Source organism: Streptomyces sp. F001, from assembly GCF_004187715.1.
Taxonomy (GTDB): domain Bacteria; phylum Actinomycetota; class Actinomycetes; order Streptomycetales; family Streptomycetaceae; genus Streptomyces; species Streptomyces flavusporus.
Genome location: NZ_QZWF01000006.1, coordinates 1 through 57,671, shown reverse-complemented (window position 1 = coordinate 57,671; position 57,671 = coordinate 1). Strand labels below are relative to the sequence as shown.

Below are 57,671 nucleotides of genomic sequence, written 5' to 3'. Positions count from 1 at the left end.
GTAATCGGCAAGAAGTCACCGCAGCGCACGGGCGTGGAACGCGTTGTGAATGCCCCCTTGCCCACCGTGTACGGCGAATTCAGTGCGGTCGGCTATCTGGACCACGACCGTGGTGACGAGCAAGTGGCCCTGGTCTACGGCGACATCGGCACCGACGACGTTCTCACCCGACTGCACTCGGAGTGCCTGACCGGGGACGCCTTCGGCTCGCAGCACTGCGAGTGCGGTGACCAGCTGGCCTCCGCGCTGCGTGCCGTCGTCGCCGAGGGACGCGGCATCGTCGTCTACCTCAGAGGGCACGAGGGCCGCGGTATCGGGCTGCTCGCCAAGCTGCGCGCGATGGCCCTGCAGGCCGAGGGCCTGGACACCGTCGAGGCCAACCTCGCCCTCGGCCTGCCGGTGGACGCCCGCGACTACGGTGTCGCCGCCGAGATCCTGCGCGACCTGGGGGTGCGTTCGGTGCGCCTGATGTCCAACAACCCGCGCAAGCGGGAGGCGTTGCTGCGGCACGGCATCCAGGTCGCCGAGGAGGTTCCGCTGCTGATCCCGCCGTGCGAGAACAACATCACGTATCTGCGGACGAAGCGGGAGCGACTGGACCATCATCTGCCGCACCTGGACGCGGTGGCGCACTGGTCCTGAGCCGGCGCGGCACGCGTCCTGACGGGAGACCGCCCCGGCGTCCGGGCCGGGGCGACCCGCCGGGGCCGCTCACGCGCTGAAACGGTCAGTCCGTCACCGCGTCGTGGATCAGCTGCTTGAGGTCCCGGAACATCGTGTGCGAGGTGCGCGGGCGCACCTGCGTCAGAAACTGCACGGTCAGGTCGCGGGTCGGGTCGACCCAGAACGTCGTGGTCGCCACGCCGCTCCAGCCGTACGTGCCGAGCCCGGCGGGCGCGATCGTCCGGTCGGGGTCGATCACCACGGACACGCCGAAGCCGAAGCCGACCCCGTCGTTGCCGGGCTCGTCATGGGCGGGGCGGCTGCCGAAGGCGCGCAGGTCGGCACCGCCGGGGAGGTGGTTGGCGGTCATCAGGTCCACGGTCTCGGGGGTGAGGAGACGGGTGCCGTCGAGCTCACCGCGGCGGCGCAGCAGCTCCGTGAAACGGTGCACGTCGTAGGCGCCGGCCACCATGCCGCCGCTGCCCGACAGGAACCGCGGCCGCCCGTGCAGCGGCAGTCCGGGGATCGGCTCGATTCCGGTGCCGTCCTCCTTCTCCCCGTACAACTCGGCCAGTCGGCCCGCCTGTTCGCCGGTGACCTCGAATCCGGCGTCCGGCATCCCCAGCGGGCCGAAGATCCGCTCGGCGAAGAACACGTCCAGCGGCTGCCCGGAGACCACCTCGATGACCCGGCCGAGGACGTTGCTGGCCACCGAGTAGTTCCACTGCGTGCCCGGTTCGAACTGCAGCGGCAGGCTCGCGTACACCTCGATCGTCTCGGCGAGGTTCGCGCCCGGCGGCACCGATGACTCCAGACCGGCCTCGCGGTAGAGGGCGTCGACGGGGTGGGTGTGGTAGAAGCCGAAGGTCAGGCCCGCGGTGTGGGTCATCAGATGCCGGACGAGTATCGGCCCGGCGGCGGGGCGGGTTCTGGTGTCTGTGCCGGAGCCGCTCTCGTACACCCGCGCGTCGGCGAAGGCGGGGAGGTGACGGGCGACCGGGTCGTCGAGCGAGAGCCGCCCCTCCTCCATCAGCAGCAGCGCGGCGACCGCGGTGACCGGCTTGGTCATGGAGTAGATCCGCCAGAGCGTGTCGGGCTCGACGGGGAGTCCGGCGGCGATGTCGCGGCGGCCGTGCGTCGTGAGGTGGGCGACCCGGCCGCCGCGGGCCACGCAGACGAGGAAGCCGGGCAGCCGGCCCTCGTCGACGTAGTGGGCGAAGTGCTGGTCGAGGCGGTCCAGCGCCTTCGCGTCCAGCCCGGCCTCGCTCGGGTCGACCTCTTGCCGCAACTGTGCCATCGCTCGCCTCCGGGTCCGTCGAGTGCGATCGGGATACCCCGCCCACGCGCCCTCAGACCTCATCGTCGCGCAGCAATCCGCAAACGGTCCGCCGGACGGCCGCGATGCGTCTGACGTGCGGACTCCTCGTCGTCCCTGCCCGGCAGCACCAGGGCCGCCACGGCCCCGGCCGCGGCCACGACGGCGAGGACGGCCAGGGCCACGCCGGTCCCGCCGGTGCCCAGGAGCGTGGCCGCCACTGCCACGCCCAGCACCGGCCCGATGTTCATCGCCGTCTGCTGCAGACCGCCCGCCACGCCTGCCGACTCGACCGGGGCACGGCGTACGACGACATGGGTCGCCGCCACCATCACCGTGCCGAACCCTGCGCCGAGCAGGGCGAAACCGCAGCACAGCGTGAGCGTGGCCGAGGCCGCGGAGAGCACCAGGATGCCGACGGTCAGGACGGCCATCGCCGCCACCGTCGTGCGCCGGGGGCCGGCCCGGCGCAGCAGCACCGCGCACACCGGTGCCGCCACCACCATCAGCACCGCCAGCGGCAGACTGACCAGGGCGCTGCGCAAGGGGTCGAGGCCAAGCACGCCCTGCAGGACATATGTGCCCACGAACAGCGTGCCGAGCAGTGCCGCCGACGCCGCCACCAGCACCCCGAGCGCCGCAGCGACCCCCGTCGAGCCGACGACCTCCGGTGGCACCAGCGGGGCGGCGGTACGGCGCTCATGCCGGACGAACGCCGCACCGGCGACCGCCGCTCCGATCCAGCCGACGGCCGCCCGGCCGGTCTCCGGCAGTGCGATCAGGGCGTGCACCAGGCAGGCCAGGCTCACCGCGAGCATCAGCGCACCCGGCGGGTCCAGCCGCACGGTGGCCGTCCGGCGTTCCGGCCTCCCCGCCGTCAGGGCGAGCACACCGAAGACCAGGGCGGGGACGACGTTGACGAAGAACACCGAGCGCCAGCCCAGCAAGTCCACCAGCGCCCCGCCCACGACCGGCCCCGCGGCGGCCGCCAGCCCGATGGCGCCGGTGCGCACCGCGAGGGGCGTTCGCAGCCGGTCGGGCGGGTAGGTGGCGCGCAGCATGCCGAGCGTGGCCGGCTGGAGCAGGGCGCCGAAGACTCCCTGCGCGATCCGCAGCCCGATCACCCAGCCGACGCCGGGCGCCAGGCCGATCGCGGCCGAGGTGACGCCGAAGCCGACCATGCCCGTAGCGAACAGGCGCCGGTGCCCGTACCGGTCGCCGAGCCGCCCGGCGAACACCAGCAGGGCGGCCACCGCGATCAGATAGCCGGTGCTGGTCCACTGGACCTGCGCGAACGACGCGCCGAGGTCCCGCTGCAGGGTGGGCTGCGCGATGGTGAGCACCGTGCCGTCGAGAGCGACGAGCGCGGCCCCGGCCACGCTGCTCGCCAGCGTCAGCCGGCGGTTCACCGCTCGCCGCCGGGGCCGAGGTGGGCGTCGAGGGCGGTGTGCAGCAGGGGCAGGAAGTCGTCGGCGCCCGTGGCGAGTTGGAGGCTGCCCCAGCCCCACAGCTGGGCGATGCCGTGCAGCTGCGCCCACAGCGCGCCCGCGACGGCCCGCGCGTCCACGTCGGGGCGGGCCCGGCCGACCAGGTCCACCAGGACACCGAACAGCGGCAGGCTGGTGTCCCGGAGGCCCAGGTGGCCGCTCTCCAGCAGATCGTGACGGAACATCAGCTCATACATGCCGGGGTTGTCGAAGGCGAACTCCAGGTAGATCCGGGTCAGTTGTTCGAGCTGCGTACGCGGGTCCCCGTCGGCCACAGTCGTCGTCCGGTCGGCCAGCTCGGCGAAGCCGCGGCGCGCGATGGCGGACAGCAGTTCCAGGTGGGTGGGGAAGTGGCGGCGAGGGGCGCCGTGCGAGACGCCGGCGCGGCGGGCGATCTCGCGCAGGGTGAGCGCATGCACACCTTCATCGGCGACCAGTTCCACGCCTATGTCGACCAGACGGGTCCGCAGGTCCTTCTCGGGTGCACTCATAGACAGTGTCTACCAGCCCGCCGTAGACGCTGTCTACTCATGGGGAATGTGAGGCCATGTACGGGCGGTTTACCGAGTCATGAGTGAGGACGCACTGCTGAAGCTGCTCTCCGAAGGTCACAGCGGGGTGCTGGTCACCCTCCGGCGCGACGGCCGCCCCCAGCTGTCGAACGTCATGCACGCCTACTACCCGGAGGAGCGGACCATTCGGATCTCGGTCACCGACGACCGCGCCAAGACCCGCAACCTGCGCCGCGACCCCCGGGCGTCGTACCACGTGACCACCGCCGACCGGTGGGCCTACACGGTCGTCGACGGCACCGCCGACCTCTCGCCGGTGGCCGCAGACCCGTGCGACGAAACGGTCGAGGAGCTCGTCCGCCTCTACCGTGACATCGAGGGCGAACACCCCGACTGGGACGACTACCGCGCCGCCATGATCCGCGACCGTCGACTGGTGGTGAGGCTAAGGGTGGAGAGGGCGTACGGCGCCCCGCGGGGCTAGTTCATTTCGCCAGGTGGCAGATTCAAGCGGGTGCTCCGGTACGCGCCTTGATGCGCCGTCACATGCCGCTAGGGTTGATCACAACCGAGACCTGGACGGGGGAATGCGCGGCATGGTGGATCCGATCTCGGTGGGGGCCATCGGCGCGGTGCTCGGAGCCGTCGGGGCCGGCATGGCGAACGAAGCCGGCAGGTGGGCCTGGGAGTCGGCCGGCGGTCTGGTCCGCCGTATCGCCGGACGCGAGGTGCCCGCGCCCACCACGCCCGGTCAACTGGACGACGTGGCCCGCCTGGTGCACGAGCGACTGCACGACGATCCTCAACTGGCCGCCGCCTGGTCCACGTTCGCGGGCAGCGTCCGCCTCCCGAACGCGTCGGGGCGCCCGAGCCTTCCCGACGCACCACGCTTCTTCACGGACCGTCAACAGGCCCTGAAACTCCTCGACAAGGAGGCGAAGCGCTCCTTCGACGGACGCCCCCGCCGCGTTCTCCTCTACGGCCCCGAAGGCATCGGCACCAGCACACTGGCCGTCCACTGGGGCTGGCGGCAGACCGCCCGCTTCCCCGACGGTCAGTTGTACGCCGATCTGCGCGCCCGCACCCCCGAGGCGCTCCTGCGCACTCTGCTGCGCGGCCTGGGCCTGCCGGACGAGGAGATACCCCCGGCCGCCGAGGACCGCGCCGACCTCCTCCGGCGCTGTGTGGCCGACCGGCGGCTGCTCCTCGTGCTCGACCACGCCCGGACCGCCGCGCAGGTGCAGCCGCTGCTGACCTCGGCGCCCGGTGTGTTCACGATCGTCGTCGCCCGGCACCGGCTCATCGGCCTGGACGCCCTGCCGATCGCGGTCGGTCCGCTGGCCCGGCGGGACGCCGTGCGGCTGCTCACCGAGCTGGCCGGGAAACCCGCGGTCACCGCCGCCCGAGCCACCCTGCCCGCCGTACTCGACCGCTGCGCGGGCTCCCCCTACGCCCTGCGCGCCGCCGCACCCGCCTCGCCGACCCGCCCCGCAGCCGGAGGCCCCGCCGTGCCCGAGAGCGACCCGGTCCGTGCCGCCGCCGAGGACTCGTACCGCCGGCTGACCCCGCAGGCGGCCCGCCTGTACCGCCTCGCCGGCCTCCGTGGCTGGCCCGCCCTCGACGCCGCGGCCGCGGCACGCGCCGCCGACCTCGACCTCGCCGAAGTCCCCGCGCTCCTGGAGGCACTCGTCGACGCGCTCCTCCTCGAACGCACCGACACCGGCCGTTACCGCTACCGCCCCGCGGTGCGCGCCCATGCCGAGCGCACGGCCGCCGCCGTCGACGGCATCGCGGTCTGTTCCGCCGCCGTGGCCCGAGTCGTCGAGGGCTACCGGGACCTGGCCGTGGGCGCGGCGCGGGCGGCCCTCCCGGAGAGCTGGCGGGTCCCCGACGCGGACTCGCCTGTCTCCTACCCGGACAGGGGTGCAGCCGTTGCCGCCCTGGCCGCAGAGACGCCCAACCTCGTGGAGGCCGTACGCGCGGCTGACGAGTTCGGGGACAGGGACACGCTCGTCCTGCTCTGCCAGGCCTTGTGGCCGCTCCAGCTCAAGGCCGGACACCACGAGGTTCTGCTGCCCGCCCTGCGGACCGGTGCCCGCACCGCCGACGAGCTTTTCCCCGGCACCCGGACCGCCGGTGCCCTGCACGCCCAACTCGCCCATGCCCTCACCGAGTTGCGCCACTGGGACGAGGCCGAGCCGGAGGCGCTCGCGGCCGCCCGGGACGAGCAGGCCGCGGGACACGTCCGCGGCCATGCCTCCGCCGTGGAGTTCCTGGGCCTGTTACGGCTGCGCCAGTGGCGATTCGCGGAGGCGTACGCCTGCTTCGAGGAGGCGGACGGCATCCTCGACGGCATCGGTCCCGTCGACGAGGGCGCCGCCGACCTGCCGCGCGCCCGCGCCCTGCTGCAGCGGCACCGAGGGCGAGCACTGCGCGGTCTGGGCCGCCGTGACGAGGCCGTACGGCGACTGGAAGGCGCCCTGCGCTTCTTCCGGGACAGCGGCGAGGCCTACAACACCGCCCGCACTCTCACCGACCTCGCCGAAACCCGCCTGGACAGCGGTGAGTTCGTGGCAGCCCTGCCGTTGATCGAGGAGGCGATCGCAGCCCTTTCCGCGGAAAAGGCCGAGTATCACGTGGCCCGTCTGCGGATGCTGCGGGAACGGTGCGTCACACCGGAGTGACCGCGACCCGGTGCCCGGTCTCACCCGTTCGGACCATCAGCCCCTGTGCGGTCAGCTCGTCCAGGGACTTGCCGGCCGCGAGCCATGCATGGAAGGCGGAGGCGTACGCGGCCGGGTCGGCGTCCGTGCCGGAGTCGGAGTCCAGACGCAGCAGTGCTCCCGCGCGCGTGCGCAGCACACAGGACCTCGGGCCGGTGACGTAGGCCGCGAGTGCGCAGTGCGGATGCCGGTCCAGGACCTCCGCCGTCCACAGGGCGGGGGAGCCGAAACGCGGATCGTCGGCGTCGCTGTACCGGAACACCACGTCGGCGAGGTCCAGTTGGTCCGTCTCCCAGGTGTCCTCGTGGACGGCGATGTGGGCCTCGCCCGTGTCGTCGTCCGGCGCAATCGGGCCCGCGTACCGCGTGACGGCGACCTCGCCGGAGCCCAGCAGCCGGGTGAGCACAAGGAGGGGCGCGGTGTGAACCGACGGTTCGTACGGCGGCAGCGGGAGCGGTTCGAGGTGGGCGGGGCCGTCGGGTTCGGGGATGCCGATGACGTCGTAGAAGTGGCGGCGCAGCCGGGTCGCCGACTGGCCGGGCACCGAGCTGGTGAACTCGGCCGGTTCCGGCGGAGGCCGGTGGTGGTCGAGCAGCGTCTCCAGCTGGGGACGGAGGGGGAGCGCGGGGTCCAGACGGGGTGCGGTGCGCACGAACTCGTGGACCGGGGCGTCCGGGGCGAGACCGGAGAGGGGGGCGGCGCCCAGGAGCACCGGTGTACCGAGGGCGGCGGCGTAGTAGGTGACCGAGCCGTGGTCGCCGATCACCGCGTCGGCGGCGATCAGGGCCTGCCGCCAGCCCTCCAGGGGGTCGATCAGAGCCAGGCCGGCGCGCCGGGCGCGATGGAGCCAGGCGCGGATCTGGCCGGGGCCGTGACCGTGCCAGATGTTGGGGTGCAGGACGGCAGCGAGGCGGTACTCGTCCGTCGGCAACTCCGAGGTCAGACGTGGCAGGAGGGACGGCAGTACGTCATCTCCGTCGTCACCGAAGAGCGACTCGGGGTTCCAGGTGGAGGTGAGGACGATCAGACGTCGGCCCCGGCCCACTTCGAGGGCCCGGCGGAAGCGGTCGCGATACGTGCGGGCCGCCAGCATGCGATCCCAGCAGGGGTCCCCGGCGAGTACGGCTGAGGACGCGGTCTCGGGGCAGACGGTGCGCAGGCGCTCGTACTGCTCGGGATGGGAAAGCACGAGCGTGTCGGCGACGGGCGTTCCGTCCTCGGTGAGCAGCCACTCCCTTGACATCCCGAAGACGGGCGCTGCCCCGGCTTCCCCCGCTCGCCCGCTGCCGGGTGTTGGGTGTTGGGTGTTGGGTGTTGGGTGTTGGGTGTTGGGTGTTGGGTGTCGCCAGCCTCTTAGTGTATCCGACACCATGTGACATCACGGTCAAGTTGCCGGAAAGCGCTCGGAGTTGACCGCCGAAGCTCGCCGAGATCGCGAGGTCGACCGGAGTGGCAACCGCCTGTTCCCAGGGCAGCACGGGAACCTCCGTGTCCGCCAGCAGCTCGGCGAGGCCCGCTCGGAACGCCGACGACTCCGGGCTCGTCGCCAGCAGCTGCACCCGGAAGTCGTCGTGGAAGAGGGGCAGGATGTCGAGGAGCCGGGTCGCCGAGGTCACGTTGTGCACGACGAGCAGCACCTTGTGGCTGTGCCCCCGCGTCGCCCACCGCGCCGCGTCGTCCCCGACCGGCACCCGTATCCACCCGGCCCCCGCCACGTCCTCGTCCGCCTCTCTTCGCCCGCTCATGTGATCGGGCAACGATAGTCAAAGGACGTCAAGAGCGCTGCTGGTGCTTGCCGCCCGCCGGGATCGCCCATAACTCCGAGCCCCGGAGCCCTGACGGCATCCGGGGCTCGGACGTGTGGGTCAGGCCGTCACCGTCTCCGGCTGCGCGGCCTCGCGGGGAGTTCGCACGCCGAGGTGTTCCGTGGGCACCTTGTGGGTCTCGCGGGCGGAGAGTGCGGCGATCACCGGCGGGATGCACAGGGCCGCGGTGAACAGGGCCACGGAGGACCAGTCGTCGCCGTCGGGGCCGGCGATCTGCGCGGCGAAGGTGACCGCGAAACCGGCGACCGCGAAGCCGATCTGCGTGCCGATCGCCATGCCGGACAGGCGTACCCGGGTGGAGAACATCTCGCCGTAGAAGGAGGGCCACACCCCGTTCGCGGCGCTGTAGACGACACCGAAGGCGACGATGCCCAGCAGCAGGGTCAGCGGGTACGAGCCGGTGGAGATCGCCCAGAGGTAGAGGAACATCGTGATGGCGCTGCCGACGGCGCCGACCAGGTACACCGGGCGGCGGCCGATACGGTCCGACAGCGTGGCCCACAGCGGGATCGCGGCGAGCGCGACGACGTTGGCGAGGGCGCCCACCCACAGCATGGAGGAGCGGCTCATGCCGACCGAGTCGCTGGTGGCGTACGACAGCGCCCAGACCGTGAAGATCGTGCTGACGGAGGCGATCAGTGCGCCCGCGATCACCCGGAGGACGTCCGCCCGGTGTTCGCGCAGCAGTACCGCCAGCGGCAGTTTCGCGACGCCCTCGGTGGCGGTCTGCTGCTCGAACGCCGGGGTCTCGTCCAGCTTGCGGCGGATGACGTAGCCGACGACCGCGACGGCGACGCTCAGCCAGAACGGCACGCGCCAGCCCCAGGACATCAGATGCTCCTCGGGGAGCGCGGCGACGGGGATGAAGACAAGGGTGGCCAGCAGCTGGCCGCCCTGGGTGCCGCTGAGGGTGAAGCTGGTGAAGAAGCCGCGCCGGTTCGGTGGCGCGTGTTCCAGCGTCATGGAGTTGGCGCTGGCCTGCTCGCCGGCCGCCGATATGCCCTGCAGCACGCGGCACAGGACCAGCAGGACGGGCGCGAGGGTCCCCACCTGGGCGCGCGTGGGCAGACAGCCGATGAGGAACGTGGAGATGCCCATCAGCATCAGCGTGAAGACCATGATCTTCTTACGGCCCACCCGGTCGCCGAAGTGTCCGAGGAAGAGGGCGCCGATGGGGCGGGCGGCGTAGGCGACGCCGAAGGTGGCCAGCGACAGCAGGGTGGCCGTGGCCGGGTCGGACTCGTCGAAGAAGACCTCGGGGAAGATCAGGGCGGCCGCGCTGCCGTAGATGAAGAAGTCGTAGTACTCCAGGGCGCTGCCGATCCAGGCCGCTGCCGCGGCCTTCTTCGGCTGCCCGGGCGGGGCGGAGGGGGCGGGGACGGACACGGCGGCTCCTTTGAGGGAACTCCAACGCAGAGAACGTAGAGGGAACGAGCGGCGGGGGAGAAGGGCCGGATCTTCGGCTAATTAACCCACTGGATAGTTAGTCCCGGTGGGTAGGGATGTTGCGTCCGCGTTTCCCTGCTGTCAAGGGGTTGTGCCGTGCGGCGTTCAGTCGGTCGCGCGCTCCGCCGTCAGATAGGCGATCACCATGTCGCCGAGCATGGTCCGGTAGTGCTCGCGCTGTGCGGGGTCGACCAGGTCGCGGCCGAACAGGGCGCCGAAGGTGGCCCGGTTGGACACCCGGAAGAAGCAGAACGAGCTGATCATCGCGTGCAGGTCGACGGCGTCGACGTCGGCCGTGAACAGGCCGGATTCCTGTCCCGACGCCAGGATGCGGCGGATCACGTCCAGCGCCGGAGAGCCGATCCTGCCGAGCTTCTCGGAGGCGGCGATGTGTTCGGCGCCGTGGATGTTCTCGATGCTGACCAGGCGGATGAAGTCGGGGTGTGCCTCGTGGTGGTCGAAGGTCACCTCCACCAGGCGCCGGATGGCTGCGACCGGGTCGAGGTGCTCGACGTCCAGCTCCTGCTCGACTTCGCGGATCACGCCGTACGCCCGCTCCAGGACGGCCGTGAAGAGCTGCTCCTTGCCGCCGAAGTAGTAGTAGATCATCCGCTTGGTGGTGCGGGTGCGGGCGGCGATCTCGTCGACCCGGGCGCCGTCGTAGCCGGCCCGGGCGAACTCCTGGGTGGCGACGTCGAGGATCTCGGCCTTGGTGCGGGCGGCGTCACGGATGCGCCCGCCTGGTCGTGCCGTTTCGTCGACGCTGGTCATCGGGTTCCTTCGGGCGATGGGCAGGTGCCGAGATTGTAGAGCTCGCCGTCGGAAGGCGGTCCGGAAGTCTTCCCCTGTCCGAGGACTGCCTGCTATGACTAACGTACTAGTTCGTACATTACTGTTTTCCAGGTGTTCAGGAGGTCCTCGGTGGCCAAGGACTCGTATCTCGTCGGACTGATCGGTTCCGGTATCGGACCCTCGCTCAGTCCGGCCCTGCACGAGCAGGAGGCCGACCGGCAGGGCCTGCGCTACCTGTACCGGCTGATCGACATCGACATCCTCGGCGTGCCGCCCGGGGCGGTCGGCGAACTGCTGCGGGCCGCCCGCGACCTCGGCTTCGACGGGCTGAACATCACCCACCCGTGCAAGCAGCTCGTCATCGACCACCTGGACGCGCTCGCCCCGCAGGCCGAGGCGCTGGGCGCGGTCAACACCGTCGTCTTCGAGGACGGCCGCGCCGTCGGCCACAACACCGACGTCACCGGCTTCGCGGCCTCCTTCGCCCGGGGACTGCCCGACGCCCCGATGGAGCGGGTCGTACAGCTCGGCGCGGGCGGCGCGGGTGCGGCCGTCGCGCACGCCACGCTCACCCTCGGCGCCGGACAGGTCACCGTCGTCGACGCACTGCCCGAGCGGGCCGCCGCCCTCGCCGGCTCCCTGAACCGGCACTTCGGCAGCGGCCGGGCGGTCACGGCGGCCCCCGAGGAGCTGGCCGGCCTGCTCGAGCGCGCCGACGGCATCGTCCACGCCACCCCCACCGGCATGGCCGCCACCCCGGCCTGCCTTCCGCCGGCCTGCTGCACCCCGGCCTGTGGATCGCCGAGGTGGTCTACCGCCCGCTGGAGACCGAACTGCTGCGCACCGCCCGCGCGATCGGCTGCGCCGCTTTGGACGGGGGCGGGATGGCCGTCTTCCAGGCCGCGGACGCGTTCCGGCTGTTCACGGGCCGGGAGCCCGACAGCGTGCGCATGCTGGCGGACATCGCGGAGATGGCCGGCGTTGCGGAGAGCCCGGCGGGCAAGGCGGTATGACACCGGCGGGCCGCTCGTGGCTGGTCGCGCAGTTCCCCGCGCCCTCAGGGGCGCCGCAGTACGGAATCTTGAAGGAGCAGGTCCATGCGTACGTCCATTGCCACCGTCTCCCTCAGCGGATCCCTCACCGAGAAGCTCACGGCCGCCTCCCGGGCCGGTTTCGACGGTGTCGAGATCTTCGAGAACGACCTGCTCGCCAGCCCCCTCACCCCCGAGGAGATCCGCGCCCGCTGCGCGGACCTCGGTCTGCGCATCGACCTGTACCAGCCGATGCGCGACATCGAGGCCGTCCCCGCCGACGAGTTCGCCCGCAACCTGCGCCGGGCCCGGCACAAGTTCGAGCTGATGCGCAGGCTCGGCGCCGACACCGTTCTCGTCTGCTCCAGTGTCTCCCCGCTCGCCGTGGACGACGACCCGCTCGCCGCCGAGCAGCTGCACCGACTCGCCGATCTCGCCCAGGACTTCGGTATCCGCGTCGCCTACGAGGCGCTCGCCTGGGGCCGCCATGTCAACACCTACGACCACGCCTGGCGCATCGTCGACGCGGCCGGCCATCCCGCGCTCGGCACCTGCCTCGACAGCTTCCACATCCTCTCCCGCGGCTCCGACGTCAAGGGCATCGAGGACATTCCCGGCGAGAAGATCTTCTTCCTCCAGCTCGCCGACGCCCCGCTGCTCGCCATGGACGTCCTGCAGTGGAGCCGCCACTACCGCTGCTTCCCCGGCCAGGGCGGCTTCGACGTCGCCGGTCTCGTCCAGCACGTCCTGCGCACCGGTTACACCGGACCGCTCTCCCTCGAGGTCTTCAACGACGTCTTCCGGCAGGCCGAGGCCGGCCCGACCGCCGTGGACGCCCACCGCTCGCTGCTGGTGCTCCAGGAAGCCGTCGGTGCCGCGGCCCTGCCCCGACCCGTCGTCCCCACCGGGGTCGCCTTCGCCGAACTGGTCACCCCCGACACCGCACCCGTCTCCGCCCTGCTCACTGCCCTCGGCTTCGCCCGCACCGCACGGCACCGCACCAAGCCGGTCGACCTGTGGCAGCAGGGCGAGGCCCGCATCCTGGTCAACACGGGACCGGCCGTACCCCGTGGCGGTACCCAACTCGCCGCCATCGGCCTTCAGTCACCGGACCCGGCAGCCGCGGCCGACCGCGCCGAGGCGCTCCTCGCCCCCGTGCTGCCCCGCCGCCGCGCCCTGAGGACGCCCCGCTGGATGCCGTCGCCGCCCCCGACGGCACGGAACTCTTCTTCTGCGGCGCCGACCGCTGGCGCGCAGACTTCGAGCACCTCGCCCACACCCCGCCGCCACCGACGTCCACCGCATCGACCACCTCGCCCTCACCCAGCCCTGGCACCACTTCGACGAGGCGACCCTCTTCCACCGCAGCGTCCTCGGACTGCACGCCCAGGAGAGCGTCGACGTCGCCGACCCCTACGGCCTGCTGCGCAGCCGCGCCGTCACCAACGCCGACGGCAGTGTCCGCATCGCCCTGACCGTCGGCGCCGCGCCCACCGACGACACCGTCCGCGCCCAGCACATCGCCCTGGCCACGGATGACGTGGTCGCGGCTGCCTGCCGTTTCCGTGAGGCAGGCGGCCGCCTGCTGCCCGTCCCCGCGAATTACCACGACGACCTCGCGGCCCGCTACGACCTCACCGGTGAGGAGCTGAAGACGTACCGCGAGCTCGGGATCCTCTACGACCGGGACGCGGAGGGCGAGTTCCGCCACTGCTATACGCAGACCGTCGGGCGCATCTTCTTCGAACTGGTCCAGAGGGACGGCGGCTACCGCGGTTACGGCGCCCAGAACGCGCCGGTGCGGTTGGCCGCGCAGCACGCGGTGACGTGACTCACTGGCGGCTGACGGTCCTGGTCACGCCAGTGACGACGGTCGTGGCGAGGATCCAGCCGGTGATGATGAGGACGTAGGACAGCCACTGGTACCCGCCCTTCGGGGCGAAGGCACTCTCCTGCCCGAAGGAGATCACCGGCAGGAGCAGGTCGAGCGTGTAGAACACCGGGTTGAAGGGCGGGGCCTCGGACGCCTTCAGCGGGGGCGGGTGATGCAGGGCGTACGCGATCGAGCCGACGGCGAGCAGGGACAGCAGCCAGCCGAAGGCACGCAAGGGGCGGAAGCCGTAGCCGACCGTGGCGTCCTGGACGTGTCCCCACAGGCGGCCGTACCAGGCGAGCGTGGAGCGGTGGCGGCGCTGCTTGGCGAGCTGGACGAGCCGGGCGGCGTGGTCGTCGCCGCCGCGGTGGTAGGCGGCGGTCAACTGCTCGTAAGCGTAGGGGACATAGCCCTCGCGGTCCCGCTCCAGCATCGGCAGGCGCCGCTCGGCCGGTTCGTGGGGCGTGAGGGTGGTGTAGGTGAGGCTGCTGAGGTGGACCTCGCGCGGTACCACGTCCGGTTCCAGGAACAGGACGTCTATCTGGGAGCGGCGCAGATTGAGCCTGTCCTCCATGGGAGGGCTCTTGCGCAGCCAGAGCTCCCCGATGGTGCAGCCGCTCGCCCGTAGCGCCGCGTCGCCGGGGTTCGACAGGCGTGCTTCCGACAGGTCGAGGCGGCCCGCGATCCGGGCGCCGCTCAGGCCGATCCAGCCGACCGCGTCCACGCGCCGCATGTGGACGTTGCCCTCCACGACGAGGGTCTGTGCGTCGAGGGCGGCTCGGCCGGGGTGACTGAGCTGGGCGTCGTTCAGGATGACCGATCCGCTGACGTGGGCGCCGTTGAGGCGCACCTCGCCGTGTGCCCGCACCCCGGCCGCCATCAGCTCGTCCCCGATCTCGGCGTAGTGGAGCCGCAGCACCGCCTCCGAGGCGTCCGGCGCGCTGAACTCCGCCCGGTCAACGAAGATCGCCCTGGAGATCTGCGCCCCGCCCAGCCCCACCGGTCCCCGGAACCGGCAGCCCGTCATCCGCAGCACCCCGTCCACCCGTACGGTGGCGGCGGCCAGCCCGGGCAGCGCCGAGCCGCTCAGATTGAGCTGGCGGAACTGGCAGCCGTACAGCTGAGGGACCTCGTCGAAGTAGCACTGGGCCAGCCGCACGTACCTGTCGACCGTCCCGTACCGCACGTCGAGTTCGCCGGTGATCCGTGCCCCCGCCACCTTGAGGGCAGCTATCTTCCCCTGTTCCTCCGGGCCGTTGAGCAGAAGAGACTGCAACACGGCCGCCCGGATGGTCCGTTCGGGCCTCCAGTCCCCACCGCGAGCTGCGTCTTCGTCCTCTGCGCCGCGGAAGTCCACGGTCTCACCCGTCGCGAACGCCCGCCACACGCGCAGTTCGGCCGGCGTCAGATCGTCGATCTCCATCGCCGGCGACTCTGACCCGACCGAACCACGCGTGTCAACGGCGTCTTTACGGCCGTACGTTCCACTCCGCGACGACCGGCCGCCCGTGCTCCGTCGACAGCCGGCTCACCGTCCCCGTCGCCAGCTGGAACAGCCGCCCGTCCCCGGGCGGCAGCCCGAGCCGGCGGGCCGCCAGGACGCGCAGGAAGTGGGCGTGGGCCACGAGGACCACGTCGCCCTCGGCGAGCGCGTCGCCGACCCGGGACAGGACACGGTCCGCACGGGCGCCCGCCTCGGCCGGGGACTCGCCGGGATGCCCCTGGGGGCCGGGCGGCACGCCGTCCGTCCACAGGTACCAGTCGGGACGGGTGCGGTGGATCTCGCGGGTGGTGACCCCCTCGTAGCCGCCGTAGTCCCACTCGTGCAGGTCCGGGTCGGGTACGGCCCCGGTCAGGCCCGCCAGTTCGGCGGTGCGTATCGCGCGGGTCAGCGGGCTGGTGAGCGCGAGCGCGAAGGTCCGGCCGGAGAGGAGTGGAGCGAGGGACTTGGCCTGTTCCTCGCCGTGCCCGGTGAGGGGCAGGTCGGTCCAGCTGGTGTGCTGTCCCGACACGCTCCACTCCGTCTCCCCGTGGCGGACCAGCAGGAGATCCCCCACGGCCGGCTACTCCTTCGACTCGACGGCGTGCCCGCCGAACTGGTTGCGCAGCGCGGCGATCATCTTCATCTGCGGGGAGTCGTCCTGCCGGGAGGCGAACCGCGCGAACAGCGACGCCGTGATCGCGGGCAGCGGCACGGCGTTGTCGATCGCCGCCTCCACCGTCCACCGGCCCTCGCCGGAGTCCTCGGCGTACCCGCGCAGCTTGTGCAGGTGCTCGTCCTCGTCGAGGGCGTTGACGGCGAGGTCGAGGAGCCAGGAGCGGATGACGGTGCCCTGCTGCCAGGAGCGGAAGACCTCCCGGACGTCGGTCACGGAGTCGACCTTCTCCAGGAGCTCCCAGCCCTCCGCATACGCCTGCATCATGGCGTACTCGATGCCGTTGTGGACCATCTTCGCGAAGTGGCCCGCGCCCACCTTGCCCGCGTGGACGTACCCGTACGGGCCCTCCGGCTTGAGCGCGTCGAAGATCGGCTTCAGGCGGTCGACGTGCTCCTTTTCTCCGCCGACCATGAGCGCGTAGCCGTTCTCCAGGCCCCACACACCGCCCGAGACCCCCGCGTCGACGAAGCCGATGCCGCGCTTGCCGAGTTCCTCGGCGTGCTTCTCGTCGTCCGTCCAGCGGGAGTTGCCGCCGTCGATGACGGTGTCGCCGGGCTTGAGCACGCTCGCCAGCTGGTCGATGACACCCTGGGTGACGGCGCCGGCCGGGACCATGACCCAGACCACGCGCGGCGCCTGGAGCCGGTCGGCGAGTTCGACCAGGTTCTTCACGTCGGAGAGCTCGGGATTGGTGTCGTAGCCGACGACCTCGTGGCCGGCGTTGCGCAGGCGATCGCGCATGTTGCCGCCCATCTTGCCGAGACCAACAAGACCGATCTGCATGTCAGCTCACTTCCCTGAGTTCGCGGTAGGCGGCCACCAGCGCGGCCGTGGACGGGTCGAGACCGGGGACCTCGGCGCCCTCGGTGAGGGCGGGCTCGATGCGCTTGGCGAGGACCTTGCCGAGTTCGACGCCCCACTGGTCGAAGGAGTTGATGTTCCAGATCGCGCCCTGCACGAACACCTTGTGCTCGTACAGCGCGACCAGCTGGCCGAGGACCGACGGGGTGAGCTCCGCGGCCAGGATCGTGGTGGTCGGGTGGTTGCCCTTGAAGGTGCGGTGCGGCACCTGCTCCTCGGGCACGCCCTCCGCGCGCACCTCCTCGGCGGTCTTGCCGAAGGCGAGCGCCTGTCCCTGCGCGAACAGGTTCGCCATCAACAGGTCGTGCTGCGCCTTGAGTTCGTCGCTCAGCTCGGCGACCGGCCGGGCGAACCCGATCAGATCGGCCGGGATGAGCTTCGTCCCCTGGTGGATCAACTGGTAGTAGGCGTGCTGCCCGTTGGTGCCGGGCGTGCCCCACACCACCGGGCCGGTCTCCCAGCCCACGGTGCGGCCGTCGCGGTCCACCGACTTGCCGTTGGACTCCATGTCGAGCTGCTGCAGGTAGGCCGTGAACTTGGACAGGTAGTGGCTGTACGGCAGCACCGCGTGCGACTGGGCCTCGAAGAAGTTGCCGTACCAGATGCCCAGCAGGCCCAGGATCAGTGGGGCGTTGGCCTCGGCGGGCGCGCTGCGGAAGTGCTCGTCGACGATCCTGAACCCGTCGAGCATCTCCCGGAAGCGTTCCGGGCCGATCGCGATCATCAGGGACAGGCCGATCGCCGAGTCGTACGAGTAGCGGCCGCCGACCCAGTCCCAGAACTCGAACATGTTGTCCGGGTCGATGCCGAACTCGGTGACCTTCCCCGCGTTCGTGGACAGGGCGACGAAGTGCTTGGCGACCGCCTTCTCCTCGCCGCCGAGCCCGGCCAGCAGCCAGGAGCGGGCGGAGGTCGCGTTGGTGATCGTCTCGATCGTGGTGAACGTCTTGGACGCGACGATGAACAGCGTCTCGGCCGGGTCCAGGTCCCGCACGGCCTCGTGCAGGTCGGCGCCGTCCACGTTCGACACGAACCGGAACGTCAGCGAGCGGTCGGTGTACGCGCGCAGCGCCTCGTACGCCATCGCCGGGCCCAGGTCCGAGCCGCCGATGCCGATGTTGACGACGTTCCTGATCCGCCTGCCGGTGTGACCGGTCCACTTCCCGGAGCGGACCCGGTCGGCGAAGGCGCTCATCTTGTCGAGCACCGCGTGGACCTGGGGGACCACGTTCTCGCCATCGACCTCGATCACCGCGTCCCGTGGGGCGCGCAGCGCGGTGTGGAGCACGGCGCGGTCCTCGGTGATGTTGATCCGCTCACCGCGGAACATGGCGTCGCGCAGCCCGAACACATCGGTGGCGGTGGCGAGTTCCTGGAGCAGGGCGAGCGTCTCGTCGGTGATGAGGTGCTTGGAGTAGTCGATGCGCAGGTCGCCGACGCGCACGACGTACCGCTCCGCGCGCCCGGGGTCCGCCGCGAACAGCTCACGCAGCCGCGGGCGTTGCAGCGCGTCCGCGCGGTGGTCCTCCAGGGCGGCCCACTCGGGCCGCCGTGTCAGCAGGGGCTGGTCAGACATGAGCGGGGCTCTCCTTGGTGCCCTCGCCCCGCAGGGCGACGGCGTACATCTCGTCGGCGTCGAGGCGCCGCAGCTCCTCGGCGATGAGTTCGGAGGTGGGGCGCACCTTGAGCGCGAGCGTGCGCGACGGCTGGCCCGGCAGGGTGAGCGTGGCCAGCGGGCCCTCGGGCCGGTCGATGACGATCTCGCCGGTCTCGGTGCCCAGCCGGACGCCGGTGACGACCGGACCCGCGGTCTCCACACGGTCGACCCGGACGTGCAGCCGGGCCTCCAGCCAGCGGGCCAACAGCTCGGCGCTGGGGTTGTCCGCCTCGCTCTCCACGGCCGCCGAGGTGATCCGCAGCTTGGCCTGGTCCAGAGCGGCGGCCAGCATCGAACGCCAGGGCGTGAGCCGGGTCCACGCGAGATCGGTGTCACCGGGCGCGTACGAGTGGAGGCGGGCCTCCAGCGCGGCCAGCGGCGTCTCGACGGCGTACATGTCGGTGATCCGGCGCTGGGCGAGTGCTCCCAGCGGGTCCTTGGCGGGCACCTTGGGCGCATCCACCGGCCACCACACGACGACCGGCGCGTCGGGCAGCAGCAGCGGCAGCACGACGGAGTCGGCGTGGTCGGACACCTCGCCGTAGGTCCGCAGGACGACCGTCTCGCCGGTTCCGGCGTCGGCGCCCACCCGGACCTCGGCGTCGAGGCGGGACTGGGTGCGGTCCCGGGGGGTGCGGGCGTGCCGCTTGATGACGACCAGGGTGCGCGAGGGGTGCTCGTGCGAGGCCTCCTCGGCCGCCTTGATCGCGTCGTAGGCGTTCTCCTCGTCCGTGACGATGACCATCGTCAGGACCATGCCCACCGCGGGTGTACCGATGGCGCGGCGACCCTGCACCAGCGCCTTGTTGATCTTGCTTGCCGTGGTGTCGGTCAGGTCGATCTTCATGGCCTGCGCCAGCTCCGTCCGTCTCGTGCGAGCATCTCGTCGGCTTCCTCGGGGCCCCAGCTGCCCGACGTGTACCGCGCCGGCCTGCCGTGCGTCGCCCAGTACTCCTCGATCGGGTCGAGGATCCTCCAGGACTCTTCCACTTCCTGATGGCGGGGGAACAAGTTGGCATCCCCCAGGAGGACGTCCAGGATGAGCCGCTCGTACGCCTCGGGGCTGGACTCCGTGAACGACTCGCCGTAGGCGAAGTCCATCGTCACGTCCCGGATCTCCATCGACGTGCCCGGCACCTTCGAACCGAACCGGACCGTCATGCCCTCGTCCGGCTGGACCCGGATGACGACGGCGTTCTGGCCCAGCTCCTCGGTGGCCGTGGAGTCGAAGGGGGAGTGCGGGGCGCGCTGGAAGACCACCGCGATCTCCGTCACCCGGCGGCCGAGCCGCTTGCCGGTGCGCAGGTAGAACGGGACGCCCGCCCAGCGGCGGTTGTCGACGTTCAGCTTGATCGCGGCGTACGTGTCGGTCGTGGAGGCCGGGTCGATACCGTCCTCCTCGAGGTAGCCGCGCACCTTCTCGCCGCCCTGCCAGGCGGCCGCGTACTGGGCGCGCACGGTGTGCTTGCCGAGGTCCCCCGGCAGCTTCACCGCCTTCAGCACCTTCAGCTTCTCCATCAGCAGCGAGGCGGCGTCGAAGGAGGCGGGCTCCTCCATCGCGGTGAGTGCCATCAGCTGGAGCAGGTGGTTCTGGATGACGTCACGGGCCGAGCCGATGCCGTCGTAGTAGCCGGCGCGGCCGCCGATGCCGATGTCCTCGGCCATCGTGATCTGCACATGGTCGACGTAACTGCGGTTCCAGATCGGCTCGAACATCTGGTTGGCGAAGCGGAGCGCCAGGATGTTCTGGACCGTCTCCTTGCCGAGGTAGTGGTCGATACGGAACACCTGGTCCGGCTCGAACACGTCGTGCACGATCCTGTTCAGCTCCTCGGCCGACCTCAGGTCGTGGCCGAACGGCTTCTCGATGACCGCGCGGCGCCAGGAGCCCTCGGGCGCGCCCGCCAGCCCGTGCTTCTTCAGCTGCTGGACGACCTTCGGGAAGAACTTCGGCGGCACGGAGAGGTAGAAGGCGTAGTTGCCGCTGGTGCCTCGGGAGGCATCCAACTCCTCGATGGAGCTGCGCAGTTGCTTGAACGCGTCGTCGTCGTCGAAGTCGCCCGGGACGAACCGCATGCCCTCGGCCAGCTGCTGCCAGACCTCCTCACGGAACTCCGTACGGGCGTACTCGCGCACCGCGTCGTGCACCACCTGCGCGAAGTCCTGGTCCTCCCAGTCCCGGCGGGCGAACCCGACGAGCGAGAAGCCCGGCGGCAGCAGGCCGCGGTTCGCCAGGTCGTAGACGGCCGGCATCAGCTTCTTGCGGGACAGGTCGCCGGTGACGCCGAAGATGACGAGGCCGGACGGGCCGGCGATCCGGGGGAGGCGGCGGTCCCGGGGGTCGCGGAGGGGGTTCGACCAGTCGGCGGAGGCGGCGATGGTCCCCTGCGGGGACGCCTCGGGCTCCTGAGGCGCGGTCACCTCGGTCACCTGGGTCTTCGCAGCCGTCGTTTCGGAACGCTTCTTGGTCATTCCCCGTCAACCCCCTTGCCGGTCAGTGACTTCGCGACGGCGTCCAGCAGGTCCTGCCAGGCCACCTCGAACTTGGCGACGCCCTCGTCCTCCAGCTGCTGGACGACCTCGTCGTAGGAGATGCCGAGCCGCTCGACGGCGGCGAGGTCGGCGCGGGCCTGCGCGTAGCCGCCGGTCACCGTGTCGCCGTGGATGTTCCCGTGGCCGGCGGTGGCGTTCAGCGTGGCTTCCGGCATCGTGTTGACCGTGCCGGGGGCGACCAGGTCCTCGACGTACAGGGTGTCCTTGTACGCGGGGTCCTTCACGCCGGTCGAGGCCCACAGCGGGCGCTGCTTGTTGGCGCGGGAGCCGGTCAGGGCGAGCCAGCGCTCACCGGCGAACACCTCCTCGTACGCCTCGTAGGCCAGCCGCGCGTTGGCGAGCGCCGCCCGGCCCTTGAGCGCGAGGGCCTCGTCCGTGCCCAGCAGCGTCAGGCGCTTGTCGATCTCGCTGTCGACCCGGGAGACGAAGAAGGACGCCACGGAGTGGATGGCGGACAGGTCCAGGCCCGCCGCCTGCGCCTTCTCCAGGCCGGCCAGGTAGGCGTCCATGACCTCGCGGTAGCGCTCCAGCGAGAAGATCAGCGTGACGTTGACGCTGATGCCGGCGCCGATGACCTCGGTGATCGCCGGGAGGCCCGCCTTGGTCGCCGGGATCTTGATCATGACGTTGGGGCGGTCGACCAGCCAGGCGAGCTGGCGGGCCTCGGCGATGGTGGCCGCCGTGTGGTGGGCGAGGCGCGGGTCGACCTCGATGGAGACCCGGCCGTCCCGGCCGCCGGTCGCGTCGTACACCGGCCGCAGGATGTCGGCGGCGGCGCGGACGTCGGCGGTGGTCATCATGCGGACGGCCTCGTCGACGGTGACGCCGCGCACGGCGAGGTCGGTGAGCTGCTCCTCGTAGCCCTCACCGGAGCCGATGGCGGCCTGGAAGATGGACGGGTTGGTGGTGACGCCCACGACGTGCTGGGTGTCGATGAGTTCGGCGAGGTTGCCGGACGTGATGCGCCTGCGCGACAGGTCGTCCAGCCAGATCGACACGCCCTCGTCGGAGAGGCGCTTGAGGGCTCCCGCGGTGGCGGATGCTTCGGTCACAGTGATCATCTTCTTTCTGGCGATCGGATCAACCACGCGCGGCAGCCAGCGATTCCCTGGCGGCTGCGGCGACGTTCTCGGCGGTGAAGCCGAACTCGGTGAACAGGGTCTTCGCGTCGGCGGAGGCGCCGAAGTGTTCGAGGGAGACGATGCGTCCTGCGTCACCTACGAAGCGGTACCACGTCAGACCCACCCCCGCCTCGACAGCGACACGCGCCTTCACGGACGGCGGAAGGACACTCTCGCGGTACTCGCGGGGCTGCTCCTCGAACCACTCCACGGACGGCATCGACACCACCCGCGCGCCGATCCCCTCGGCCTCCAACTGCTCCCGCGCGGCAACGGCGAGCTGCACCTCGGAGCCGGTGGCGATCAGGATCACGTCCGGAGTTCCGGTCGAGGACTCGAACAGCACGTAACCGCCGCGCGCCGCGTCCTCGTTCGGCTCGTACGTCGGTACGCCCTGCCGGGTGAGCGCGAGGCCGTGCGGTGCGGGGTGGGTGGCGTGCCGCTTGAGGATCTCGGCCCAGGCGATCGCCGTCTCGTTGGCGTCCGCCGGGCGCACGATGTTCAGGCCCGGAATGGCGCGCAGGGCGGCCAGGTGCTCGACGGGCTGGTGGGTGGGGCCGTCCTCGCCGAGGCCGATGGAGTCGTGCGTCCACACGTACGTCACCGGAAGCTGCATCAGCGCGGACATGCGCACCGCGTTGCGCATGTAGTCGGAAAACACCAGGAACGTGCCGCCGTAGATACGGGTGTTGCCGTGCAGCGCGATGCCGTTCATCTCCGCGGCCATCGAGAACTCGCGGATGCCGAAGTGGATCGTACGGCCGTACGGGTCGGCCTCCGGCAGCGGATTGCCCTTCGGCAGGAAGGACGAGGTCTTGTCGATGGTGGTGTTGTTCGAGCCGGCCAGGTCGGCGGAGCCGCCCCACAGCTCGGGGATCACGGCGCCGAGCGTCTGGAGCACCTTGCCGGACGCGGCACGGGTGGCGACCGCCTTGCCCGCCTCGAAGACCGGGACCTTCTCCTCCCAGCCGGTGGGCAGCTCGCCCTTGCTGATCCGGTCGAACTCGGCGGCGCGCTCAGGGTCGGCGTCCCGCCATGCGGCGATCCGCTTGTCCCAGGCGGCGTGGGCGTCGGCGCCCCGGTCGAGCGCCTGACGCGTGTGGGCGAGGACCTCGTCGGTGACCTCGAAGGTCTTCGCCGGGTCGAAGCCCAGCACGCGCTTGGTGGCCGCGACCTCGTCCTCGCCGAGGGCGGAGCCGTGCGAGGCCTCGGTGTTCTGGGCGTTCGGCGCCGGCCAGGCGATGATCGTGCGCATCGCGATGATGGAGGGGCGCTCGGTCTCGGCCTGCGCCGTCCTGAGCGCCGTGTACAGCGCGGCCACGTCGATGTCGCCGCTCTCGGCGGGCTCGACACGCTGCGTGTGCCAGCCGTAGGCCTCGTACCGCTTCAGCACGTCCTCGGAGAAGGCGGTGGCAGTGTCGCCCTCGATGGAGATGTGGTTGTCGTCGTAGAGGAAGACGAGGTTGCCGAGCTTCTGGTGGCCGGCCAGGGACGAGGCCTCGGCGGAGACGCCCTCCTCCAGGTCCCCGTCGGAGACGATCGCCCAGATGGTGTGGTCGAACGGCGACTCACCGGCCGGCGTGTCGGGGTCGAACAGGCCGCGCTCGTAGCGGGCGGCCATCGCCATGCCGACGGCGTTGGCGACGCCCTGGCCGAGCGGGCCGGTGGTCGTCTCCACGCCCGCGGTGTGCCCGTACTCGGGGTGACCGGGGGTCTTCGACCCGTGCGTGCGGAACGCCTTCAGGTCGTCGAGCTCCAGCTCGTACCCGGCGAGGAAGAGCTGCGTGTAGAGGGTGAGCGAGGTGTGGCCGGGGGAGAGGACGAAGCGGTCACGGCCCGCCCACTCCGGGTCGGCGGGGTCGTGTCGCATCACCTTGTGAAAGATCGTGTACGCCGCCGGGGCGAGGCTCATCGCGGTGCCGGGATGGCCGTTCCCGACCTGCTGGACGGCATCCGCCGCCAGCAGACGGGCGGTGTCGACGGCACGCCGGTCGAGGTCGGTCCACTCGAAACTGTCGGGTGTCTGCGTGCTCATCTGTAGGCAGTCCTCTTCAAAAGGTTATCGGAGCCAGCGTTTCAGCTGGTCGGACGCGTTCGACTTTAAAAGTCTGACTTTTTCGCTGGAAGGTCCGGGTGTGCCAGCCTGTGGTGAAAGTGGGACACGGAGACCGGTACGGCGCGAGACCAAGGCGGCGCGAGCAGGACATGGCAGGCATAACCATCCAAGACGGAGACGACGGCGGGATCAGAACGTTCCCCTTCCCGGTGGAGCGGAGCGTCTCCGGTGTGGGCGTACAGGTCGGCCCGATGGGCGAGGGCCGTACCTGGCACGCCGAGGCGCCGCTGGAGCGCATCCACCGCATCGACTTCCACATCGTGATGATCTTCAGCGGCGGACCCGTACGCCACATGATCGACTTCGCCGAGTACGAGGCGACGGCCGGCGACGTGCTGTGGATCCGCCCGGGACAGGTGCACCGCTTCACGGACATGAGCGAGTACCGCGGAATCGTCCTGGCCATGCAACCCGGCTTCCTGCCGCGCGCCACCGTCGAGGCCACCGGCCTGTACCGCTACGACCTGCCGCCCCTGCTGCACCCCGACGAGGCCCGGCTCGCCGCCCTGCGTGCGGCCCTCGACCAGCTGCAACGCGAGTACGAGGACACCGAGACCCTCCCGCTCAGCCTGCACACCGCCGTCCTGCGCCACACCCTGACCGCGTTCCTGCTGCGCCTCGCGCACCTCGCGGCCAGCTCCGCGGAGGCGGCCCGGCAGCAGGCGGACACCACCTTCACCCTCTTCCGCGACGCGGTCGAGCAGGGCTTCGCCACCAACCACAGCGTCAGCGCCTACGCCGACGCCCTCGGCTACTCCCGCCGCACCCTCGTCCGCGCGGTCCGCGCCGCCACCGGCGAGACACCGAAGGCCTTCATCGACAAGCGGGTGATCCTGGAGGCCAAACGCCTCCTCGCCCACACCGACCTGCCCATCGGCCGCGTCGGCGCGGCGGTCGGCTTCCCCGACGCGGCGAACTTCTCCAAGTTCTTCCACCAGCACACGGACATGACACCGGCGGTGTTCCGGGCGGAGCTGCGCTGAGCAGCCGAGAACGGGGCGCCACGCACGCGTGGCGCCCCGTCTGTCGCAAGCAGCCGCTCAGCGCCCGAAGTTGAACCAGTTCACGTTCACGAAGTCCGCCGGCTGACCGCTGGTGAAGGTCAGATACACGTCGTGCGTGCCCGTGACGGAGCTGATGTTCGCCGGGACCGTTCGCCATGACTGCCAGCCGCCGGTGTTGCCGATGGCGAAACTCCCGATGGGCGCGCTGCTGCGGCTGTCCAGGCGCACCTCGACCAGGCCGCTCACGCCGGAGCCCGCACCGCTCGCGACCCGGGCGTTGAACTGTGTGGCCGCCGTGGAGCCGAAGGTGACGCCCCGGTAGAGCGCCCAGTCGCCGTTGGCCAGCGCTCCGATGTTCTGGCCGCCGCCCGTGTCGGAGGTCGACTCGGTCATCGTGCCGGACTGGCCGTCGTGGGACTCGGCCTGGATGGCGCTGTAGGCGTCCCGGTTGCCGGTCGGGGGCGGCGTGGTACCGCTCCCACCGGCCGACAGTACCTGGACGTAGTCGACGACCATCGAGTGGCCCGGCACCGTGGCGGCGTCCGGCCCGCCGCCGAAGGCGTCCACGAAGCCGCCGCCCATCGCCACGTTCAGGATGATGAAGAAACCGTGCTCCGTGGCGTTCGCCCACGTCGTCGCGTCGACCTGGTTCTCGCGCACGGTGTGGTAGTTGGTGCCGTCGACGTAGAAACGGATCTCCTCGACGCTCGTCGAGCGGTCCCACTCCATGCGATATGTGTGGAAGCCGGACTGGCAGCTGGCGCCGGGGCAGGTGGTGGAACCGCCAAGACCGGTGGTCTCGTTGCAGGGGCCGCCGGGTGAGGTGCCGCAGTGCATGGTCGCCCAGACGGTGTTGAGGCCCTGGACGTTCTCCAGGATGTCCAGCTCGCCGACGCCCGGCCAGTTCCAGTAGTTGCCGCGGAAGGGTGCGCCCAGCATCCAGAAGGCGGGCCAGTAGCCGCGGGCGGCGGCGCCGGTGACGTTCGGCATCTGGATGCGGGCCTCGACCCGGAGTCTGCCGCCGGCCGGGGGCTGGAAGTCGGTGCGGTTGGTCTCGATACGGCCGGAGGTCCAGTTGCCGGCGGCGTCGCGGCGCGGGGTGATGCGGAGGTTGCCGCTGCCGTCGAGGGCGACGTTGTTGGTGCTGGAGGTCATCGTCTCGATCTCGCCGGTGCCCCAGTTGGCGGGGCCGCCCGGATACGAAGTACCGGTCGCATACTGCCAGTTGGCCGTGTTGACGCCGGAGCCCGCGGCGCCTTCGAAGTCGTCGACGAAGACCTGCGTCCAGCCCGACGGGGGCGGCGGCGCGGCAGCGGTCGCGGACGGCGTCACGGCCGTGGCGACCAGCGCCGCGAGGCCCAGCGTGCTGAGGCCGGCGACGAGAGCCCGTCGGAAGGTCCGGCGTCTGCCGGGTGTGCCGGAGGTTTCGCTCATGGGGTGCCTCTCGGTACGGAGTGGGGGTACGCGGATGCCTGTCCGGGAGCGCCCGAGGGGGGTTCTGAGAGCGCTCTCAGACAATGGCTGCGCGGACAATGTCCTCTCGGGTACTCCAGTCGTCAAGAGATGCAGCCGAGAAAGTCCGTGTGGGGCATGGGAGTTCAAGTGATGAAGGGGCGATGTTCGGTACGTTCCCGACGCGGGGGGCCGGGCGCGCCGACGCGCCCGGCCCCCCGCTCTCCTTCCGAGGCTCAGACCGGCTCCGTCATCCGGATGCGCTGCGGTGCCTCCTCCTGCAGTCCGAACCGGTCGTGCGCCTTGCGCAGGGGCTTCGGTGCCCACCATGCGCGCCGTCCGAGCAGCGCCATAGTCGCCGGGACGAGCAGCATCCGGACGACCGTCGCGTCGATCAGCACGGCGAGGGTGAGGCCCAGGCCGATCTGCAGGATGGGTGAGAAGCCGCCGGTCATGAAGGCGCCGAAGACGACCGCGAGCAGCAGCGCGGCGCAGGTCACCACGCGGCCGGAGCGGCGCAGCCCGGTCACCACGGCCTCCTGGTCGGCCTCGCCCAGCCGCCGGGCCTCGCGCATCCGGGCGAGGATGAACAGCTCGTAGTCCATGGCGAGTCCGAAGGCGATCGCGATGATCAGCGGTGGCGCGGTCAGGCTCAGCGCGCCCAGGCCCTCGGCGCCCAGCAGCCCGGCCAGATGCCCGTCCTGGAACACCCACACCACCACGCCGAGCGCGGCGGCCAGGCTGAGCAGTGTGGTCGCGATGGTGCGCAGCGGGATCAACACCGAGCCGGTGAACGCGAACAGCAGCGCGAAGATGCCGGCGAGGACGGTCGCCGCAGCCCAGGGCGTCCGGTCGGCGAGCATCTCGCGGAAGTCGACCAGCCGGGCCGCGACACCCGTCACCTCGACGGGTTCGTCCCCGCGGACCTCCCGCACCTCGCGGACCAGGTCGGTCGCCGCGTCGCCGTCCACACTGCCCGACGGCGGCAGTTCGACGACGGTCGTGCCGCCGGGCAGTTCACGGCACTGGGCGCCCGGGGCCAGGGTCCGGATCCGCTCGGCGGTCGCCGCATCCGTCCCCGGCCTCAGGATCACGGTGACCGGATCGACCCCGGAGCCCGGCGGGAAGTGCGCCTCCACGGTGTCGTACAACTGCCGTGCCTCGGTGTCCGTCGGCAGTTGGCGGGCGTCCCCGATGCTGATCCGCATGCCGGTGACCGGCAGCGCCAGTACCAGCAGGGCCGGGACGACCACGGCGAGGACGGCGACTCGGTTGCGTGCCGAGAAGCGTGCCAGGCGTGCGAAGACACGGCCCTCTCCGCCCTTCGGCCGGGCCTCGGCCGGGGCGATCCTCCCGCCGAACCGGGTGAGCAGCGCCGGCAGCAGGGTGAGCGCGGCCAGCATGTCGATCACCACCACCGCGGCCACGGCGAGGCCCATGCTGCGCAGGAACACGCTCGGGAAGACCAGCAGTCCGGTCAGGCTGACCGCCACGGTGAGTCCGGAGAAGAGCACCGTCCGCCCGGCCGCAGCGACCGTCCGGTGCACGGCCTCGACCACGTCGTCGGTGTGCCGCCGCTCCTCGCGGAAGCGGACCAGCATCAGCAGGGCGTAGTCCACGGCGAGCCCGAGCCCCAGCATGGTGGTGACCTGAACCGCGTACACCGAGATGTCCGTGACCTGGCTGAACCCGAACAGCGCCAGGAACGCTCCCGCGATCCCGCTGACCGCGACGAGCAGCGGCAGCCCCGCCGCGCGCAGCCCACCGAAGATCACCACCAGCAGAACAAGGACGACCGGCAGGGAGATCAGCTCGGCGTTCGCCACGTCCTCCTGGGCGCGTTCGCCGAGTTGCTGTCCGAGCAGCGGGCCGCCGCTGACATGGACGTCCGGCGCGTCGATCTGGTGGATACGGGCGGACGCGTCGTCCACCGCCCGTTCCTCGGCGTCGTCGTCGAGTCCGCCCTCAAGGGTGACCGGGATGAGCACGGCGCGTCCGTCCTCGGAGACCAGGCCCGGCGTGGTGAAGGGGTCGGGCACGGCGGCGACGCCGGGCACATCGCGCACCTCGGCGACGGCCCGGCCGACCTCGCCGCGCAGCGTGGAGTCGGAGACCGCGGGGCCCTCGACGACGGCGGTGATCGACTCGCCGGTCGGGTCGATGCGGTCGAGGTACTGCGCGGCACGCTCCGACTCGGTACCCGGAACGTTCGGCACCTCGTCGGACAGCCGCCCGAAGACGCCCGTCCCCAGCCCGAACCCGAGCAGCAGAAAGAGCACCCACAGCAGGATGACGGTCAGCGGGCGGCGGGTCGCCGCCCGGGCGAGCGTGGAGAGCACGGTGCCTCCCGGCGAGTCGTAGGCTTCAACGCCCTCAGACTCCTGCCGAGGGGCGTGCCACCGGATCGCCGACGGGAGCGGTTTCGAGGCCTCCGCCGTACGGGGGAGACGCGGCCGGCGCTCCCTCGCTAGGGTGCGTTTCAGAAGTGGATCTTGATGTGTCAAGATCACTTCGTGGGGAGGCACGATCTGACGAATGCGCAGTGGGCGAAGCTGGAGCCGCTGCTCCCGGTCGGCAAGAAGCCTGGACGGCCGCCGGTGCACACCAAGCGGCAGCTGATAGACGGCATACGCTGGCGCACCCGCGCTGGTGCTCCCTGGCGGGACGTGCCCGAGCGGTACGGCCCGTGGGAGACGGTGTACGGCTTGTTTCGGCGTTGGCAGCGGGACGGCACCTGGCACCGCATCTTCGAGCAGTTGCAGGCCCGGGCCGACGCGGAGGGGCTGATCACCTGGGACGTCTCGGTGGACTCGACCATCGCCCGCGCCCACCAGCATGCGGCGGGTGCCCGCAAAAGGGGGATCTGCAAATCGAGCCGCCCGGCGGTGTCTTCACCGAGCCCGACGACCACGGGCTCGGACGCTCCCGGGGCGGGCTGACGACCAAGCTCCATATGGCGGTCGAGCAGGACCAGAAGCCGATGTCACTGGTGATCACGGCCGGGCAGCGCGGTGACTCCCCGCAGTTCCAGGTGGTCCTGGGCCGTATCCGGGTGCCCCGGCTCGGGCCGGGCCGCCCGCGCACCCGGCCGGACAAGGTTCGTGCCGACAAGGCGTACGGCTCCCGCGCGAACCGTGCCTACCTGCGCAAGCGTGGTATCCGCTGCACCATTCCGGAGAAGCGCGACCAGATCGCCAACCGCAAGAAGCGGGGTTCCCGCGGCGGCCGGCCACCGAAGTTCGACACAGCCGACTACAAAGAGCGCCACGCGGTGGAGTGCGGAATCAATCGACTCAAGCGCCACCGTGCAGTCGCCACGCGGTACGACAAACTCGCCGTCCGCTACGAGGCGACCGTGCTGGTCGCAGCCATCAACGAGTGGCTGTGACCAGCACTTTCGAAACGCACCCTAGGGGGAGCCAGGGGTCACCAGTCCGGTCTCGTACGCGCAGATCACGGCCTGCACCCGGTCCCTGAGACCCAGCTTGCTCAGTACGCTGCTGACGTGGGTTTTGACGGTGTGTTCGCTGACGAACAGGGTCGTGGCGATCTCCGCGTTGGACAGTCCGCGGGCGAGCATCCGCAGCGTCTCCACCTCGCGCGCCGTCAGCAGGTCCAGCTGTTGCGGCGTCACCTCGGCGGCGGCCTCCTCCCGGCGGCGCCGCACGATGTCCGCGACCAGCCGCCGGGTGACCGTCGGCGCGAGCAGCGAGTCGCCGGCCGCGACCACCCGCACCGCGTGCACGAGGTCGTCCCGGCGCACGTCCTTCAACAGGAACCCGCTGGCGCCCGCACACAGCGCCTCGTACACGTACTCGTCCAGGTCGAACGTGGTCAGCATGACGACCTTGCAGCCGGACTGCGCGCACACCTGCCGGGCCGCCTCCAGGCCGTCCATGACCGGCATCCGGATGTCGAGGAGCAGCACGTCCGGCGTGTGCCGCCGCACGGCGTCGACCGCCTCGGCGCCGTCGCCGGCCTCGGCGACCACCTCGATGTCCGGCTGCGCCTCGAGAATCATGCTGAAACCGCTGCGGACCAGCTCCTGGTCGTCGGCGACGACCACGCGGATGCTCACCCCAGGGCCACCTGTCGGTCGTCGTCCGGCAGCCGTACGACGACCCGGAAACCGCCGTGCGGACCGCGCCCGGCCTCGGCGCTGCCCCCGCAGGCGGCGGCCCGCTCCCGGATGCCGATCAGCCCGTGCCCGCCACCCGGGGCCGTGGGCCCGCGTCCGTCGTCCGTGACCGCCAGTGTCAACGCGTCCTCCGCCCAGTCGAGTTCGACCGTCGCTGAGGAAGCGTACGCGTGCTTCACGGTGTTGGTGAGCGCCTCCTGGACGACGCGGTACGCAGCGACCTCGGTGTCCGGGGGCAGCGGGCGGGGTTCGCCGGAGGTCCGCAGCTCCACCCGCAGGCCGGTGGACTCCCCGACCTGGCGGACCAGCTCCACGAGCGCCGAGACGCCGGGCTGCGGCAGCCGCCGCGAGGCGCCGTTGGCCTCCTCCTCCTTCAGGACGCCGAGGATGCGGCGCAGTTGGGCCATGGCGTCCCGCCCGCTCGTGGCGATCGCGTCGAACGCGGCCTCGGCGCGGGACGGATCACTGCGGACGACGACCGGACCGGCTTCGGCCTGCACCACCATCAGGCTGACCGCGTGGGCGAGAATGTCGTGCATGTCCCGGGCGATCCGGGCGCGCTCCTGCGCCCGGGCCCGCTCGGTGTCGGCGGCGCGTTCCCGTTCCAGCCGCCGGGCCCGGTCCTCCAACTCGGCGGTGTAGGCGCGCTGGACGCGGGCGACCATCCCGAGGGCGTAGGCGCAGACGACGCCCATCAGATGGAAGGCGTACTCGAAGGGCTCGGTCTTGTCCGTGTGCACCATGGTGAGCGTGACCCCGGCCAGCCAGCCCACCAGCATCACCCGCCGCTGCCAGGGCGGACACAGGGCTGCGACGGTGTACAGGACGACGAGGCCGCCGTAGGCGATGTCCGGTGGCGGCGCGTGGTACACCGCCATCGCGGGTGTCGCGACCGACACGGCGCACGCCGTCCCGAACGGCGCCCGCCTGCGCCACACCAACGGCACCGCGGTCGCCGCCCCGAGCAGGTAGCCCGGCCAGGACAGCTGCGCGTCCTTCCCGCCGGGGAAGATCCACTGCAGGGAGGTCGCGAACAGCACCAGGGCGGCGAGCGCCGCGTCGACGACGTACGGATGCGTCGTCCGCAGCCGGGCGACGGCAGGCGTGATCCAGGACCGAGCGGACATGGCGGCTCCTCGGGGCAAGGGCCGTTCCAGTATCCCGAGGTGGCCGGGGGCGGGCCTCACCGGTGAGAGGGATATCGGCACGAGGTGATCTCATGGCCGGGCGTCCCCCGGATGGGCGAGGTCGTACGGGCGGGGATACGGCGCCGGGCGATAGGTCACGTACCGGGGCTCGGCCGTCGGCTCCTCCTGGCGCGCGCGGGTGTTGAGGGCGTCGGCGGAGGCGTCCCAGTGGCCCGTTGTCAGGCGGTGCTCCAGGGTGTGCAGGGCGGCGAGGGTCTCGCCCGGGGTGAAGGTGCAGTGCCCGGGACCGTCGACGTAGGCCTGGGCGAGGAGTCGGCCGGTGCCGGCCGCGGCGGCGGCCCGCCGGTAGGCGCTCTCGGCCTGGACGGGGATCAGCGCGTCGCCGGTCGTGTGGATGTTGAGCTGGGGGTCGGTGAGCCGGCCCTTGAACACGCTGGTGTCCCGCATCCACCGTACGGCCGCCGGGTCGGCGGAGATCCGGGGCGCCCGGTTCAGGGCTGTGAGGTCGGCCCGCAGTGACAGTCCCGCCTTCTTGTAGAGCTCGGTGACCTCCTTGTACGCGGGCGAGCGGTGCAGCATCGCCGTGTAGTCGACGCCGGTGTTCCACGACGGGTTCCCACCGGCCCGCCGCTCGGCCTCCTGCCGCCAGCTGAAGGCGGGCAGCTGGAGCAGCCCGGTGACGGCCGCGTACTGGTTGGCCTGCTGGGCGTCCCAGTCGGTCGGCCCGGGTTTCGGTTGCGCGGCGTCGTTGTACCCGGGGATGTTGTGCAGGGCGGCGGCGAGAGCGATACGGGCCCGCCCCTCGTCGGTCTGCTGGGCGGCGGTCACCTTCGCGGTGAGCGCGCTCGCGGCGCTCTGCGCGGCCGCCTGGTCGGCGAACCCGGTGAGCGGGATGCTCTCCCCGGGAGCGAGCAGCGCCTTCAGTGCGAACACCGGATCGAGCGTGCTGTTCCAGTTGGCGGCCCCGCCCTGCACCAGCCCGCACATGGACAGCGAGCCGTCGAAACGGTCCGCGTGCCGCTCGGCCAGGGTGGTCGTGACGAGCCCGCCGTAGGAGGTTCCCCAGGCGAGCGTTCGCCGGGCCGTGCCGAACCGCGTCGTGAACAGGTCCAGGGTGGCAAGCTGGTCGGGGACGGCGTCGGTGACGGCCCAGCCGTTCGTGGCGTACGAGGAGCCGATCAGCGCGTAGCCGTCGGCGAGGAGTTCGTCCCGGGTCTGTGAACCGGGCGCGTTCTGCGCGGGGTTGGGCCAGCCCGCGGCACGGTAGCCGTGGCTGTAGAGCAGGACGGTGCCGTTCCAGGCGGCGGGGACGTCCATCAAGTAGGTGGCGCCGGAGGGAAGTCGGCCCTCGATGTGCGAGTCGGTGGCGGCCTGCGCCGGCAGCGCCGTCACGGCGCACAGGGTCACGGCCGGCAGTGCGATACGGACTCTCAACGGGGCGTCCCTTCCGGGGCGGGGGCGGCGGCTCGGGCCGCGGGGGATTCCAGAGCGTCGGTGTGCGTCTCGCGCACCCGCCACACGGTGAGCGCGGTGATTGCCGCGCCGCCGCACAGCAGCAGGGAGACGGGGGCGCTGCTGCCGCCGGACGAGGCGAGCAGACTGCTCGCGATCAGCGGGGAGAACCCGGCGCCCACCAGGGTCGCGGCCTGGTATCCGAGGGAGGCGCCGGTGTAGCGCACGCGGGTGCCGAACATCTCGGTGAGCAGGGCGCCCAGCGGGCCGTACATCGTGGACTGGGCGACACCGTGACCGAGCGCCAGGGCGAGGATCAGCAGGCCGGGGGAGCCGGAGTTCACCAGGGCGAGCACCGGGAAGGCGAGCGCGGCTGAGGCGACGGCGCCGGCCAGCACCACCGGGCGGCGGCCGACCCGGTCGGACAGCGCCGAGGCCAGCGGCAGCACCAGCAGCGCCACGCAGGAAGCGACGGTCACCGCGGTGAGCACCTGCGGTCGGCTGTAGCCCTGCTGGACGGCGTACGAGATCATGAACCCGGTCAGCAGCGACTGGGCCGTGAACGCGCCGATGCCGGCGCCCGCCGCGAGCAGTACCGGCTTCGGGCGGCGCAGCACCTCCACGACCGGTGGCTTGTCCACCGGCGCGCGCTTGGCCGCGGCGAACAGCGGACTCTCCGCGACCTTCAGCCGGACGAACAGGCCGACGGCCAGCAGCGCGATGCTGAGCAGGAACGGTACTCGCCAGCCCCAGGAGCGGAACTGCTCGTCGGGCAGTGCGGAGACCAGGGTGACCACTCCCGCGGAGAGCACGGAGCCGAGCGGGGCGCCGAGCATGGCGAAGCTGGACCACAGGCCGCGCCGGGACCCGTGGGCACGCTCGGCGTGCTCGACGACCATCAGGGTCGCGCCGCCCCACTCGCCGCCGATCGCAATGCCCTGCACCACCCGCAGGGTGACCAGCAGGACGGGTGCCCACACGCCGATCGCGTCGTAGGTGGGCAGCAGGCCGATGAGGAAACTGCCGCAGCCCATCAGGACCATGGTCAGCAGCATCATCGACTTGCGGCCGACCCGGTCGCCGAAGTGGCCGAAGACGATGCCGCCCAGCGGGCGGGCCACATAGCCCGCGGCGAAGGTGCCGAAGGCCGCGATGGTGCCGACCGCGGGGTCGGCGTCGGGGAAGAACAGATCGCCGAAGACGAGCGCGGCGACGGTGCCGTACACGAGGAAGTCGTAGAACTCCACTGCCGTGCCGAGCAGTCCGGACAGTGCGACGCGGCGCAACTGCCGTGATTCCGGGGATGATTGACGGGCGGATGAGCGGGATGGCTGCACGGTGAGCTCCCTGGACCGATGCCGTGGAAGTGCACCGGCGGGGGACCGCGCCGATGCCCGGCTGAAGTTAGGCAGACATCGTGCGGCCGTCAATCATTTGCACAACATCAGCTCCGGGAGTCGGGCTCCGTGATCCGCAGCAGCGGTGCGTGCAGGGTTTCCCGCTCGGCCGGGTCGAGCGGCTCCAGCAGGTCGTTCGTGACGTGCAGGCCCGCCTCGTCGGTGTCGCGCAGAAACGCGCGGCCGGCCTCGGTGAGGACGACGATCCGACTGCGGCGGTCCTCGGGTGCGGGCCGACGCTCCGCGAAGCCCAGCTTCTCCAGGTCGTCGACGAGTCCGACGATCGCGCTCGGGTCGTAACCCAGCCGTTCGCTCAGCTCGCGCTGGAGGGCGCCCTGAGAGGTGGCGAGGAAGCGCAGCACCGCGTAGTGGCGCAGGCGCAGGCCCGACTCCTGGAGGAGCGCGTTGAACAACTGCCCCGAGCGCAGGCCCAGTCGGTACAGGAGGTAGCCGGTGTCCGCGTGCAGTCCGCGCATCCATGGTTCGTGCGCGTCGATCGGGGCTGCGTTCGGAGTGGGCTGCTGGCGGGCGATGGCGGGCTCCCTGGTCGAGGCTCTCGGGTGGGGGCGGTCTTCTGCGGGTCGACCCCAGTCTCTCGCACCTGCCGGTCGGCAACAACTATTGACGAGAACAATTATTGCTCTTAGCTTCGGTCTCGTAGCCGCATCACACGCATCACTTGCGAAGGGACTCGCCCGTGCCCAGCATCGATCTCACCGGCAAGGTCGCCGTCGTCACCGGCAGTGGCCGGGGCCTCGGCCTCGCCTACGCCCACGCCCTCGCCGCCCATGGCGCGTCCGTGGTCGTCAACGACGTCGACGAGACCGTGGCCGAGCAGGCCGTCAAGTCCATCACCGGGGCGGGCGGCACGGCCGTTGCCGAGGTGGTCGCGGTCGGCACCACCGAGGCTGCCGACCGACTGGTGGGGCGGGCTGTCGGGGAGTTCGGCCGGCTCGACGTCCTGGTCACCAACGCGGGCATCCTGCGCGACAAGGTGCTGTGGAAGATGACCGACGACGACTTCGACGCGGTGATCAGCACCCACCTCAAGGGCACCTTCACCTGCGCCCGTGCCGCCGCGGTCCGGATGCGCGAGCAGGGCGAGGGCGGCTCCCTGATCCTGGTCGGCTCCCCGGCCGGACAGCGCGGCAACTTCGGGCAGACCAACTACGCCGCCGCCAAAGCCGGCATCGCCGCCATGGCCCGCACCTGGTCCATGGAGCTGAGCCGCGCGAACATCACCGTCAACGCGATCGTGCCGGTCGCCGCCACCGCGATGACCGAGACCATCCCCGCCTTCGCCCCGTACATCGAGGCCATGAAGAACGGCGAGCCGCTGCCGGACTTCCTGCGCAAGGGCGAGGGCTTCGGCACTCCCGAGGACTGCGCGGCCCTCGTCCCGTTCCTCGCCTCCGAGGCCGCGCGCGGCATCACCGGGCAGGCTATCGGCATCGGCGGTGACAAGGTGGCACTCTGGTCGCATCCGCAGGAACTCAGGGCGGCGTACGCCGATGGCGGCTGGACCCCCGAGACCCTGGTCGACGCCTGGCCCACCTCGGTCGGCGCCGAACTCCAGTCGGTGGGCATCCCCGCGCCCAAGCTGCCGGAGGCGTGATGGACATCAGCGAACTCGTCGCGATCGACGTCCACACCCACGCCGAGGTCTCCTCCGAGGGCCACTCCTCCCTGGACGACGACCTGCACGACGCCTCCTCCGCCTACTTCAAGGTCGAGGGCAAGCGGAAGCCGACTCTTGAGGAGACGGCGGCGTACTACCGTGAGCGGAGGATGGCCGCCGTGATCTTCACGGTGGACGCCGAGTCCGCCACGGGCACGCCCCCGGTCCCGAACGAGGAGGTCGCCGAGGCGGCCGCCGCCAACGCGGACGTGCTGATCCCCTTCGCGTCCATCGACCCCTTCCGGGGCAGGGCGGGCGTGAAGCAGGCGCGGCGACTGGTGGAGGAGTACGGGGTGAAGGGCTTCAAGTTCCACCCCAGCATCCAGGGCTTCTTCCCCAACGACCGGGCGGTGGCGTACGACCTCTACGAGGTGATCGAGGAGACCGGCACCATCGCGCTGTTCCACACCGGTCAGACCGGCATCGGCGCGGGAGTGCCCGGCGGAGGCGGCATCCGACTGAAGTACTCCAACCCGCTGCACGTCGACGACGTGGCTGCCGACTTCCCGCATCTGAAGATCATCCTGGCGCACCCGTCCTTCCCCTGGCAGGACGAGGCCCTCGCGGTCGCCACCCATAAACCGGGTGTGCACATCGATCTGTCCGGCTGGTCGCCCAAGTACTTCCCGCCGCAGCTGGTGCAGTACGCCAACACGCTGCTGAAGGACAAGGTCCTGTTCGGCTCCGACTTCCCCGTCCTCACCCCCGACCGCTGGCTCGCCGACTTCGAGAAGCTGACGATCAAGGACGAGGTCAAGCCGAAGATCCTCAAGGAGAACGCCGCCCGCCTGCTCGGGCTGACCACACCGTAAGGGGCGCAACGATGCGCAACGAGGGACTGGGGTCATGGCCCGCACGCCGGGCCCGCAAGACTCCGCACCGTACCGCCCTGATCCACGGCGAAACGACGTTCACGTACGCCGACCTGTACGCGCGCACCACCCGCCTCGCCCACGCCCTGCGCGGCCGGGGCGTACGCCGCGGCGACCGGATCGCCTACCTCGGCTCCAACCATCCCTCCTACCTGGAGACCCTGTTCGCGGCAGGCACGCTCGGCGCGGTCTTCGTCCCGCTCAACACCCGCCTCGCCGGGCCCGAGATCGCCTACCAGCTCGCCGACTCGGGCGCCAAGGCCCTGGTCTACGGCCCCTCGCACGCCGGGCTCGTGGCCGGGCTGCCCGGCAGCACGGACGTCCGTACGTACATCGAGGTCGGCGCCGAGTACGAGGAAGCGGTGGCCGCCGCCGTGTACGAGCCCATCGACGAACCGGTCGGCGCCGACGACACCTGCATCATCATGTACACCTCGGGGACGACCGGCCGCCCCAAGGGCGCGATGCTCACGCACGGCAACCTGACCTGGAACGCCGTCAACGTTCTCGTCGACACCGACCTGATCGCCGACGAACGCGCCCTGGTCTCCGCCCCGTTGTTCCACACGGCCGGCCTGAACATGCTCACCCTGCCGGTGCTGCTCAAGGGCGGCACCTGCGTCCTGGTCGAGGCCTTCGATCCGGACGCCACCTTCGACCTGGTCGAACGGCACCGGATCACCTTCATGTTCGGGGTGCCGACGATGTTCGACCAGATCGCCCGGCATCCGCGCTGGCGGGACGCCGACCTGTCCTCGCTGCGGATACTGACCTGCGGCGGCTCGCCGGTGCCGACACCGCTGATCGCCGCCTACCAGGAGCGCGGGCTCACCTTCCTCCAGGGCTACGGCATGACGGAGGCCGCGCCGGGGACGCTGTTCCTGGACGCCGAGCACGCGGTCGGCAAGGCCGGTTCGGCGGGGGTGCCGCACTTCTTCAGTGACGTACGGGTGGTTCGGCCGGACCTCACGCCGGTCGACGCCGGCGAGACCGGCGAGATCGTGGTGCGCGGGCCGCATGTGATGCCCGGCTACTGGGGGCTGCCCGAGGAGACGGCCGCGTCCTTCGTGGACGGCTGGTTCCGCAGCGGCGACGCGGCCCGGATCGACGAGGACGGCTATGTCTTCGTCGTCGACCGCATCAAGGACATGATCATCTCGGGTGGGGAGAACATCTACCCCGCCGAGATCGAGGACCTCCTCCTCGCCCACCCCGACATCGTCGAGTGCGCGGTCATCGGTGTGCCGGACGACAAGTGGGGCGAGGTGCCGCGCGCGGTCGTGGTGCCGCGTGAGGGCGCCGACCTCGACCCGGACGAGGTGCTCGCCTCGCTGTCCGGCCGCCTCGCCAAGTACAAGATCCCGAAGTCGGTGGTGCTCGCGGACGAACTCCCGCGCACCGCCTCCGGGAAGCTCCTCAAGGCCCGGGTGCGCAAGCACTTCGGATCCACCTCTTAGTCAGGGAATGCGATATGAGTCTTACCGTGAACGGCCTCGACGAACTCAAGAAGCTCGCCGGCAGCGAGCTGGGCACCAGCGAGTGGATCGAGATCACGCAGGAGCGGATCAACACGTTCGCCGACGCCACGGGCGACCATCAGTGGATCCATGTGGATCCGCAGAAGGCCGCGGAGGGTCCGTTCGGCGCCCCGATCGCCCACGGATACCTCACCCTCTCGCTCTTCATCCCCTTGTTCACCGAGCTGCTCGACGTCCAGGGCGTCACCACGAAGGTCAACTACGGCCTGAACAAGGTGCGCTTCCCCTCGCCGGTGCCGGTCGGGTCGAAGATCCGGCTGGTCGGGAAGCTGGCTGAGGTCGAGGATGTGCCGGGCGGGGTGCAGATCACCGTCGACGGCACGATCGAGATCGAGGGCGGCGCCAAGCCCGCGGCCGTCCTGCAGAGCCTGTCGAGGTTCTACGCCTGATCGTCGCGTACGGGTACGAGGTCGAGAAGGCGTTCCGACGCGTCCAGCGCAAGCGGGCTGAACCGCTCGTGCACTCTCCGGAACGTCTTCTCGGCCTGCTCGGCCGGCCAGTCGTCCGGCAGGTGCTTGACCGGCAGCCGCGGATCGCGGCGGATGATCCGCAGCCACTCGGCCTGCAACAGCAGCCGTAGCCCGAGGGCGTCGTCGGCGTCCGGCAGCTCCGTCTCCCACGGCTGCCAGCGCTGTACGAACGCCTCGTAACGGGCCGCCAGTTCGGACAGCTCCCAGGTCTCCTCGATCATGGCGCCGATGTCCATACCGGCATCGGCGTGCGCGCGGAAGACCTTCACATGGGCGGCGAGGCCCAGCTCGGCCACCAGCTCCGACACATCGACCTCGCCGGGCGCGATCCACAGGCCGTTGAACAGCGGGCCGAAGCCGCTCCAGGTGAGCTTGGAGCGCAGGTCGTGCCGCTGGCGCTGCCAGGACTCGGGCAGTGAGAAGCCGAGCAGGGTCCAGGTGCCGTCCCACTGCCGGTTGACCGCGCCGGTCTGCCAGATGCGCCGCTCGCCGTCGCGCAGCACGGCGGCCGAGTGCTCGGTCAGGCCGAAGTACATCCGGCGGCCCTCGCGCCGGCGGCGCAGCAGGCCCCGGTGCACCATGCGGGTCAGCGTCGAGCGCGTCGCCTGCTCGCCGACGCCGACGCGGGCGAAGACGTCGATGATGCTGCCCGAGTACACGCAGACGTCCCGCCCGAGCACCTGGTCGCCCAGGAACGTCAGCATCAGGGACTGGGGCCGCAGCGACTCTTCCGTGGTCACGCGGCCCACCGTACGCCCTGGTCGATCAGTGCGTCAGCCCGTGACCTGCTGGTACGCGTAGATGCTCGTCGGCGGCATGGACGGGTTGAGCAACGGGGCGGGGAAGACCTGGAACCGGTGCTGCGCGCCCCACTCGCCCGACACCAGCCGCTGTCCGCCGCCGAGGGTGTCGATGCAGGCCGTGCCGGTCTCCGCCCCTTGCGGCGCGCCGGCGGCCGACGCGGTGGACGCGCCGAGCGCAAGAGCGCCCAGTAACGCGGCAAGGGTGAGGAGTTGACGCTTCATCGGGCTTCTGTCACATCGACGAAGACGGGGTTGGAGTAGAACCACGTGTCCGCCCATGGGTCGCCGTCGCCCGACGCGTGGGTGAGCGGCCCGTGCGGGTCGACCGAGGCGCCGAGGTAGCCCGCGCCGTGGCGGTTGCCGTCGCTGCCGCGCAGCCGGACGTAGAACGACTCGTCGCCGGCGATGAGCGGGATGCGCAGGGTGTAGGTGCCCTTCCGGCCGCTGACGTCCCTCGTGTGCACGACCCGCGTGTCGGGCGCCCGCCAGTTGTCGCGGTCGGCGGCCGGGCCGCGCACCGTGCCGCGGATGACGTCCACCTGCGCCAACTCGGGCAGGATCCCGGCCGCGTTGGGCCGCGAGGCGGACGTCACCGTCACGTACAGCGTGAGCCGCTCGCCCTTGCGGACCCGCAGCCGCCCGCCCAGCGTGACGCCCCGGCCGTGGTCGCGGTCGCGCTTGAGGCGCACGTCGAGGCCGTCGAGCAGGTGTCCGTGGTCGACCCAGACCCGGCCCGCGCGCAGGCCCGCCATCACCGAGCGGTAGCCGTAGCGGGTGACGCCGACGTGGGTGCGGCTGAACTGGCCGGGCCAGAAGTCGCTGCCGGGCTGCGGGGTGTCGGTGTTCACCGGGTCGGGCAGCCGGCCGGTGTTGTCGAAGTTCTGACCCGGCTGCCAGTCGCCGTTCCGCCAGGTGTCGAAGACGATCCGGTGGGCGTCGGAGTTGGTGGTGATCGAGAACAGCCTGCCCTCGGCGAGCATCGCGTCCCACAGGCCGCCGACCGTCGCCGTCGCCCAGTCGAAGCCGCCGTAGGTGAGGTAGGCGTCCGCCGGGTAGCCGGGCCAGGACTGGGCCGACGGCTTGTTCTCGTACTCGCCGCGGATGGAGTTCGTACCGCGCCAGCCGGGTATGGCGGCGCCCTGGGCGCCGGGCGCGCCCTCCATGCCGATCATGATCTCGGGGGCCGCGTCCCGCCAGGCGCGCAGCTCGTGCGGGGAGTCGATGCCGAGGCGCATCGGGTGGTTGGCGAGGACGAGCACGTCGTCGACGTAGCCGGTGCGGCGCTGTTCCGCCAGCCACTGGATGGCCTTGACGGCGTGCTCCTCGTTGCGGGCGGTGCCGGCGTGGCCCGGCGAGCCCTCGGTGTAGCCGAGCAGCTTGCCGTCGTAGGCCCGCTCGAAGCGGGTGAGCAGGTCGACCTCGTTCGGGCCGGGCGCCGCGAAGACCGTGCAGTGCTCGGCGGCCGGGATGTACCACTCCAGGCCCTGGAAGATCAGCCGGCGCGGGTTCTCGGCGCGCGCCCTGAGGATCTCCTGGCGCTCCAGCGCGGCACCGAAGTCGGCGTGCCCGAAGTTGGAGTGCTCGGTGAACACCATCCAGTCCAGGCCGTACTTGGCACCTTCGGCGGCCAGTTGGGAGAACGTGTACTTCGCGTCGTGGCTGTAGACGGTGTGGATGTGGTGGTCGCCGACGAGATAGGCGAGGTGGGGGTCGCTGCCGCCGAGGTGCCGCTCCCCGGCGGCCGCGGGAGCGGCGGCCGGCCACCCCAGGGCGAAAGTGGTGCCGAACAGGCCTGCACCGGCGAGGAGTTGGCGTCTGGACAGGCCCTGCGGATCCAGGTCGGCGGGCGGGACGGACGGGTCGGCCCACTCGGGCAGCTGCTGCTCGGTCATGACGTTCCTCGACAGGTCAGTGGTTCATGAACTGGGAGACGGGCAGCGCCCGGTCGACGATCCGCACGTCGCCGAGCCAGCCGTGGTGGATCTGGTCGATCCGGCCCGCGTACTCGTAGCCGCCGAGCAGCCAGGGCAGTCCGAGCGAGGTCAGCCCGACGGAGCGGGCGGTGGGATTGCGCACGACCGGGCAGCCCTCGACGTACATCGTGGTGTGGCTGCCGTCGTTGACGACGGCGACATGCCACCAGGTCTCCCGGGCGGTCTCATGGCCCCAGTTGGTGGCGATGCCCTGCTGGTCGAGCGGCCGCACCGCCCACTGCGGTCCGGGCCCGTCGGACAGCGACAGCGTGGTGAGCGGCTCGTCCGGGTCGCCCTCCGTCTTGCCCGCGGCACCGCCCGTGCCGGTCCGGCCGACCAGCCCACCCCAGGCGTTGCGGGACGCGGTCCAGGTGCCCGGCACCTTGTAGAAGGCCTCGACGGTGTAACCGCGCTCGAAGGTCGCCGAGTTGAGCGGGGCGCCCTCGACCGTCCGCAGATACGCGCCCCGCAGCGGCGACTTGTCCCCGTGGAAGCGCAGGCTGCCGTGCCCCGGCTGGTCCGGGTGATGGTCCGCCGACCAGGTGAGGGTGCCGTCCCCGACCCGGACGACGGTCAGGTCGTTGCCGCGGCCGGACACATCGCGGACCGTGCCGTCGACGGTCGCGCCGTCCTCGTGTCCGTCGAAACGCCAGTAGGCGAGCGTGCCGCGCACCAGCATCCCGGCGGCCGGCCGGGCCGGGCGGGCGGGTACCGGGGCGAACCCGGAGAAACGCTGCTCGAAGTCGATCGGCACGGAGAACCGGTCGTCCGGGCCGGTCAGTTCGATCTCCTGCCGCTCCAGCTCGTTGAGCCCCTCGGCCGCCCGGCCCAGGATCCACGGCGAGACCGTCTCGACGTCGATGGTGTTGCGGTCGAGGTCGAAGCGGTAGAGGCGGATCATCGCCGCGCCGCCGTAGTACCGGTTCTGGTAGTTCGTCAGGTGCAGGTGTACGTCGTTCCCTGCGGCGTTCTTCTTCACGGCGCGCGCGGTGGGCCAGTAGTGGCCGTTGAGGGTGAGGAAGATCTGGTCGTGGTCCGCGATCAGCTGGTCCCAGAGCTTCTGCCCGTACGAGGAGAGGGCGTCGTCGCCGTAGACCAGTTCGTGCGTGGTCAGGATGACGGGCGCCTTCGGGTGCTGTGCGATGACCTCCTTCGCCCAGGCGAAGCCCTTCGGCGACAGCCGCCAGTCGAGGGCCAGCACGAGCCACTCGCGCCCGGCCGCCCGGAACACGTGGAAGGAGTTGTAGCCGTCGGGGGAGGCTCCGCCGAAGGTGCGCCTGCCCTCGAAGCGCTCCGGGCCGAAGGCCGCCAGGTACGGCGTCGGGCCGCGCTGGTCGTCGGTGGACGAGCGGACGTCGTGGTTGCCGGCCACCATGCTGTAGCCGACGCCCTGCCGGTCCAGCAGCCGGAACGCCCTGCTCGCCGCCTCGATCTCGGCTTCGGTGCCGTTCTCCGTGAGGTCACCCAGGTGTGACAGGAAGACGATGTTCTCCTCCCGGCCCTGCTCCAGGAGGTAGCGCAGCGAGGCCTCGATCGGCGCGGGGTCGATGCTCGGCCCGTCGAACAGGTACTGCGTGTCGGGCATGACGACCAGCGTGAAGCGCCGGCTGTCCGGGTCGGGCCGCCACCTGCCCGCCGGTGCCGCCTCGGCGGCGGTCGGCAACGCGACCCCGGCCGTGGCGGCGGCGCCGATCAGTGCGGTGGCCCGCAGGAAGGTGCGTCTGCCGGCGTCGGCCTGCGCGGCCTCACCCCGGTCGTGGTCATGCTCGGTGCACACATCAGCTCCGTCAGTGGCGACTGGCGAAGGGAGAGCAGATCAGAGAACGCGCAGGATCCAGCCCCAGCGATGGGTGCCGGTCGGGAGGAGGTACGCCGGTGAAGTGTCGGGCCCGCACGAGGCGGTCCCCAGGCCGCGGTGGGCGGCGTCGATGTGCACGACGCAGCCGTCGCGCGGCACGAGTTCGTCATGGTGGGCGGCCGCCGCGAGGTCCGCGGCGCGGTGCCGGGTGACGGAGATCTGGCTCGGCCGGTCCAGCTGCACGAACAGCCCCGTCGCGTCCGGTGCGGAGAGGGTGAAGTGCCGTACGCCGTGCCTCCCGCCGCTCTCCTGCGGCCGCAGATAGGGGGTGAACAGTTCGTCCACGGGGAGCGAGTGGTGCCCGACGGGCGCGCCGGCGCTGCGGTCCGGGTACGACTCCCACGGACCCTGCCCGAACCACTCCAGAAGGTTCAGCCCGGCCACCGTCTCGAACACCGACCCGACCCGGGCCACGTCGTCCAGGGCCTCGGGCAGCTGAGCCGACTCCTCGACGCGGATCCCGCCCTCGACGGCCGTGAAGACCTGCTCGTGCCGGACGACTCCGGCCGCGCAGGCGTACTCCGCGAGGACGCCGACGCTCTCCCGGTCCCGGCGCACGGCGACCAGCTTGCGCACGAGCGAGTCCAGCCCCCACTCCCGCCAGCGGGCCGCCATCCCACCGAGTTCGTCGTTGTCGGTGGGCGCCCGCCACAGCGACAGCGTGGGGGCGGCGAGGAGGAGGGGATGGACCAGAAGCCCGTCCGCATCGGTCTCGACCGTTCGGTCCGCCACCGGGACGGCCCGCGGTACGGGTGCGGGCCGCAGCCGCACCTGTGGCAGACACACCACAGTGCCACGCGGCGCCCACGGTTCGTCCCGTGCGGTCGTGACCTTCAGCGTCAGCCAGGCCTCGCCCCCGTCGGCCGGCAGATCGAACGGCAGCGGCACCGCCGCCGTCTCACCCGGGCGCAGCTCGGGCAGCTCGGCCGGCGCCGTCAGCGTGCGACCGTCGGCGAGGGACAGCCGCCACTCGCCGGTCAGCCAGTCCAGGCCACGGAAGTGCTGGTGGTTGCCGATGACCGGCCCCTCGTGCTTCAGGCACTCCAGGCGCACCGGCGCCGCGATCTCCCGGTGCTCGTACAGCACCGGCTTGGGCGTGCGGTCCGGGAACACCACCCCGTCGGCGATGAACGCGCCGTCGTGCAGCGCCTCGCCGAAGTCGCCACCGTACGCCCAGCGGTGGCCGGGCGCGGCGACACCGCGTTCGTACAGCCCGGCGCCCGCGCGCCCGGCCGGTCTTCCGTCACTCACGCGCTGGAGAATGCCGTGGTCCCAGAACTCCCAGATGAAGCCGCCCTGAAGACCCGGGGTGGCCTCGATGGCGGCCCAGTGCTCGGCGAGCGTGCCGTTGCTGTTGCCCATGGCGTGCGAGTACTCGCACTGGATGAGCGGCTTGGTCTGCTTCCCGGACAGCGCGTGGGCCACGCACTCCTCGATCGGCGCGTACATCGGGCAGGCGATGTCGGAGGCGACGTCCGGATCCGCCCAGCCGCGCTTGGCCGCGCCCTCGTACTGCACCGGCCGCGTCGGATCGTGCCGTCGCACCCAGCCCGCCGCCGCGTCGTGGTTCGCCCCGTAGTCGGACTCGTTGCCCAGCGACCAGATGATGACCGACGGATGGTTCTTGTCCCGCAGCACCATCCGGGAGACCCGGTCCACGAAGGCGTTCAGATAGCGCGGGTCGCCGGCGATCTCGTGGGCGTGGTCGTGGCTCTCGATGTCCGCCTCGTCGACCACGTAGAAGCCGAGTTCGTCGGCGAGGTCGTACAGGGACGGGTCGTTCGGGTAGTGGGCGGTGCGGATCGCGTTGAAGCCGAAGCGCTTGAGCAGGACCAGGTCCGCGCGCATGTCGTCGTACGACACGGTCCGCCCGGTGAGCGGATGGAAGTCGTGCCGGTTCACGCCCCGGATGAACACCCGCTCGCCGTTGACCAGCAGGTCCCGGCCGACGATCTCGACGTCGCGAAAGCCGGTGCGGTGCCGCGAGATGTCGGCGACCGTTCCGTCGGCGCGGTGCAGCCGGACCGTCAGGTCGTACAGCTCGGGCGTCTCGGCGGTCCAGGTGCGCACGTCGGGGACGGTGGTCAGCAGCCGCGCCTCGCCGAGGAAGTCGGAGACCCGCTCGTCCTGTGCGTTGGCCCGGTCGAAGTCGGTGTCCTGTGCGAGGAGCCGACCGTCCAGCTCCCCGCTGACGTACCACCCGTCGGGCAGCGCACCGCCCGCGTCCCGCACCCGGCAGTCCACCAGCAGCTCACCGTTGCGACGCGCCCGCACGGTCACGTCCGCCAGATGCAGCGGATCCGTCGCGTACAGCAGTACCGAACGGGTGATCCCACCGTGCCACCACTGGTCCTGGTCCTCGATGTGCGAGGAGTCCGACCACTTGACGACGGTCAGGCGTACGACGGCCCGCTCCCCGGCGCGTACGACACCCGTCAGATCGAACTCGGCGGCCAGATGAGAGTCCTTGGAGATCCCGACGGGCCGTCCGTCCACATGCACCAGCAGCACGCTCTCGGCCGCGCCGACCTGGAGCACGATCCGCCGCCCGGCCCACTCGCCGGGCACGTCGACCTCGCACTCGTACACGCCCGTCGGGTTCGCCGACGGGACGAACGGCGGGAACTCTTCGAACGGCATACGGACGTTGGTGTACTGCGGCAGGTCGTCGGTGCCCTGGAGGGTCCAGGCGCCGGGGACGTACGAGGAGGACCAGGTGTCCCGCACCGGCGCGTCCGGCGCCGGCAGCAGCTGGAAACGCCAGTCGCCGTCCAGGGAGACGGCCTGGTCACGCCGGTCGACGGCACACATGGGCAACCGCCCCCAGGAGGTCACCTCGGGTGCCTCCCAGGGGCGGAGCCCCAGCAGGGGATCCATCAGCGGATGGCCCCCTTGCCGAGGTCGCCGATGATCTGCCGGGCGCCGATCGCGAAGACGATCAGCAGGGGGACGAGGGCGAGCAGGGCGCCGGTCATGACCATTCCGTAGTCGGTCGTGCCATGGGTGCCGTTGAGCTGGGAGAGGGCCACCTGGAGGGTGACGTTGTCCGGGTTGGTGAGGGCGATCAGGGGCCAGGCGTAGTCGTTCCACTGGCCCATGAAGGTGAAGATGCCGAGGAAGGCCAGGCCGGGGCGGACCACGGGGAGTGCCACGTGCCAGTACTGGCGCAGGAAACCGGCGCCGTCGAGCTTGGAGGCGTCGAGCAGCTCGTCGTGGATGGCGCCCTTCATGTACTGGCGCATCCAGAAGATGCCGAAGGCGTTGGCCGCCGCCGGGACGATCAGTGCCGTCATCGAGCCGATCCAGCCGAGCTTCGCCATGATCACGAACTGGGGGATGGCCGCCAGCTGCGCCGGCACCATGAAGATGGCCATGAGCAGCGCGAACAGCAGCCCCCGCCCCGGGAACTCGAACTTGGCGAAGACGAAGGCCGCCAGTGAGTCGAAGAACAGCACCAGCACGGTCACCGAGGTCGCGACCAGCAGCGAGTTGAGCATCGACCCGAAGAAGTCGATGTTGTCGAAGAGGTTGCGGGCGTTCTCCAGGAAGTGCGGGCCGGGCAGCAGCTTCGGCGGATAGGAGAAGATCTCGGTCGACGTGTGCGTCGACATGATCACGGCCCAGTAGAAGGGGAAGGCCGACAGCAACAGGCCGAGGACCAGGACGGTGTGCAGGGCGATGCCCCGGCGTCGGGAGCCCTTGATGGTGGATGCCATGGTGACCGGCCTGCCTATTCTTCGCCCCGGCGCTGCACCAGGCGCCAGTTGATGATCGAGAAGAGGACGACGACGAGGAAGATGCCCCACGCCACGGCGGCGCCGTAGCCGAAGTCGTTGTTGTCGAAGGTCTGCTGGAAGAAGTAGAGGACCATGGTCCGGCCGGCGTGGTCGGGGCCGCCCGAGAACGTGGACTCGTTCGCCGTGGTCTGCAGCAGCACCTGGGGCTCGGCGAAGCTCTGCAGTCCGGTGACCGTCGAGACGACGAGCACGAACAGCAGCACCGGCCGCATCAGGGGCAGCGTGACCCGGAAGAAGGTCTGCACAGGTCCGGCGCCGTCGATGCGTGCTGCCTCGTACAGATCGCTCGGGATCGTCTGGAGTCCGGCGAGGAAGATGATCGCGTTGTAGCCGGTCCACTGCCAGGTCATCAGCGTGGCGATGGCGACCTTGATGCCCCACGGCGTGTTCAGCCAGGCCACCTGGTCCAGGCCGACGGCCTGCAACAGGGCGTTCATCAGGCCGAAGTTGGTGGAGAACACCGAGCCGAAGATGATCGCGACGGCGACGATCGAGGTGACGTTCGGCAGGAAGTACGCGAAGCGGTAGACGTTCTTGAAGCGCACCGCCGAGTTGAGCATCACGGCCGTCACCATCGCCAGGAAGATCATGGGGAAGGTGGCCAGCGCCCAGATGAGGATCGTGTTCCCGATCGACTGCCAGAAGTCGCTGTCGGTCAGCAGGTACTGGTACTGCGCCAGGCCCGCCCACTCCATCGAGCCCAGACCGTCCCAGCGGTGGAAGGAGAGGTAGAGCGAGAAGCCGACGGGGATCAGGCCGAAGGCGAGGAAGAGGAGATAGAAGGGGGAGATCGCGGCGTACAGCCGCCAGTAGCTGAGGATTCCCTTCCTGGGGCGGACGGCCGGTGCCTCGGCCACGGCTGTCGGTGGGGGTTGCTCGACGACGGGCACGGTTGCCATCAGTGACTCACCCCCAGGTGGTCCGCGATACGCCGGCACTTCCTCATGGCGTCCCTCCAGGCCTTCTCCGGGTCCTTGCCGAGGACACCGACGTTCTTGATCTCGTCCCGGACGGGCTGCCCGAGCGCGACGTCGTAGGGGCTGTTGAAGGCCACCGGGATCTTCTCGGCCGCCGGCCCGAAGACGTCCATCGTGATCTGGTCGCCGAAGAACGGGTCGGGCTCGCGCAGCTTCTGCATCTCGTACGAGGCCGGGGTCGACGGGAAGAGCCCGGCCTCTACGAATCCCTGGGCCTGGTTGTCCGCGTTGAGGATCCAGGTGATGATCTCGAAGGCCCGCTCGGGCTCCCGGCACGCCTTGGTGATCGCGAGGAACGAGCCGCCGACGTTCGAGGGACCGCCGGGACAGTCGGCCACCCGCCATTTGCCCTCGGTCTTCGGTACTTCCAGCTTGAGGTCGCCCGCGGCCCAGGAGGCGTTCAGCGCGCTGGGCAGCAGGCCCCTCTCCTTGGCCGCGATCGAGTCGGGCGTGCCCGAGACGATGTCCGACACGATCCCGCGCCGCTTGGCCTCCACGGCGCGGTCCCAGCAGGTGCGGACGTGCTCACCGTCGCCGATGAAGTTCCGGTCGGCGTCGACGAACCGGGTGGTGCCCTGGCCGATCGACATCTCGAAGACGCTGCCGACGTCGTTCAGGATGTATGTCCCGGGGATCCGCTTCTTGAGCTGCTCGCCCGCCGCGAAGAACTTCTCCCAGGTGTCCAGCTCCCTGGAGACGTCCTCCGGCTCGTACGGCAGCCCCGCCTTCTCGAAGACGGCGTTCTGGTAGTAGTGCACGACCGGACCCACGTCGATCGGGAAGCCGATGAGGCTGCCGTCCGGGGCGATGGCCTGCTGCCACTTCCAGTCCAGGTACCGGCTCTTGAGCTTGTCGGCGCCCAGCGTGCGCAGGTCCACGAACTGGTCGGCGTTCGGCAGGTAGGAGGCCATGTCCTCGCCCTTGAGCCCGGCGATGTCGGGTATGTGGGCGCCGCCGGCCATGGTGGTGATCAGCTTGGACCGGTAGTAGCCGCCGATCTGCTGGGCCTTGAGGCTGACGACGTTGTCATAGCGGGCCGTGGCCTCCTTGACGACGGTGTCGCTCAGGCCGCCGCTCCAGTACCACAGGACCATGTTCCGGCCGGTCGAACCGGTCGGGACGGCGCAGCCGGATGTGAGGCCGCCGAGCGCCGTGGCGGCCGTACCGGCCAGGCCCGCGCGCAGCAGGCCTCTTCGTGAGAGCCGCACAGCTCCCACCGCCTTTCGGATGTATGACGTATGCGAGTGGTCAGTCGGGAATGCCGTTCGGGGGTGTGACGGGGGCGTGGTGGACGGGCGGGCCCGGATCCGCCGGGATGCGGTCGTCGAGGAAGCCGTACGCGCGCTTGAGCTCGGGGTCCGTCACCGCGCGCCACCACCGGTCGATGCCGTACCAGCCGGGTGCGGCCAGCGCCCCGCCGTGGTGCCGCACGGACAGCCCGGCCGCCAGCACCGCGAACCGCAGCCGTTCCACCAGCGGCCAGCCGCCCAGCGAGGCCGCGACGAAGCTCGCGCCGAAGACGTCCCCGGCGCCCGTCGCGTCCAGCACGTCGAGGTCGAGGGCGGGGACGTCCGCGTACTCGCCGGTGGTCTGGTCGACGGCGACCGCGCCCTCGCCGCCGCGGGTGACCACGGCCACCGGCACCAGCTCGCTGAGTGCGGCGAGCGCCGCGACCGCGCTGTCGGTGCGGGTGTACGCCATCGCCTCGACCTCGTTGGGCAGGAACGCGTGGCACAGGGAGAGCTGGTCGAGGAGGTCGGTGGACCACTGCTGGGTGGGGTCCCAGCCGACGTCGGCGTAGATCTGCGTGCCGTTCGCGGCCGCCTTGGCGAGCCATGCGTGGGGGTCGGCCTCGATGTGCACCAGGGCGGTGCGCGCCTCGGGCGGGTCGCCCATGAGCGCGTCCTGCGAGTACGGGGGCTCCTGGCCGTGGGTGACGAGGGCCCGGTCGGATCCGTGCGCGATCGAGACGGTGACCGGGGTGTGCCAGCCGTCCGCCGTGCGGGAGAGGGACAGGTCGACGCCCTCCTGGCCGGCGAGGACGTCCCGGCAGTACGTGCCGTAGAAGTCGTCGCCGAAGACCGTCGCCAGGGACGTCTTCAGGCCGAACCGCGATGCGGCGACCGCGAGGTTGGCGATGCCGCCGGGACTGCTGCCCATGCCGGCCGTCCAGATCTCCTCGCCCGGCGTCGGAGGCCTGCCCAGACCTGTGAGGACGAGGTCGTAGAAGAGCAGCCCGGTCAGCAGCACATCGGGCCGGTCGTCGTCCACGCGGACATCCTCTCCGTCAAAACTCTTCATTTCAGTGACCGGAATCGTGCGCCGCTCCGCGGGATTGGTCAATACCCGAGCAGAAGTGAGCATAGAAATGATCGAAGATGACGAGTAGTGTTCACGGCGTGCTGGCAGAACGACGACACCAACTCATCCTGCGGGCCCTGCGCTCGGGCGGCCCCGCGGCCGTGACCGATCTCTCCGAGCAGTTGGGGGTGAGCCCCGCCACGATCCGGCGTGACCTGGTCAAACTCGAGGAGGACGGGCTGCTCACCCGGGTGCACGGCGGCGCCGTCGTCGAAGAGGGCGACCAGCCCTTCGCCGAGGTCGCCGAGGTGCGCGTGCCCCAGAAGGACGCGATAGCCGCGCGGGCGGCGGCGATGATCGCGGACGGTCAGTCGGTGCTGCTCGACATCGGCACCACCGCCTACCGGCTGGCCCGGCAGCTGCACGGCCGCCGGCTCACCGTCATCACCAGCAACCTGGTGGTGTACGAGGAGCTCGCCGACGACGAGGGCATCGAGCTGGTGCTGCTCGGCGGCATGGTCCGCCGCGAGTACCGCTCCCTGGTCGGCTTCCTCACCGAGGACAACCTGCGCCAGCTGCATGCCGACTGGCTCTTCCTCGGCACCAGTGGAGTGCGGCCCGGCGGGCAGGTGATGGACACGACGGTCGTCGAGGTGCCGGTCAAGCGGGCCATGATCAAGGCCAGTGACCGGGTCGTGCTGCTCGCCGACTCGGCGAAGTTCCCGGGTACGGGTATGGCAAAGGTCTGCGGCCCCGGGGAGCTGGACGTGGTGGTGACGGACGCGGCCGTGGAGCCGGCGACCCGGACCGCGCTGCGGGAAGCGGGCGTCGAGGTCATCGTGGTGGGAAGGGTGCAGTCGTGAAGCTGACGATTCTGGGCGGCGGCGGATTCCGGGTGCCGCTCGTGTACGGGGCGCTCCTCGGGGACCACGCCGAGGGCCGGGTCACCCAGGTCGTGCTGCACGACCTGGACGCCCAGCGGCTCTCCGCGGTGACCCGGGTCCTCGCCGAGCAGGCGGCCGACGTGCCCGACGCGCCCGAGGTGGCCGCCACGACGGACCTCGACGAAGCCCTGCGCGGTGCCGACTTCGTCTTCTCCGCCATCCGCGTCGGCGGGCTGGAGGGACGGGCGAACGACGAGCGGGTGGCGCTCGCGGAGGGCGTCCTCGGCCAGGAGACGGTCGGCGCGGGCGGTATCGCCTACGGCCTGCGGACCGTGCCCGTCGCCGTCGACATCGCCCGACGCGTGGCCCGCCTGGCGCCCGACGCCTGGGTCATCAACTTCACCAACCCGGCCGGCCTCGTCACCGAGGCCATGTCCCGCCACCTCGGCGACCGCGTCATCGGCATCTGCGACTCGCCGGTCGGACTCGGCCGCCGTATCGCCCGTGTGCTCGGCGTGCAGAACCCGGCCGAGGCATGGATCGACTACGTCGGCCTGAACCACCTCGGCTGGGTGCGCGGCCTGCGCGTCGCGGGCCGCGACGAACTCCCGCGGCTGCTCGCCGACCCCGGCCTGCTCGGCTCCTTCGAGGAGGGCAAGCTCTTCGGCGCCGACTGGCTGCGGTCGCTGGGCGCGATCCCCAACGAGTACCTGCACTACTACTACTTCAACCGGGAAGCCGTACGGGCCTACCAGGAGGCCGAGCAGACCCGCGGTGCCTTCCTGCGCGACCAACAGGCCCGCTTCTACGCCGAGATGAGGAACCCGGACGCCTCGGCGCTGAAGGCCTGGGACGCCACCCGCGCCGAGCGCGAGGCCACCTACATGGCCGAGAACCGCGAGAGTGCCGGCGCCGGTGAGCGCGACGCCGACGACCTGTCCGGCGGCTACGAGAAGGTGGCGCTGGCGTTGATGCGGGCCATCGCCCGCGACGAACGCACCACCCTGATCCTCAACGTCCGCAACCGCAGCACGCTCTCGGTGCTGGACTCCGAGGCGGTGATCGAGGTCCCGTGCCTGGTCGACGCGAACGGCGCGCACCCGGTCGCCGTCGATCCGCTGCCCGACCACGCCACCGGCCTGGTCTGCGCGGTGAAGGCGGTCGAGCGCGAGGTGCTCGCCACCGCCGACTCCGGCTCCCGTACGACGGCCGTGAAGGCCTTCGCCCTGCACCCGCTTGTCGACTCGGTCAACGTGGCCCGGCGGCTCGTCGACGGCTACACGGCCGTCCACCCCGGCCTCTCGTACCTCAAGTAGAGCCCTGAGGAGAGCTGTCCCATGCACGATGAACGCCGCCGGATCGAGGAGCGCGTCGAACGCGTCCACAACCAGCGCATCAAGCCCGCGGTGTACGCAGCCACCGTCCCCCTTCGGGTGGCGGCCTGGCAGGCGCCGGGGGAGCCGGTCCCGTTCGAGGACGCCGCCGCGGCCACGTACGAGCCCTTCGCGATGGACACCCCATGGGGCCCGCCCTGGGGCACCACCTGGTTCCGCATGCAAGGCCAGGTGCCCGCCGACTGGGCCGGCCGGCGCGTCGAGGCGGTCATCGACCTCGGCTTCGTCGGCGACTGGCCGGGCAACCAGGCCGAGGCCCTGGTCCACCTGCCCGACGGGACGCCCTTGAAAGCGGTCAACCCGCAGAACCAGTACGTGCCGATCGCGCGCTCGGCAGCGGGCGGCGAGGAGATCCACTATCTGGTGGAAGCGGCTTCCAACCCTGACATCCTCGCCAATGACTTCGCCGCCCCGACCCCGCTCGGCGACGTCCTCACCGCCGGCGACAGGCCCCTCTACACGTTCCGCCGCGCCGACCTCGCCGTCCTCGACGAGGAGGTCTGGCACCTCTCGCTCGACGTCCAGGTGCTGCGCGAGCTGATGCTGGAGCTCGGCGAGCACGAGCCGCGTCGCCACGAGATCGCGCACGCCCTGGACCGCTGCCTCGACGCCCTCGACCTGGACGACATCCCGGGCACGGCGGCCGCCGCCCGCGCCGTCCTCCAGCCGGTCCTCGCCAAGCCCGCGCACGCCAGCGCGCACACCCTCTCCGCCGTCGGCCACGCGCACATCGACTCCGCGTGGCTGTGGCCGATCCGCGAGACCAAGCGCAAGACCTCCCGCACCTTCTCCAACGTCACCGCACTTGCCGAGGAGTACGAGGAGTTCGTCTTCGCCTGCTCCCAGGCCCAGCAGTACGAGTGGGTGCGCGACAACTACCCGAAGGTGTGGGAGCGGATCAAGAAGGCGGTCGCCGACGGCAGCTGGGCCCCGGTCGGCGGCATGTGGGTCGAGGCCGACGGCAACCTGCCCGGCGGCGAGGCGATGGCCCGGCAGCTGATCCACGGCAAGCGCTTCTTCATGGAGCACTTCGGTATCGAGACCAAGGGCGTGTGGCTGCCCGACTCCTTCGGGTACACCGCGGCCTACCCGCAGCTCGCCAAGCTCGCCGGCAACGACTGGTTCCTGACCCAGAAGATCTCCTGGAACCAGACCAACAAGTTCCCCCACCACACCTTCTGGTGGGAGGGCATCGACGGCACCCGCATCTTCACCCACTTCCCGCCCGTCGACACCTACAACGCCGAGTTCTCCGGCAAGGAGATGGCCCACGCCGTCCGCAACTACCAGGACAAGGGCCGCGGTACGACGTCCCTGGCGCCCTTCGGCCACGGCGACGGCGGCGGCGGCCCCACCCGCGAGATGCTGGAGCGGGCCCGGCGCCTCGCCGACCTGGAGGGCTCGGCAAAGGTCCGGATCGAGCACCCGGACGCCTTCTTCGCCGCCGCCCGCGAGGAGTACCCGGACGCGCCGGTGTGGGCGGGCGAGCTCTACCTGGAGCTGCACCGCGCCACCTACACCACCCAGGCCCGCACCAAGCAGGGCAACCGCCGCAGCGAACACCGGCTGCGCGAGGCCGAGCTGTGGGCGACGACGGCCGCGCTGCACGCGCCGGGCTACTCCTACCCGTACGAACAGCTCGACCGCCTGTGGAAGACGGTCCTGCTCCACCAGTTCCACGACATCCTGCCGGGGTCGTCGATCGCGTGGGTGCATCGGGAGGCGGAGGCGGAGTATGCACGGGTGGCGCAGGAGCTGGAGGCGCTGACGCGGGAGGCCGTCGCGGCGCTGGGCACCGGCGAGGCCCGGGTCTTCAACACCAGTCCGTTCGACCGGGACGAGGTGGTCCGGAGGGCCGACGGCGAGCCCACCGTCGTGAACGTGCCGGCGAACGGGAGCGCTCCGCTCGGCAACGCCCGGACCCACGACATGGTGCTGGTGACGGACCGCGTCATCGACAACGGCCTCGTCCGTGTGGAACTGGCCGATGACGGAACCCTCGCCTCCGTCCGCGATCTGCGCGCGAACCGCGAAGTCCTCGCCGGCCAGGGCAACCTGCTCCGCCTCCACGCCGACCTGCCCAACTACTGGGACGCCTGGGACATCGACAAGCACTACAAGAACCGCTACACGGAGCTGCTGGACGCCGAGTCGATCACGATCGTGGAGCAGGACCCCCTGCTCGGCGCGATCCGCGTGGAGCGATCGTTCGGCAAGGGCTCGAAGATCACCCAGACGATCACCCTGCGCTCCGGCAGTCCCCGCATCGACATCGGGACCGAGATCGACTGGCACGAGGCCGAGAAGATCCTCAAGGCGGGCTTCCCGGTCGACCTCCGCGCCCCGCACTCCTCCGCGGAGATCCAGTTCGGACACGTCCAGCGCCCCACCCACACCAACACCAGCTGGGAGGCGGCCCGCTTCGAGGTCTCCGGCCACCGCTGGGTGCACATCGGCGAACCCGGTTACGGCGTCGCGGTGATCAACGACTCGACGTACGGCCACGACGTGTCCCGCACGGTCCGCGAGGACGGAGGGACGACCACCACGGTCAGCCTCAGCCTGGTCCGCGCCCCGCGCGTACCGGACCCCGAGGCCGACCAGGGCCGGCACCGGTTCACGTACTCGCTGCTGCCCGGCGCGAGCATCGAGGACGCGATCGCCGAGGGCTACGCCCTCAACCTGCCGCTGCGCGTCGCCGACGCGGCGGGCACGCCGGAGCCGGTCGTGTCCGTGGCCGGTGAGGGCGTGACCGTCGAGGCGGTCAAGCTCGCGGACGACCGGTCCGGCGACGTCGTGGTCCGCCTCTACGAGTCCCGCGGCGGCCGGGCCCAGGGCGTGTTGCGCGCCGGCTTCCCGCTCGCGGGGGCCCAGGTCACCGACCTCCTGGAACGCCCGCTCAACGACGCGGACGTCACCGGCGACGGCGGGGTCCTTGTCGCGCTGCGGCCCTTCCAGGTGCTGACGCTGCGGCTGAAGAGGAGCTGACGCGTGCCCGTACAACCCTGGTTCACCGACGCCAAGCTGGGGATCTTCGTCCACTGGGGCATCTACGCCGTCGACGGCGTCCAGGAATCCTGGTCGTTCTACGACGACATCGTGCCGCACGACCAGTACATGTCCCAGCTCGACCGTTTCACCGCGTCCCGGTACGACCCGCGGGAGTGGGCGAAGCTCTTCACCCGCGCCGGCGCCCGGTACGCCGTGCTCACCAGTCGCCACCACGACGGCGTCGCCCTGTGGGACACCGCCCACGGTGACCTGAACGTGGGCCGCGACCTGATAGCCGGCTACGCCGACGCCCTGCGCGAGCAGGGCCTCAAGGTCGGCCTGTACTACTCGCACTCCGACTGGAACCACCCCGACTACGCCTCCACGCGCAAGCCGGGCCGCCCGCCGGAACTGGAGGACAACCGCTACTCCGAGGTCGCGGCCGAGTTCGAGGACCTGGCCGCCTGGGAGCGGTTCATCGCCTACCGCGACGGTCAGATCCGCGAACTCACCAGCCGCTACAAGCCCGACCTGATGTGGTTCGACGGCGAGTGGGACCGCAGCGAGGAACAGTGGCGCATCCCGGAACTCGCCGCGCTCATCCGCTCCGAGACCCCGGACGTCGTCTTCAACGCCCGCATGCTCAGCGAGGGCGACTACGCGACCCCCGAACAGGGCGCACCCGTGGTACCGCCCGAGGGCCCCTGGGAACTCTGCCTGACCATCAACGACTCCTGGGGCCACCAGCACCGCGACCACAACCACAAGTCGGTCGACCAGCTGATCCGCTACTTCACCGAGACCATCGGGGGCGGCGGCAATCTGCTCCTCAGCGTCGGCCCCCGGGAGGACGGCACCATCCCCGCCGAGCACGCCGAACGGCTCGAGGGCCTCGGCACCTGGATCGCCCGGCACGCGGAGGCCGTGTACGGGACTGTGCGCGGTCTGCCCGCCGGCCATCACCACGGCCCCAGCACCCTCTCGAAGGACCGCCGCACGCTCTATCTGACCCTCTTCGACGCCCCGCGCGCCGAGATCGGCGTACGCGGACTGCTCAGCTCCGTACGCCGGGTCACCGTGCTCGGCAGCGGGACCGAACTGGCCCACCGGGTCATCGGCGGTCTGCACGAAGCACCGGGCGTGCTCTGGATCCAGCCGCCGGCCGCGGCGGACCTCGACCCGCACGCCACGGTGCTCGCGGTCGAACTGGACGGCGAGCTGGAGCTGTACCGGGGCTCGGGCCGGTTCTGAGGCCGGGGCCGCCGCTGTTCCCATGAAGAATTAAGGAAGTGGTGAATCACCTGGTCACGGCGGCTCTGGCAGCCGCCGTGAACCGGACTCGTTGCCTCCTGGACACCTGGAGTTTGCCTGTGACCCCTGGGATGCCGGAGCAAGGAATAGAGAAAGGT

43 protein-coding genes and 2 pseudogenes (1 of these 45 running past the window's edge) are annotated in these 57,671 nt (G+C 71.0%); 15 read left to right on the top strand and 30 right to left on the bottom strand.

What is annotated here, in order from left to right; all coding sequences use genetic code 11:
• Positions 1-642, top strand: the 3' portion of a protein-coding gene (gene ribA, locus StrepF001_RS23160) for a GTP cyclohydrolase II (RefSeq protein ID WP_129800157.1). The gene continues 18 nt to the left of window position 1, outside the view; the window shows 642 of its 660 coding nt (coding positions 19-660); its start codon lies beyond the left edge, outside the window; its stop codon occupies positions 640-642.
• An 85-nt stretch (positions 643-727) separates the two neighbouring features.
• Here ribA and StrepF001_RS23155 read toward each other — a convergent pair whose 3' ends face one another.
• Genes StrepF001_RS23155 through StrepF001_RS23145 form a run of 3 tightly spaced genes read right to left on the bottom strand, consistent with a single transcriptional unit; the run spans position 728 to position 3,956 of the window.
• Entirely contained in the window at positions 728-1,960 is a 1,233-nt protein-coding gene (locus StrepF001_RS23155; RefSeq protein WP_129800156.1) for a serine hydrolase domain-containing protein, read from the bottom strand.
• Between the two features lie 59 nt (positions 1,961-2,019).
• A complete protein-coding gene (locus tag StrepF001_RS23150; protein WP_129800155.1) occupies positions 2,020-3,387 on the bottom strand; it encodes an MFS transporter in 1,368 nt (455 codons plus the stop codon).
• Positions 3,384-3,956, bottom strand: a complete 573-nt coding sequence (locus StrepF001_RS23145; RefSeq protein WP_129800154.1) for a TetR/AcrR family transcriptional regulator — start codon at positions 3,954-3,956, stop codon at positions 3,384-3,386. Before StrepF001_RS23145 ends, StrepF001_RS23150 begins: the two co-directional genes overlap by 4 nt.
• A 79-nt stretch (positions 3,957-4,035) precedes the next feature.
• Between StrepF001_RS23145 and StrepF001_RS23140 the strand changes: the two genes are divergently transcribed.
• Together StrepF001_RS23140 and StrepF001_RS23135 are read left to right on the top strand one after the other, a co-directional pair.
• The gene (locus StrepF001_RS23140) at positions 4,036-4,461 is read left to right on the top strand and encodes a PPOX class F420-dependent oxidoreductase (protein ID WP_129800153.1); all 426 of its coding nucleotides are present in this window, start codon (positions 4,036-4,038) and stop codon (positions 4,459-4,461) included.
• 112 nt (positions 4,462-4,573) lie between these two features.
• A complete protein-coding gene (locus StrepF001_RS23135; RefSeq protein WP_129800152.1) occupies positions 4,574-6,661 on the top strand; it encodes a tetratricopeptide repeat protein in 2,088 nt (695 codons plus the stop codon).
• Here the strand turns inward: StrepF001_RS23135 and StrepF001_RS23130 are convergent.
• The 3 genes from StrepF001_RS23130 to StrepF001_RS23120 all read right to left on the bottom strand — a co-directional run bounded on the left by StrepF001_RS23130 (position 6,648) and on the right by StrepF001_RS23120 (position 10,743).
• The gene (locus StrepF001_RS23130; protein ID WP_240797644.1) at positions 6,648-7,943 is read right to left on the bottom strand and encodes a hypothetical protein; all 1,296 of its coding nucleotides are present in this window, start codon (positions 7,941-7,943) and stop codon (positions 6,648-6,650) included. The two genes, StrepF001_RS23135 and StrepF001_RS23130, sit on opposite strands and share 14 nt — an antisense overlap.
• A gap of 622 nt (positions 7,944-8,565) precedes the next feature.
• The gene (locus StrepF001_RS23125) at positions 8,566-9,912 is read right to left on the bottom strand and encodes an MFS transporter (RefSeq protein WP_129800151.1); all 1,347 of its coding nucleotides are present in this window, start codon (positions 9,910-9,912) and stop codon (positions 8,566-8,568) included.
• 165 nt (positions 9,913-10,077) lie between these two features.
• Positions 10,078-10,743 carry a TetR/AcrR family transcriptional regulator gene (locus tag StrepF001_RS23120; RefSeq protein ID WP_129800150.1) on the bottom strand — a complete coding sequence of 222 codons (666 nt, stop codon included), beginning with the start codon at positions 10,741-10,743 and terminating at the stop codon, positions 10,078-10,080.
• Between the two features lie 150 nt (positions 10,744-10,893).
• Between StrepF001_RS23120 and StrepF001_RS23115 the strand changes: the two are divergent.
• Together StrepF001_RS23115 and StrepF001_RS23110 are read left to right on the top strand one after the other, a co-directional pair.
• Positions 10,894-11,777 (top strand): annotated as a pseudogene (locus StrepF001_RS23115) (shikimate dehydrogenase).
• Between the two features lie 84 nt (positions 11,778-11,861).
• Positions 11,862-13,626 (top strand): annotated as a pseudogene (locus StrepF001_RS23110) (TIM barrel protein).
• A gap of 1 nt (position 13,627) precedes the next feature.
• On the opposite strand, the gene StrepF001_RS23105 reads toward StrepF001_RS23110, so the two are convergent.
• The 8 genes from StrepF001_RS23105 to tkt form a co-directional block, all read right to left on the bottom strand.
• The gene (locus StrepF001_RS23105; RefSeq protein WP_129800149.1) at positions 13,628-15,091 is read right to left on the bottom strand and encodes a membrane-associated oxidoreductase; all 1,464 of its coding nucleotides are present in this window, start codon (positions 15,089-15,091) and stop codon (positions 13,628-13,630) included.
• Positions 15,092-15,137: 46 nt separating this feature from the next.
• Positions 15,138-15,725 (bottom strand): histidine phosphatase family protein, encoded by a 588-nt coding sequence (locus tag StrepF001_RS23100; RefSeq protein WP_129800148.1) that lies wholly within the window; start codon positions 15,723-15,725, stop codon positions 15,138-15,140.
• Positions 15,726-15,731: 6 nt separating this feature from the next.
• Positions 15,732-16,610, bottom strand: coding sequence for a phosphogluconate dehydrogenase (NAD(+)-dependent, decarboxylating) (gene gnd, locus StrepF001_RS23095; protein WP_129800147.1), 879 nt, complete (start codon positions 16,608-16,610; stop codon positions 15,732-15,734).
• Between the two features lies 1 nt (position 16,611).
• Positions 16,612-18,264 carry a glucose-6-phosphate isomerase gene (gene pgi, locus StrepF001_RS23090; protein ID WP_129800146.1) on the bottom strand — a complete coding sequence of 551 codons (1,653 nt, stop codon included), beginning with the start codon at positions 18,262-18,264 and terminating at the stop codon, positions 16,612-16,614.
• Positions 18,257-19,192: a glucose-6-phosphate dehydrogenase assembly protein OpcA gene (gene opcA, locus StrepF001_RS23085; protein ID WP_129800145.1), complete on the bottom strand. Its 936-nt coding sequence runs from the start codon at positions 19,190-19,192 to the stop codon at positions 18,257-18,259. Before opcA ends, pgi begins: the two co-directional genes overlap by 8 nt.
• Complete coding sequence (gene zwf, locus StrepF001_RS23080; protein WP_129800376.1) at positions 19,189-20,724, bottom strand: glucose-6-phosphate dehydrogenase; 1,536 nt, start codon at positions 20,722-20,724, stop codon at positions 19,189-19,191. Before zwf ends, opcA begins: the two co-directional genes overlap by 4 nt.
• A gap of 89 nt (positions 20,725-20,813) precedes the next feature.
• The gene (gene tal / locus StrepF001_RS23075) at positions 20,814-21,959 is read right to left on the bottom strand and encodes a transaldolase (RefSeq protein WP_129800144.1); all 1,146 of its coding nucleotides are present in this window, start codon (positions 21,957-21,959) and stop codon (positions 20,814-20,816) included.
• A 19-nt stretch (positions 21,960-21,978) separates the two neighbouring features.
• Complete coding sequence (tkt, locus tag StrepF001_RS23070) at positions 21,979-24,054, bottom strand: transketolase (RefSeq protein ID WP_129800143.1); 2,076 nt, start codon at positions 24,052-24,054, stop codon at positions 21,979-21,981.
• Between the two features lie 170 nt (positions 24,055-24,224).
• Here tkt and StrepF001_RS23065 point away from each other — a divergent pair, with 170 nt between their 5' ends.
• Entirely contained in the window at positions 24,225-25,118 is an 894-nt protein-coding gene (locus tag StrepF001_RS23065; protein ID WP_129800142.1) for an AraC family transcriptional regulator, read from the top strand.
• A 57-nt stretch (positions 25,119-25,175) separates the two neighbouring features.
• On the opposite strand, the gene StrepF001_RS23060 is transcribed toward StrepF001_RS23065, so the two are convergent.
• Entirely contained in the window at positions 25,176-26,573 is a 1,398-nt protein-coding gene (locus StrepF001_RS23060; RefSeq protein WP_129800141.1) for a glycoside hydrolase family 16 protein, read from the bottom strand.
• 254 nt (positions 26,574-26,827) lie between these two features.
• A complete protein-coding gene (locus tag StrepF001_RS23055; RefSeq protein WP_129800140.1) occupies positions 26,828-28,930 on the bottom strand; it encodes an MMPL family transporter in 2,103 nt (700 codons plus the stop codon).
• A gap of 174 nt (positions 28,931-29,104) precedes the next feature.
• On the opposite strand from StrepF001_RS23055, the gene StrepF001_RS23050 reads away from it, so the two are divergent.
• Positions 29,105-29,979, top strand: a protein-coding gene (locus tag StrepF001_RS23050) for an IS5 family transposase (protein WP_165396339.1) whose coding sequence is annotated in 2 segments (ribosomal slippage) — positions 29,105-29,449 and positions 29,452-29,979 — 873 coding nt in all. Because the reading frame shifts where the segments join, the coding sequence is not laid out codon by codon here.
• 21 nt (positions 29,980-30,000) lie between these two features.
• On the opposite strand, the gene StrepF001_RS23045 is transcribed toward StrepF001_RS23050, so the two are convergent.
• From StrepF001_RS23045 to StrepF001_RS23025, 5 genes are all read right to left on the bottom strand, one after another.
• Positions 30,001-30,669: a response regulator transcription factor gene (locus StrepF001_RS23045; protein WP_129800139.1), complete on the bottom strand. Its 669-nt coding sequence runs from the start codon at positions 30,667-30,669 to the stop codon at positions 30,001-30,003.
• Positions 30,666-31,856, bottom strand: a complete 1,191-nt coding sequence (locus StrepF001_RS23040; RefSeq protein ID WP_129800138.1) for a sensor histidine kinase — start codon at positions 31,854-31,856, stop codon at positions 30,666-30,668. The genes StrepF001_RS23045 and StrepF001_RS23040 overlap by 4 nt, the downstream gene beginning before the upstream one ends.
• A gap of 90 nt (positions 31,857-31,946) precedes the next feature.
• Entirely contained in the window at positions 31,947-33,311 is a 1,365-nt protein-coding gene (locus tag StrepF001_RS23035) for a prolyl oligopeptidase family serine peptidase (protein WP_129800137.1), read from the bottom strand.
• Positions 33,308-34,615, bottom strand: coding sequence for an MFS transporter (locus tag StrepF001_RS23030; protein WP_276322833.1), 1,308 nt, complete (start codon positions 34,613-34,615; stop codon positions 33,308-33,310). The genes StrepF001_RS23035 and StrepF001_RS23030 overlap by 4 nt, the downstream gene beginning before the upstream one ends.
• A 158-nt stretch (positions 34,616-34,773) precedes the next feature.
• On the bottom strand, positions 34,774-35,202 hold the full coding sequence (locus StrepF001_RS23025; protein WP_129800135.1) for a MarR family transcriptional regulator: 429 nt from the start codon (positions 35,200-35,202) through the stop codon (positions 34,774-34,776).
• Positions 35,203-35,423: 221 nt separating this feature from the next.
• Here StrepF001_RS23025 and StrepF001_RS23020 point away from each other — a divergent pair, with 221 nt between their 5' ends.
• From StrepF001_RS23020 to StrepF001_RS23005, 4 genes are read left to right on the top strand one after another with little or no spacing between them, the layout of a single operon-like run.
• Complete coding sequence (locus StrepF001_RS23020) at positions 35,424-36,341, top strand: SDR family oxidoreductase (protein ID WP_129800134.1); 918 nt, start codon at positions 35,424-35,426, stop codon at positions 36,339-36,341.
• The gene (locus tag StrepF001_RS23015) at positions 36,341-37,216 is read left to right on the top strand and encodes an amidohydrolase family protein (protein ID WP_129800133.1); all 876 of its coding nucleotides are present in this window, start codon (positions 36,341-36,343) and stop codon (positions 37,214-37,216) included. The genes StrepF001_RS23020 and StrepF001_RS23015 overlap by 1 nt, the downstream gene beginning before the upstream one ends.
• A gap of 11 nt (positions 37,217-37,227) precedes the next feature.
• A complete protein-coding gene (menE, locus tag StrepF001_RS23010) occupies positions 37,228-38,733 on the top strand; it encodes an o-succinylbenzoate--CoA ligase (RefSeq protein ID WP_129800132.1) in 1,506 nt (501 codons plus the stop codon).
• 14 nt (positions 38,734-38,747) lie between these two features.
• Positions 38,748-39,203, top strand: a complete 456-nt coding sequence (locus StrepF001_RS23005; RefSeq protein ID WP_129800131.1) for a MaoC family dehydratase — start codon at positions 38,748-38,750, stop codon at positions 39,201-39,203.
• Here the strand turns inward: StrepF001_RS23005 and StrepF001_RS23000 are convergent.
• The 9 genes from StrepF001_RS23000 to StrepF001_RS22960 are packed head-to-tail and all read right to left on the bottom strand — an operon-like array spanning position 39,194 to position 50,963.
• On the bottom strand, positions 39,194-40,024 hold the full coding sequence (locus tag StrepF001_RS23000) for a PaaX family transcriptional regulator C-terminal domain-containing protein (RefSeq protein ID WP_240797643.1): 831 nt from the start codon (positions 40,022-40,024) through the stop codon (positions 39,194-39,196). The two genes, StrepF001_RS23005 and StrepF001_RS23000, sit on opposite strands and share 10 nt — an antisense overlap.
• 33 nt (positions 40,025-40,057) lie before the next feature.
• Positions 40,058-40,309, bottom strand: coding sequence for a hypothetical protein (locus StrepF001_RS22995; RefSeq protein WP_129800130.1), 252 nt, complete (start codon positions 40,307-40,309; stop codon positions 40,058-40,060).
• Positions 40,306-41,979 carry a PHP domain-containing protein gene (locus StrepF001_RS22990; RefSeq protein ID WP_129800129.1) on the bottom strand — a complete coding sequence of 558 codons (1,674 nt, stop codon included), beginning with the start codon at positions 41,977-41,979 and terminating at the stop codon, positions 40,306-40,308. Before StrepF001_RS22990 ends, StrepF001_RS22995 begins: the two co-directional genes overlap by 4 nt.
• A gap of 16 nt (positions 41,980-41,995) precedes the next feature.
• Positions 41,996-43,837 (bottom strand): LamG-like jellyroll fold domain-containing protein, encoded by a 1,842-nt coding sequence (locus tag StrepF001_RS22985; RefSeq protein ID WP_129800128.1) that lies wholly within the window; start codon positions 43,835-43,837, stop codon positions 41,996-41,998.
• Between the two features lie 39 nt (positions 43,838-43,876).
• The gene (locus StrepF001_RS22980) at positions 43,877-46,795 is read right to left on the bottom strand and encodes a glycoside hydrolase family 2 TIM barrel-domain containing protein (protein WP_129800127.1); all 2,919 of its coding nucleotides are present in this window, start codon (positions 46,793-46,795) and stop codon (positions 43,877-43,879) included.
• Complete coding sequence (locus tag StrepF001_RS22975) at positions 46,795-47,634, bottom strand: carbohydrate ABC transporter permease (protein WP_129800126.1); 840 nt, start codon at positions 47,632-47,634, stop codon at positions 46,795-46,797. Before StrepF001_RS22975 ends, StrepF001_RS22980 begins: the two co-directional genes overlap by 1 nt.
• Positions 47,635-47,648: 14 nt before the next feature.
• Positions 47,649-48,614: a sugar ABC transporter permease gene (locus tag StrepF001_RS22970; protein WP_129800125.1), complete on the bottom strand. Its 966-nt coding sequence runs from the start codon at positions 48,612-48,614 to the stop codon at positions 47,649-47,651.
• Positions 48,614-49,900, bottom strand: coding sequence for an extracellular solute-binding protein (locus tag StrepF001_RS22965; RefSeq protein ID WP_129800124.1), 1,287 nt, complete (start codon positions 49,898-49,900; stop codon positions 48,614-48,616). The genes StrepF001_RS22970 and StrepF001_RS22965 overlap by 1 nt, the downstream gene beginning before the upstream one ends.
• A gap of 40 nt (positions 49,901-49,940) precedes the next feature.
• The gene (locus tag StrepF001_RS22960) at positions 49,941-50,963 is read right to left on the bottom strand and encodes a carbohydrate kinase family protein (RefSeq protein WP_129800123.1); all 1,023 of its coding nucleotides are present in this window, start codon (positions 50,961-50,963) and stop codon (positions 49,941-49,943) included.
• A 128-nt stretch (positions 50,964-51,091) separates the two neighbouring features.
• On the opposite strand from StrepF001_RS22960, the gene StrepF001_RS22955 reads away from it, so the two are divergent.
• From StrepF001_RS22955 to StrepF001_RS22940, 4 genes are read left to right on the top strand one after another with little or no spacing between them, the layout of a single operon-like run.
• Positions 51,092-51,856 carry a DeoR/GlpR family DNA-binding transcription regulator gene (locus StrepF001_RS22955; protein WP_129800374.1) on the top strand — a complete coding sequence of 255 codons (765 nt, stop codon included), beginning with the start codon at positions 51,092-51,094 and terminating at the stop codon, positions 51,854-51,856.
• Positions 51,853-53,193: a 6-phospho-beta-glucosidase gene (locus StrepF001_RS22950; RefSeq protein WP_129800122.1), complete on the top strand. Its 1,341-nt coding sequence runs from the start codon at positions 51,853-51,855 to the stop codon at positions 53,191-53,193. The genes StrepF001_RS22955 and StrepF001_RS22950 overlap by 4 nt, the downstream gene beginning before the upstream one ends.
• Before the next feature lie 21 nt (positions 53,194-53,214).
• Complete coding sequence (locus StrepF001_RS22945) at positions 53,215-56,259, top strand: glycoside hydrolase family 38 C-terminal domain-containing protein (RefSeq protein ID WP_129800121.1); 3,045 nt, start codon at positions 53,215-53,217, stop codon at positions 56,257-56,259.
• Between the two features lie 3 nt (positions 56,260-56,262).
• Positions 56,263-57,513, top strand: a complete 1,251-nt coding sequence (locus StrepF001_RS22940) for an alpha-L-fucosidase (protein ID WP_129800120.1) — start codon at positions 56,263-56,265, stop codon at positions 57,511-57,513.
• Positions 57,514-57,671: the final 158 nt, after the last annotated feature.

Coding starts and splice junctions, on each gene's coding strand:
- StrepF001_RS23155 (WP_129800156.1), bottom strand. CDS start 1,960: ATGGCACAGTTGCGGCAAGAGGTCGACCCGAGCGAGGCCGGGCTGGAC.
- StrepF001_RS23145 (WP_129800154.1), bottom strand. CDS start 3,956: ATGAGTGCACCCGAGAAGGACCTGCGGACCCGTCTGGTCGACATAGGC.
- StrepF001_RS23140 (WP_129800153.1), top strand. CDS start 4,036: ATGAGTGAGGACGCACTGCTGAAGCTGCTCTCCGAAGGTCACAGCGGG.
- StrepF001_RS23135 (WP_129800152.1), top strand. CDS start 4,574: ATGGTGGATCCGATCTCGGTGGGGGCCATCGGCGCGGTGCTCGGAGCC.
- StrepF001_RS23130 (WP_240797644.1), bottom strand. CDS start 7,943: ATGTCAAGGGAGTGGCTGCTCACCGAGGACGGAACGCCCGTCGCCGAC.
- StrepF001_RS23120 (WP_129800150.1), bottom strand. CDS start 10,743: ATGACCAGCGTCGACGAAACGGCACGACCAGGCGGGCGCATCCGTGAC.
- StrepF001_RS23105 (WP_129800149.1), bottom strand. CDS start 15,091: ATGGAGATCGACGATCTGACGCCGGCCGAACTGCGCGTGTGGCGGGCG.
- gnd (WP_129800147.1), bottom strand. CDS start 16,610: ATGCAGATCGGTCTTGTTGGTCTCGGCAAGATGGGCGGCAACATGCGC.
- pgi (WP_129800146.1), bottom strand. CDS start 18,264: ATGTCTGACCAGCCCCTGCTGACACGGCGGCCCGAGTGGGCCGCCCTG.
- opcA (WP_129800145.1), bottom strand. CDS start 19,192: ATGAAGATCGACCTGACCGACACCACGGCAAGCAAGATCAACAAGGCG.
- tal (WP_129800144.1), bottom strand. CDS start 21,959: ATGATCACTGTGACCGAAGCATCCGCCACCGCGGGAGCCCTCAAGCGC.
- tkt (WP_129800143.1), bottom strand. CDS start 24,054: ATGAGCACGCAGACACCCGACAGTTTCGAGTGGACCGACCTCGACCGG.
- StrepF001_RS23065 (WP_129800142.1), top strand. CDS start 24,225: ATGGCAGGCATAACCATCCAAGACGGAGACGACGGCGGGATCAGAACG.
- StrepF001_RS23060 (WP_129800141.1), bottom strand. CDS start 26,573: ATGAGCGAAACCTCCGGCACACCCGGCAGACGCCGGACCTTCCGACGG.
- StrepF001_RS23040 (WP_129800138.1), bottom strand. CDS start 31,856: ATGTCCGCTCGGTCCTGGATCACGCCTGCCGTCGCCCGGCTGCGGACG.
- StrepF001_RS23025 (WP_129800135.1), bottom strand. CDS start 35,202: ATGCGCGGACTGCACGCGGACACCGGCTACCTCCTGTACCGACTGGGC.
- StrepF001_RS23015 (WP_129800133.1), top strand. CDS start 36,341: ATGGACATCAGCGAACTCGTCGCGATCGACGTCCACACCCACGCCGAG.
- menE (WP_129800132.1), top strand. CDS start 37,228: ATGCGCAACGAGGGACTGGGGTCATGGCCCGCACGCCGGGCCCGCAAG.
- StrepF001_RS23005 (WP_129800131.1), top strand. CDS start 38,748: ATGAGTCTTACCGTGAACGGCCTCGACGAACTCAAGAAGCTCGCCGGC.
- StrepF001_RS22995 (WP_129800130.1), bottom strand. CDS start 40,309: ATGAAGCGTCAACTCCTCACCCTTGCCGCGTTACTGGGCGCTCTTGCG.
- StrepF001_RS22990 (WP_129800129.1), bottom strand. CDS start 41,979: ATGACCGAGCAGCAGCTGCCCGAGTGGGCCGACCCGTCCGTCCCGCCC.
- StrepF001_RS22980 (WP_129800127.1), bottom strand. CDS start 46,795: ATGGATCCCCTGCTGGGGCTCCGCCCCTGGGAGGCACCCGAGGTGACC.
- StrepF001_RS22975 (WP_129800126.1), bottom strand. CDS start 47,634: ATGGCATCCACCATCAAGGGCTCCCGACGCCGGGGCATCGCCCTGCAC.
- StrepF001_RS22970 (WP_129800125.1), bottom strand. CDS start 48,614: ATGGCAACCGTGCCCGTCGTCGAGCAACCCCCACCGACAGCCGTGGCC.
- StrepF001_RS22945 (WP_129800121.1), top strand. CDS start 53,215: ATGCACGATGAACGCCGCCGGATCGAGGAGCGCGTCGAACGCGTCCAC.